General features: G+C 49.9%; 58 protein-coding genes and 1 tRNA gene (1 of these 59 running past the window's edge). 39 read left to right on the top strand and 20 right to left on the bottom strand.

The genetic code is table 11. The features are described 5' to 3' along the window. Window positions 1–402: 402 nt before the first annotated feature. Window positions 403–714 (top strand): ETC complex I subunit, encoded by a 312-nt coding sequence (locus C0081_RS06980; protein ID WP_101533172.1) that lies wholly within the window; start codon window positions 403–405, stop codon window positions 712–714. A 491-nt stretch (window positions 715–1205) separates the two neighbouring features. On the opposite strand, the gene C0081_RS06990 is transcribed toward C0081_RS06980, so the two are convergent. The 6 genes from C0081_RS06990 to C0081_RS07015 form a co-directional block, all read right to left on the bottom strand. Next, window positions 1206–2402 carry a tyrosine-type recombinase/integrase gene (locus C0081_RS06990; protein ID WP_101533107.1) on the bottom strand — a complete coding sequence of 399 codons (1197 nt, stop codon included), beginning with the start codon at window positions 2400–2402 and terminating at the stop codon, window positions 1206–1208. A gap of 193 nt (window positions 2403–2595) precedes the next feature. Then, window positions 2596–2982: a helix-turn-helix domain-containing protein gene (locus tag C0081_RS06995; protein WP_101533173.1), complete on the bottom strand. Its 387-nt coding sequence runs from the start codon at window positions 2980–2982 to the stop codon at window positions 2596–2598. 164 nt (window positions 2983–3146) lie between these two features. Continuing rightward, window positions 3147–3413 (bottom strand): hypothetical protein, encoded by a 267-nt coding sequence (locus C0081_RS07000; RefSeq protein ID WP_101533108.1) that lies wholly within the window; start codon window positions 3411–3413, stop codon window positions 3147–3149. Then, a complete protein-coding gene (locus C0081_RS07005; protein WP_146006419.1) occupies window positions 3410–3715 on the bottom strand; it encodes a hypothetical protein in 306 nt (101 codons plus the stop codon). Before C0081_RS07005 ends, C0081_RS07000 begins: the two co-directional genes overlap by 4 nt. Window positions 3716–3800: 85 nt before the next feature. Then, window positions 3801–4175 (bottom strand): hypothetical protein, encoded by a 375-nt coding sequence (locus tag C0081_RS07010; RefSeq protein WP_101533110.1) that lies wholly within the window; start codon window positions 4173–4175, stop codon window positions 3801–3803. A gap of 29 nt (window positions 4176–4204) precedes the next feature. After that, window positions 4205–4600 carry a helix-turn-helix domain-containing protein gene (locus C0081_RS07015; RefSeq protein WP_101533111.1) on the bottom strand — a complete coding sequence of 132 codons (396 nt, stop codon included), beginning with the start codon at window positions 4598–4600 and terminating at the stop codon, window positions 4205–4207. A 28-nt stretch (window positions 4601–4628) separates the two neighbouring features. Between C0081_RS07015 and C0081_RS07020 the strand changes: the two genes are divergently transcribed. The 4 genes from C0081_RS07020 to C0081_RS07035 all read left to right on the top strand — a co-directional run bounded on the left by C0081_RS07020 (window position 4629) and on the right by C0081_RS07035 (window position 7099). Beyond that, complete coding sequence (locus tag C0081_RS07020; protein ID WP_180966793.1) at window positions 4629–4838, top strand: helix-turn-helix domain-containing protein; 210 nt, start codon at window positions 4629–4631, stop codon at window positions 4836–4838. Further along, entirely contained in the window at window positions 4835–5272 is a 438-nt protein-coding gene (locus C0081_RS07025; RefSeq protein WP_101533113.1) for a helix-turn-helix domain-containing protein, read from the top strand. Before C0081_RS07020 ends, C0081_RS07025 begins: the two co-directional genes overlap by 4 nt. Window positions 5273–5376: 104 nt before the next feature. Continuing rightward, window positions 5377–6009: a hypothetical protein gene (locus C0081_RS07030; RefSeq protein ID WP_180966794.1), complete on the top strand. Its 633-nt coding sequence runs from the start codon at window positions 5377–5379 to the stop codon at window positions 6007–6009. Beyond that, window positions 6002–7099, top strand: coding sequence for a DUF7146 domain-containing protein (locus tag C0081_RS07035; protein ID WP_101533115.1), 1098 nt, complete (start codon window positions 6002–6004; stop codon window positions 7097–7099). The genes C0081_RS07030 and C0081_RS07035 overlap by 8 nt, the downstream gene beginning before the upstream one ends. 5 nt (window positions 7100–7104) lie before the next feature. Here the strand turns inward: C0081_RS07035 and C0081_RS07040 are convergent, their stop codons facing one another. Together C0081_RS07040 and C0081_RS07045 are read right to left on the bottom strand one after the other, a co-directional pair. Further along, complete coding sequence (locus C0081_RS07040; RefSeq protein ID WP_101533116.1) at window positions 7105–7809, bottom strand: hypothetical protein; 705 nt, start codon at window positions 7807–7809, stop codon at window positions 7105–7107. Window positions 7810–7888: 79 nt separating this feature from the next. Further along, window positions 7889–8179 (bottom strand): BrnA antitoxin family protein, encoded by a 291-nt coding sequence (locus tag C0081_RS07045; RefSeq protein ID WP_101533117.1) that lies wholly within the window; start codon window positions 8177–8179, stop codon window positions 7889–7891. A gap of 137 nt (window positions 8180–8316) precedes the next feature. On the opposite strand from C0081_RS07045, the gene C0081_RS07050 reads away from it, so the two are divergent. Genes C0081_RS07050 through C0081_RS07060 form a run of 3 tightly spaced genes read left to right on the top strand, consistent with a single transcriptional unit; the run spans window position 8317 to window position 11182 of the window. Continuing rightward, window positions 8317–8628, top strand: a complete 312-nt coding sequence (locus tag C0081_RS07050; protein ID WP_101533118.1) for a hypothetical protein — start codon at window positions 8317–8319, stop codon at window positions 8626–8628. Window positions 8629–8668: 40 nt separating this feature from the next. Continuing rightward, entirely contained in the window at window positions 8669–9340 is a 672-nt protein-coding gene (locus tag C0081_RS07055; protein WP_101533119.1) for a hypothetical protein, read from the top strand. A gap of 57 nt (window positions 9341–9397) precedes the next feature. Beyond that, on the top strand, window positions 9398–11182 hold the full coding sequence (locus tag C0081_RS07060; protein WP_146006421.1) for a hypothetical protein: 1785 nt from the start codon (window positions 9398–9400) through the stop codon (window positions 11180–11182). Window positions 11183–11184: 2 nt separating this feature from the next. Here the strand turns inward: C0081_RS07060 and C0081_RS07065 are convergent, their stop codons facing one another. Together C0081_RS07065 and C0081_RS07070 are read right to left on the bottom strand one after the other, a co-directional pair. Next, the gene (locus C0081_RS07065) at window positions 11185–11556 is read right to left on the bottom strand and encodes a helix-turn-helix domain-containing protein (RefSeq protein WP_101533121.1); all 372 of its coding nucleotides are present in this window, start codon (window positions 11554–11556) and stop codon (window positions 11185–11187) included. A 9-nt stretch (window positions 11557–11565) separates the two neighbouring features. Continuing rightward, window positions 11566–11826, bottom strand: a complete 261-nt coding sequence (locus C0081_RS07070; protein WP_101533122.1) for a type II toxin-antitoxin system RelE family toxin — start codon at window positions 11824–11826, stop codon at window positions 11566–11568. Window positions 11827–12538: 712 nt separating this feature from the next. On the opposite strand from C0081_RS07070, the gene C0081_RS07075 reads away from it, so the two are divergent. From C0081_RS07075 to C0081_RS07180, 22 genes are all read left to right on the top strand, one after another. After that, a complete protein-coding gene (locus C0081_RS07075) occupies window positions 12539–13168 on the top strand; it encodes a hypothetical protein (protein WP_101533123.1) in 630 nt (209 codons plus the stop codon). A gap of 314 nt (window positions 13169–13482) precedes the next feature. Then, a complete protein-coding gene (locus C0081_RS07085) occupies window positions 13483–15057 on the top strand; it encodes a hypothetical protein (RefSeq protein ID WP_101533125.1) in 1575 nt (524 codons plus the stop codon). Further along, window positions 15054–15467 (top strand): hypothetical protein, encoded by a 414-nt coding sequence (locus C0081_RS07090; protein WP_101533126.1) that lies wholly within the window; start codon window positions 15054–15056, stop codon window positions 15465–15467. The genes C0081_RS07085 and C0081_RS07090 overlap by 4 nt, the downstream gene beginning before the upstream one ends. Beyond that, complete coding sequence (locus tag C0081_RS07095; protein ID WP_101533127.1) at window positions 15427–15642, top strand: hypothetical protein; 216 nt, start codon at window positions 15427–15429, stop codon at window positions 15640–15642. Before C0081_RS07090 ends, C0081_RS07095 begins: the two co-directional genes overlap by 41 nt. Before the next feature lie 3 nt (window positions 15643–15645). Next, entirely contained in the window at window positions 15646–17271 is a 1626-nt protein-coding gene (locus C0081_RS07100; protein WP_101533128.1) for a portal protein, read from the top strand. Next, window positions 17271–17666, top strand: a complete 396-nt coding sequence (locus C0081_RS07105) for a hypothetical protein (protein WP_101533129.1) — start codon at window positions 17271–17273, stop codon at window positions 17664–17666. Before C0081_RS07100 ends, C0081_RS07105 begins: the two co-directional genes overlap by 1 nt. Continuing rightward, complete coding sequence (locus C0081_RS07110; protein WP_101533130.1) at window positions 17663–18466, top strand: hypothetical protein; 804 nt, start codon at window positions 17663–17665, stop codon at window positions 18464–18466. Before C0081_RS07105 ends, C0081_RS07110 begins: the two co-directional genes overlap by 4 nt. 188 nt (window positions 18467–18654) lie before the next feature. After that, complete coding sequence (locus tag C0081_RS07115) at window positions 18655–21006, top strand: P-loop ATPase, Sll1717 family (RefSeq protein WP_101533131.1); 2352 nt, start codon at window positions 18655–18657, stop codon at window positions 21004–21006. A 132-nt stretch (window positions 21007–21138) separates the two neighbouring features. Then, window positions 21139–21732 carry a hypothetical protein gene (locus C0081_RS07120; RefSeq protein WP_101533132.1) on the top strand — a complete coding sequence of 198 codons (594 nt, stop codon included), beginning with the start codon at window positions 21139–21141 and terminating at the stop codon, window positions 21730–21732. Window positions 21733–22005: 273 nt separating this feature from the next. Continuing rightward, complete coding sequence (locus tag C0081_RS07125) at window positions 22006–22911, top strand: phage capsid protein (RefSeq protein ID WP_101533133.1); 906 nt, start codon at window positions 22006–22008, stop codon at window positions 22909–22911. A 45-nt stretch (window positions 22912–22956) separates the two neighbouring features. After that, window positions 22957–23235: a hypothetical protein gene (locus C0081_RS07130; protein ID WP_101533134.1), complete on the top strand. Its 279-nt coding sequence runs from the start codon at window positions 22957–22959 to the stop codon at window positions 23233–23235. A 98-nt stretch (window positions 23236–23333) separates the two neighbouring features. Beyond that, window positions 23334–23951, top strand: a complete 618-nt coding sequence (locus C0081_RS07135) for a hypothetical protein (RefSeq protein WP_101533135.1) — start codon at window positions 23334–23336, stop codon at window positions 23949–23951. Between the two features lie 10 nt (window positions 23952–23961). Then, on the top strand, window positions 23962–25992 hold the full coding sequence (locus C0081_RS07140; protein ID WP_101533136.1) for a phage tail protein: 2031 nt from the start codon (window positions 23962–23964) through the stop codon (window positions 25990–25992). A 9-nt stretch (window positions 25993–26001) separates the two neighbouring features. Continuing rightward, entirely contained in the window at window positions 26002–26595 is a 594-nt protein-coding gene (locus C0081_RS07145; RefSeq protein ID WP_101533137.1) for a hypothetical protein, read from the top strand. A gap of 10 nt (window positions 26596–26605) precedes the next feature. Beyond that, window positions 26606–29119: a hypothetical protein gene (locus tag C0081_RS23195; RefSeq protein ID WP_180966796.1), complete on the top strand. Its 2514-nt coding sequence runs from the start codon at window positions 26606–26608 to the stop codon at window positions 29117–29119. Next, on the top strand, window positions 29119–34443 hold the full coding sequence (locus C0081_RS07155) for an LPD38 domain-containing protein (RefSeq protein ID WP_101533138.1): 5325 nt from the start codon (window positions 29119–29121) through the stop codon (window positions 34441–34443). Before C0081_RS23195 ends, C0081_RS07155 begins: the two co-directional genes overlap by 1 nt. A gap of 64 nt (window positions 34444–34507) precedes the next feature. Continuing rightward, window positions 34508–35767, top strand: a complete 1260-nt coding sequence (locus C0081_RS23080) for a phage tail fiber repeat family protein (protein WP_180966797.1) — start codon at window positions 34508–34510, stop codon at window positions 35765–35767. Then, window positions 35760–36191, top strand: coding sequence for a hypothetical protein (locus tag C0081_RS07160; protein ID WP_101533139.1), 432 nt, complete (start codon window positions 35760–35762; stop codon window positions 36189–36191). Before C0081_RS23080 ends, C0081_RS07160 begins: the two co-directional genes overlap by 8 nt. Before the next feature lie 95 nt (window positions 36192–36286). Next, the gene (locus C0081_RS07165; protein WP_101533140.1) at window positions 36287–36961 is read left to right on the top strand and encodes an N-acetylmuramoyl-L-alanine amidase; all 675 of its coding nucleotides are present in this window, start codon (window positions 36287–36289) and stop codon (window positions 36959–36961) included. Further along, window positions 36958–37206, top strand: coding sequence for a hypothetical protein (locus C0081_RS07170; protein ID WP_101533141.1), 249 nt, complete (start codon window positions 36958–36960; stop codon window positions 37204–37206). Before C0081_RS07165 ends, C0081_RS07170 begins: the two co-directional genes overlap by 4 nt. Window positions 37207–37353: 147 nt before the next feature. Next, window positions 37354–37539 carry a hypothetical protein gene (locus tag C0081_RS07175; protein ID WP_146006423.1) on the top strand — a complete coding sequence of 62 codons (186 nt, stop codon included), beginning with the start codon at window positions 37354–37356 and terminating at the stop codon, window positions 37537–37539. A gap of 133 nt (window positions 37540–37672) precedes the next feature. Further along, window positions 37673–37749: transfer RNA gene (locus C0081_RS07180), tRNA-Arg, on the top strand. Window positions 37750–37767: 18 nt separating this feature from the next. On the opposite strand, the gene C0081_RS07185 is transcribed toward C0081_RS07180, so the two are convergent. Beyond that, the gene (locus C0081_RS07185; RefSeq protein WP_101533143.1) at window positions 37768–38619 is read right to left on the bottom strand and encodes an SDR family oxidoreductase; all 852 of its coding nucleotides are present in this window, start codon (window positions 38617–38619) and stop codon (window positions 37768–37770) included. A 199-nt stretch (window positions 38620–38818) separates the two neighbouring features. On the opposite strand from C0081_RS07185, the gene C0081_RS07190 reads away from it, so the two are divergent. From C0081_RS07190 to C0081_RS07205, 4 genes are all read left to right on the top strand, one after another. Beyond that, window positions 38819–40582, top strand: coding sequence for an ArnT family glycosyltransferase (locus tag C0081_RS07190; RefSeq protein WP_101533144.1), 1764 nt, complete (start codon window positions 38819–38821; stop codon window positions 40580–40582). 33 nt (window positions 40583–40615) lie between these two features. Beyond that, window positions 40616–41464 (top strand): phosphatase PAP2 family protein, encoded by an 849-nt coding sequence (locus C0081_RS07195; RefSeq protein WP_101533145.1) that lies wholly within the window; start codon window positions 40616–40618, stop codon window positions 41462–41464. A gap of 113 nt (window positions 41465–41577) precedes the next feature. Continuing rightward, the gene (locus tag C0081_RS07200) at window positions 41578–42348 is read left to right on the top strand and encodes a glycosyltransferase family 2 protein (protein WP_101533146.1); all 771 of its coding nucleotides are present in this window, start codon (window positions 41578–41580) and stop codon (window positions 42346–42348) included. Window positions 42349–42390: 42 nt separating this feature from the next. Beyond that, a complete protein-coding gene (locus C0081_RS07205) occupies window positions 42391–42738 on the top strand; it encodes a lipid-A-disaccharide synthase N-terminal domain-containing protein (RefSeq protein WP_101533147.1) in 348 nt (115 codons plus the stop codon). 59 nt (window positions 42739–42797) lie between these two features. Here the strand turns inward: C0081_RS07205 and metC are convergent, their stop codons facing one another. Then, window positions 42798–43985, bottom strand: coding sequence for a cystathionine beta-lyase (gene metC, locus C0081_RS07210; protein WP_101533174.1), 1188 nt, complete (start codon window positions 43983–43985; stop codon window positions 42798–42800). Between the two features lie 322 nt (window positions 43986–44307). On the opposite strand from metC, the gene C0081_RS07215 reads away from it, so the two are divergent. The 4 genes from C0081_RS07215 to C0081_RS07230 all read left to right on the top strand — a co-directional run bounded on the left by C0081_RS07215 (window position 44308) and on the right by C0081_RS07230 (window position 48819). Beyond that, window positions 44308–45324 (top strand): amino acid ABC transporter substrate-binding protein, encoded by a 1017-nt coding sequence (locus tag C0081_RS07215; protein WP_101533148.1) that lies wholly within the window; start codon window positions 44308–44310, stop codon window positions 45322–45324. 166 nt (window positions 45325–45490) lie between these two features. Then, window positions 45491–46684, top strand: coding sequence for an amino acid ABC transporter permease (locus C0081_RS07220; protein WP_101533149.1), 1194 nt, complete (start codon window positions 45491–45493; stop codon window positions 46682–46684). Between the two features lie 9 nt (window positions 46685–46693). Continuing rightward, window positions 46694–47989 (top strand): amino acid ABC transporter permease, encoded by a 1296-nt coding sequence (locus tag C0081_RS07225; protein WP_180966798.1) that lies wholly within the window; start codon window positions 46694–46696, stop codon window positions 47987–47989. 29 nt (window positions 47990–48018) lie between these two features. Continuing rightward, window positions 48019–48819 (top strand): amino acid ABC transporter ATP-binding protein, encoded by an 801-nt coding sequence (locus C0081_RS07230; protein WP_101533151.1) that lies wholly within the window; start codon window positions 48019–48021, stop codon window positions 48817–48819. 76 nt (window positions 48820–48895) lie between these two features. On the opposite strand, the gene sseA is transcribed toward C0081_RS07230, so the two are convergent. From sseA to C0081_RS07265, 7 genes are all read right to left on the bottom strand, one after another. After that, window positions 48896–49774, bottom strand: a complete 879-nt coding sequence (gene sseA, locus C0081_RS07235) for a 3-mercaptopyruvate sulfurtransferase (RefSeq protein WP_101533175.1) — start codon at window positions 49772–49774, stop codon at window positions 48896–48898. 231 nt (window positions 49775–50005) lie between these two features. Next, on the bottom strand, window positions 50006–50350 hold the full coding sequence (locus C0081_RS07240) for a carboxymuconolactone decarboxylase family protein (protein WP_101533152.1): 345 nt from the start codon (window positions 50348–50350) through the stop codon (window positions 50006–50008). Window positions 50351–50522: 172 nt separating this feature from the next. Further along, window positions 50523–51239, bottom strand: coding sequence for an alanyl-tRNA editing protein (locus C0081_RS07245; RefSeq protein ID WP_101533153.1), 717 nt, complete (start codon window positions 51237–51239; stop codon window positions 50523–50525). Window positions 51240–51241: 2 nt separating this feature from the next. Beyond that, entirely contained in the window at window positions 51242–52282 is a 1041-nt protein-coding gene (locus C0081_RS07250) for a cysteine synthase A (RefSeq protein WP_101533154.1), read from the bottom strand. Window positions 52283–52648: 366 nt separating this feature from the next. Further along, the gene (locus C0081_RS07255) at window positions 52649–53383 is read right to left on the bottom strand and encodes an amino acid ABC transporter ATP-binding protein (RefSeq protein WP_101533155.1); all 735 of its coding nucleotides are present in this window, start codon (window positions 53381–53383) and stop codon (window positions 52649–52651) included. Beyond that, window positions 53380–54210, bottom strand: a complete 831-nt coding sequence (locus C0081_RS07260) for an amino acid ABC transporter permease (RefSeq protein ID WP_101533156.1) — start codon at window positions 54208–54210, stop codon at window positions 53380–53382. Before C0081_RS07260 ends, C0081_RS07255 begins: the two co-directional genes overlap by 4 nt. After that, the gene (locus C0081_RS07265; RefSeq protein WP_101533176.1) at window positions 54210–55037 is read right to left on the bottom strand and encodes an ABC transporter substrate-binding protein; all 828 of its coding nucleotides are present in this window, start codon (window positions 55035–55037) and stop codon (window positions 54210–54212) included. Before C0081_RS07265 ends, C0081_RS07260 begins: the two co-directional genes overlap by 1 nt. A 520-nt stretch (window positions 55038–55557) precedes the next feature. On the opposite strand from C0081_RS07265, the gene C0081_RS07270 reads away from it, so the two are divergent. Further along, the gene (locus C0081_RS07270; protein WP_101533157.1) at window positions 55558–57228 is read left to right on the top strand and encodes an AMP-binding protein; all 1671 of its coding nucleotides are present in this window, start codon (window positions 55558–55560) and stop codon (window positions 57226–57228) included. Between the two features lie 33 nt (window positions 57229–57261). Here the strand turns inward: C0081_RS07270 and C0081_RS07275 are convergent, their stop codons facing one another. Beyond that, a protein-coding gene (locus tag C0081_RS07275; protein WP_210200426.1) for an EAL domain-containing protein crosses the window boundary here: on the bottom strand, window positions 57262–57671 show its final stretch. Its footprint extends 1861 nt past the window's final position; only the last 410 of its 2271 coding nucleotides appear in the window; the start codon falls outside the window, past its right edge; its stop codon occupies window positions 57262–57264.

Raw genomic sequence — 57671 nt, forward strand, 5'->3', positions numbered from 1 at the left:
CGAAGATGTTGGTCCTCTTTGGTCAGGTTCATGTTTGTCTGACGGCGCCGTTTACCCCATCCACTCCTCCGACCGAAATGGTATCAGTCCCTCTATTCCCAGAAGGTTTCAGATTTTTGACTTGCAATGCGGTCATTGCTTTAACGCGCTTAGGTATCTATTTATCCCTTATATCCTTCGAACCTACCCCCTATAAATATGGGATCTGGTGAGTTTGAGAGCATTGAGGTGAGATGCCTTGATAAGATATAACCAATTGAAATAATTGTCTAAAACATACGTATTGAGTTTGGTTGACAGTGAATGATATTTCGTGTGATAACCGTTTATGGATGGTATAGCTCCGACCATCCATCAGAAAGCGGTTTTGTTTTTTTGCCAAATCGCAAGGGAAAGAAAACCATGCTCAAAGCACGCATTTATCAACCCGCTAGAAATGCAATGCAGTCCGGACTCGCCAAAACCCACCGTTGGCATTTGAAGTTCGAGCCGTCGGCCTCCAGAACCATTGAACCTTTAATGGGGCACACGAGCTCATCCGATACTAGGCAGCAGCTGGATTTGAACTTTGATAGCAAGCAAGATGCTATAGCTTATGCAGAGCGCCATCATATTGACTATCAAGTCATGGAGCCTAAACAAAAGAAACGCAGAATTGTCGCCTATGCGGATAATTTCGCTACTAAACGTGTGGATGGAAACTGGACACACTAGTGCGTTTACCCCAAGACAATGTATACAGCCAGAGCAATTCATAAATCTGGCCCCTTAGCTCAGTTGGATAGAGCAGCTGACTTCTAATGTACATGGATTACTATATATTTCATGGACTTACGGGGATCCCCGTGAGACTTCGAGGCAATTGAAGCTAAAGTCTCATAGTTAGCTGCCTTGCTGAGTCTCGAATTTTTCAATCGACTCGCAAACCATTGAAACCTGCATTTCCAAAGAATTATGCAGAGCGTGAAACGCAGGTGTCAATCTTATGTTTGTTGGATATGTATCCAATAGGGTCAAGGCAAAAACCACGCCTTGGATATTTGCGAGTTGCTCTGCAATTTTGTTGGTCATCATCTATATTTTCCATCCATCCAGTTTATTCGATTGCATAGATAATTTAGACAACTTTGAACAAAATAAAAGTAGAAATCAAAACGCTGGTTTAATATAACTTATTGTATTTATTAAACATTTCTGTACGAACCCTACAATCCACCATTTTTGACCAAATAGCTCGATAGTTTTTTTAGAGCTTGGGACGCCTGTTCCGGTGTTTGGGCCAGATAGTGCTTGAGGATCTTATGAATGTTCTCGACCGAGTGCCCCGTAATGGAAGCAATCTGGGGAAGGGTGCAACCGGCATCTGCCAGCCATGTCACAGCGGTATCACGCAAATCCTGATCCCTGAACCCCTCCAGACTTGGCATCGTCTCCGTAGCCTTGTCACAGACCTTTCTGAATGCCTTGCGATATCGATCCCCATCATCGCCACGTTCCCAACAACACCCGCCTTTTTCGTCGATCAACAGAGTGGAAAGCGTTTGTTGATGTCTGTTGCGTCTGGCCTTTGCGGCCAGCAGCCGATCCGCCAGAGGCTTGATTTCGGGTATCTGGACAATGGCGCCGGTTTTTGACTGTTTGAATATCATCAATCCATCAGCCATTTTTTCGAGTTTGAACAACAAACGATCGTTCTGGCGTTGTCCCGAGCAGATACCAAGCATAATTGCGTCGCCCACATCTGGACGGCCTTCTTTGTCTGCGGTGGCAATGAGGTGCTTCATTTCAGCGATGCTGCCAACGCGTAACCGTGGCAACGGAGTGGTCATGCGCAGAGCAGTCCATGGATTGTTTGAAACCAGTCCCATTTCCCGTTTGGCCCATCCCCAAGCCGGACGAAGGGTGCTGACAATGGCCTTTGACATAGACACACCTTTTTCACTGCGAAGCTTTTTATAGATGCCGTTGGCCATTACATCGGTGATCGAAGCAGCCGGCGCTGTCCAAAGCTCTTCATCGAAGGCCTGAAAAGCGCGCATGTTGTAGTCGTACCCCCTTAAAGTTCTTAATGAAGGTTTTCCGGTCAGCTTGTTCTCGGAGCGTCGTTCCGTGTGCCATTTAACAAGAAGCTCGCCAACACAGATGTAGCCCTTCACCGCATGGTTCTTGGGCTTTTTCTTTGGGCCGGTTTGCTTCAGTGTGATCTGTTGCCGGCGTAAGTTGACCTTCTCGCCAAACTTCTTTGACCAGCTGATGGTTTCATTCAGATCGAGCCAAGTGCCGTCTGGATGCTTGAGATCCTCGCCCTTATAGCCGAGCGCACGCAGCGCCTTGCCAGGAACGAAACGAGGTCGTCCGGAGCGCCAAACGACATATTGAATTTTGATCGATACTTTGGCCATGATTTTACCTATAGGCCGATGGATTGGCATTTCTGCGTGACATCATCCTGTGTCGTGCGGACAGTCAGGGCGTGAGGATAGGCACACCTTGACTGTCGCTTGCCAATGCGTTCTCGGGCAATAATAAAGCTATATCGTGCGTGTGGGGGGGAGCTTGTGCTTGATTGCTGTTGTTGCAGACAGTCCTGTCAGCCTAATCTGCGGCGGCTGAAGTCGATTTGATCACAGTGTCGGCCAATTCGATGATGAGCTTTTGTTGGGAGCTGGTGGCACGAGTGAATATGCGCAAAAGACGAAGACCATCTTTGGATTGAAAGAACTGTTCTGGTTCGATATCGACCCTTTCGCCTTGCTCTATGCCTTTAAAAAACCAAGCAACCGGCACGTTTAAAGTGCGTGATATATCGATCAGCTTGGATGCGCTGATGCGGTTGCTTCCTTTTTCATACTTCTGGATTTGTTGGAAGGAAATGCCAAGCTGATCACCCAGCTTCTCTTGGCTGATGTTGCTCAATTGGCGTGCAATGCGTACGCGTGAACCAACGTAGATGTCATTTTCATTTGAAGATTTGGGTGTCATTGTGATTAATCCTTCTCTGGTTCGGGAGCGCATATTGAATAACTGTTTAGAGTCTATCATTTCAATGCTTTCACTAAAAATCATAATGAGAAGAACTGCAGTCTGTGAACTTGTAAGAAACGAACGCTATGGTTCCATTCATTTTGCAGACTGAGATGTCCTTCCTATTTTGGTTGGTCGGCTGGCGGCTCAATGCGATAGAAGGTCGCCTTGATCACTTCGGCCAGTATGTCGTTGATGGTGATGATGGCTTTGGCTTCACTGGAATGGTGAAACTCAAGGTTTCTGCCATCGCTAAAGACCTTGACCACACCACCAACTTCATCGGTGATGTTTGTCACATGCTCTAGCAGTGAGAAGCGCTTGCGCGTGTCGTCGCCCAATGTTGGATAGAAGGTGACGGGCAGATTGGCGGGAAGGACCATTTTCATGCTTCAATTCCGCCATAACGGGCAGCCAGATCGGCTGCAATATCGGGAATGGGAAGATCTTGGTCTTCCCGCTCTTGCGGATCGCCGATGAGAATACGGTTCATCATGTCGAGATTGCCGCTGGCCTTTATCCAGGCAATAACGGCAGGGCGCGACCAGCGGAGGATGCCCGGAAGCCTTTTGGGGAAGTGGTTGTCTTCAAGCTTTGCCCGAGCGTGGTCAAAAGCGCTTTCTTTCACGTCCAGCAGTGAGACCAGCTGCTGACGGTTTAGTGTCATAGAATGGGTCTGAATGAGGGTCATAATCATCAATCCGTTGGTGAATGATGACTGTTAATATCCAATTTGGAAATGCACTTGTCAAACTAATTGTTTCCAAATTGGAAAATTAATCAAACCAAGATTGTACAATTTTCAGACTGCCACGAAAAAAATCCATAGAAACGCTCGACTCGCCGATTTCGAAGCCTTTAGAATTTCGGCACTTTTCATCTGGAGTATAGTCTTTGGGTACATCGGTTTTTTCGACGACTTCCGCTCCAGGCATAAGCCTTAAATCTTGATCCCTAAGGGGCTTGTTATGGCGGAACTGTAGGTATAACGGTAAAGCATTTCGCTGAAATATGCATTCTGGAGTGGCATAGGTGCCCGTCATATGGGAAACAACAACAGGTCCGTCATACATCTGAATGGTTTTAATACCGAACCCCAAAAACAACATAACTGCTATAATCGAGATTGCCTTAACAATATAGCTTTTCATCGTTTAATTTTCCGATATTGCAAGCAATTTCAGCTATCTAGCACATCAATCAAATTTAAAATCTTCGCTAGTTGTTCTTTGGATTTTCCGGAAAGCTTAGAATGCAATTCGTCAAGCATCCCGTTCTCTTCGGGTGGTCCCGATAAGAGATCGGCTGGACTGCAATTGAGGACTTCCGCGCATGCTTCTAAAAACGGCTGATTGTATGGCCTAGTTCCAAGTTCCATTCGAGAAATAGTACCTTTTGTACTGTCAATAGCATTGGCCAGCTCGTCTTGGTTTAGTCCGCGGTGCTTACGCCACTCGCGGAGATACCAACGACTAAGCTGCCCAGACGTTTTCCCGAATCTTTCTACCATAAGTGTAATAATGATCTTTCTGTAGAATTCAGTCGTCGGCCAATTTGGAAACTTAAGGATTGACATTAAAGTTTCCAAAATGGATATTGTAAATATGGCAAATCACCCACTCAAAGATTGGCGCTTAACGCGCGGTTGGACGCAAACCCAATTGGGCCACCGGATTGGCGTGACCAAAGGAGCGGTTTGCAAATATGAACAGGGTCGCCCACCCGAATGGGGTGTGATGACCAAGCTGGTGGAAGTCACCGCTGGCACAGTAACTCCTAACGACTGGCTGCCTGATCAAGAGGCGGCACAATGAAGTATCCCACCTTCATACGGCGCAGATCTGCGATCAAGGACACGCTGCTTTGTGCCCATGATGCGATCTTGCGGGATCGGCTTGCTGACTTCTTGCGTGACCAACACCCAACCAACACAGCCAAGGAAGTGGCACGGAAAGCTCGGATACCGCACAGGACAGTGGAGAGATGGTTGTCTGGCCTTTCTTCGCCACGGCTGGAGCATTTCATATCCCTTCTGCACGCTTATGGTCCGGCACTTTTGCAAGCTGCCATGGATGACGCCAGCATTCGGGACATGAACCGGATGGGGTTTGACTGGGTGGAGCGCTTACGCACGGCCGAAGACCAAGACGCAGCAAAAGCGGACCTGAAAAGGGTGGCTGATGCCCTGAAGGCGCTGACCAATGCCAGACCCAACAATCGGCCCGTCAGTGAAAATGAGGGACGATAATGCGGTACAGCGAAAAAACACCCTCATTTCGGCGATGCAAAAAGACCGGTCTTTTGTCAACCGCTGGTGCACATAGTGCGTCAAACGACCCGCTTGTCCACAAAATGCAGAAAATAATTAGCGATTGTGCAAAAGGGGGCTTTTCGTTGGCCGAGGTGAGCCGCCTGTCCGGTGTTCGTGATCGGCAATGGCGGCGATGGCAATCCGGCCAAGCCATACCGCGCCCTTCCAACCTGCGGCGCATGGAAAAGGCAATTGTGCGCCTATGTCATGAGCGCGACCGGACCATAAAAGGGGAAGCGGTTTTGTCTCCCGTTGCCTATCGCATGGTTTTGATCACTTTGGCCGACAAGGCGGGGGTGAATGTGGCTGCGGTTTTGGCCGACGATCCGCAAAGCCAAGACAAACAAAGCCCGATAAAAGCCGCTGCCAGCCTGTGCCGACAACGGGCGCTGTATTTAATCGTGACCGAATTAAATGTGCCTTTGGTGATTGCGGCTGGATTTGCCGGCATCACCAAACAGGCAGTTTCCAAATCCCTGCGCCAAATCGAAGAAAGCAGAGATGACCCGCACATCAATGCTCTGCTGGACAGCATGGCGGATCTTATTCACGGCACTTCGCGAAGCGTAGGCCTGACCATCCTCGAACCCATACAAAGCCATCAGCGGCAGGAGGCTTCTGTCAAGAAGCTCCGAGAGCCTGACCAATTCAAAAGGAATAACTCTCATGGGTAGTCGTCTCAAAGAGGTGAAAGTTGCGCTGCAAGATGATGTCTTGCGGCTGGTCAAAGAGCTGGTCCCGAACGGGAAAATCAACGGCAACAATTATGCCGCCAAAAGTCCTGTGCGCCATGATCGCAAGGCAGGCAGCTTTGTGGTGTGGATCGGCGGCAACGCAAAAGGGGCCTTCAAGGACTATGCCTCGGAAGAAGACAAGGGCGATGTTCTGGGTCTGATCTGTCTTTGCAAAGGCCTAGATCGAAAGGAGGCTTTGGATTGGGCAGAAGATTGGTTAGGCTGGAGAAATATGAGCAAAGCTGAAAAAGCCAAGCTCATGCGTGATGTGAAAAAGCGGGAGGCCAGCCAGAAAGAAGAAGATCTGGCGAACTACCGGCGGATGGTGGACAGGGCGCGGCGGTCCTGGTCCACCACTTTGCCAATCAGTGGTACCGTGGGAGAGGCCTATTTTGCGTTTCGCGGGTTGCCACTGGACACCATCAAAAATCGAGCGCCCTTTTGCCGGTTTCTGCCTGATGTCGAATATTGGTATGAGGCCGACTATTCCTATGAAAATGGCAAGAAAACAAAGCTGAAGGCGGGGCCGAAGTTCCCCGCCATTGTGTCGGCTATGCGCGACATCGAGGGCGGTTTGCAGGCTTTGCATTACACCTTCATTGCACCGGACGGGCAGGGCAAAGCGCCGGTCAAAGACCCCAGTAAAGCCAAGCTGATGTTTCCGCGCACGCAAGGGGCTGCGATCTGGCTGACGCGTGGGGAGGGGAATATGGACCCGATCACCATGGCCAAGGCGGGCAAATTTGCGCCTGTGATCATTGGTGAGGGCATCGAGGACGGATTGTCGGCTGCACTGGCTGTGCCTGAGGCGCGGGTGCTGGCGGCGGGATCCTTGCCCAACATGCTGCATATCCCGATGCATAAGGCCTTTGGTTCATTTGTTCTGCTGAAAGACAACGACTGGGGCAAGCCACAAGCGCAAGCACTGTTTGACAAATGCGTCCAGCGGCTGAAACGTGCCGGCTACCCGGTGAGCGTGGTCAGCTCGTCTTCGGGCAAGGATTTCAATGATTTGTTGAGGGGGGCGTGATGGGGTTAGTCAATATAGAGTCTAGCTCGGGTTTTCACTGCGAGCTTTTCAAGTTTGGATATACGCGCATAAGATCTAGCTGCAGTAGTATATGCAAACCGAATTGTTTTGGAAATTTTCCTAAAGTCGTCATTTCTTTCATTGAAGCATTGACTAAATTTACCAGTGTCATGTTTGTAAGTGTTGTTGAAAACGGTAATCCATGGATACATTTCATCGGTGGAAACGTCTATATCCTCGACTTCGGAAAATTTGTAATAATTTTTTTTGTATTCATCAATGGCGCAATAGAATCGGCCAATAACACTAATGACATTGTCAGATCTGCTAATTTTCTCAGGCGTATTGAAGAAGTCATTCACATTTATAGTTGGAACGCGATAGGTCTCAAAGTCATCTTTGCCAGTTCTAAGGTTTGGAATAACATCGCATTCAAAAATTGCTTGTTCAATTTTGCCGGACAATTCTGTGAGATTTCTGACTTCTTTTTCAATCGCATCAACTTTTGCATGAATTCTAGGGGTTTGGGCTTGCTGAATGAGTGGCCTGAGGGTTGTCAGCCCAACAAACACGCCGACAATTGCAGCGGCCCAACCACTGTTGGCATCCCAAACCTCGAGAAAACGATGGGCACCAAACCACGAATAGGCGAACGTCGCGCACAAAACCACAATCAACCCGCCAAGCATTCCGACAAAAAACGACTTCATAAAGTTGCTCCAATACACACGATATCAATCATTACGCGAGTCGACCGACCCTGCCAATTAGGGAGGGCGTTGTAATGGATCAGCTTGCCTTTTTGTCTTCCTCAACGATTTTTGCCAGTGCGTCATTGATGCGGGTTTGCCAGCCTTTGCCGCCTTCACGGAAATACTCGACGATATCGGCATCCAGCCGCAGAGTAACGGGCTTTTTGGGTGTGTCAGACACCGGACGGCCGCGCTTGATCGGACGTGTTGGTGTGATGCCCAATTCTGCAAAGAGTTCCTTGCCGGTGCGGAGGTTTTGGATTTCTGGATCGGTCAATGGTGCAACATCTTCATCGATCATGAAGGGATCGGGTTTCTTAGATGCCATAATTTCTAGCCTCCTTATCGTGAATACACTTTTGTCGGTTCTTTTTCGACTTGGCGCCACCTTATTTAATCATACAACACTCACAAAATCACTATTTATTGTACCTACAATAAATGAGGGTTCTTCGGGAGAAAACCATGCCTGATAATGCAAAAAATTTCTTTCAAGAAGCCCTGACCCGCGCTCGTGACAATGGCCAAGCGCCGGACAAATGGGTGGTGAATGGTCATGTGGCGACTGCGTTGATGCTGACCAAACAAAACCATGACACCAACTTTATCGACATGGTCGACATGAAGAACAAGCCCTTGGTCGTGCTCGGGTTACCCGTTGTAAAAAGCTGGAAGATAGACCCGATGATTGTGATGTTGGCCGAAGGCAAGAAAGGCTTGTCTTGTTTTGCCATTCCTCTGGTTCTGGACCTCACCGAACTGGAGCCAAATTCATGATTTCGCAGCACAAAGGCCCGTCCCAACCAAGGGAAATATCATGACAAATGAAATGAATGACGTAACTCGATCCATTGTTGGCGTAAACGCGATGAATGTGGCGATGGCCGTGGGCCATGTGGCAGCCTTAGCGCTGGTAACGCAAATGCGGGACGGCGGACGAGAGGAAAACGAGCTGTATTATCGCCTGTTTAAGCCATTGGAAGAGGAGCGAGAGACAGAGCAGGATATTGAATTGATGGCGCAATATGTGGCCGATCGGCCAGAGAATGTGTCGGGCGAACAATTGTTTCGCAAATGCGCTGAGTTGGCCATTCACGATGCACCTGCTGGCAGCTTTTTTGACCAGTCTATTGAAGTGCAGATCGGCTATCGCTTGTTCGCCAAATCTTGTCGGTTGGTGGCTGTCGATCTGCAAATCGAACAGCGGGAAGAGCAATCCAGACTTGAGCGGGCCAAGCAGGAACGCAGACCCATACCATTTGAAGATCAGACTTACGCGGCCGATGAAGGGCCATTGGTCAAGGATCCTGTGCATGAGGCCGCACAGAAGGCCATTGCAGAAATGCCAATCACCAAGGCGGCAATCAAAGAGCCCGTCCAGCAGGATGATGCGCCCGAACAGCCGATGTCTATCGGTGAACGGCCGGTGGCCCATCAAGGCAAAGCCAAACGTGGTGGCGCTCGTGTGCCCAAAACCGCACCAAAATAAGAAGAAAGCAGGTTTGCTGTGACGGCATCAGGCGTACAAAAAATTCGGGATGCGGTAATGCCCGCTCTGCGAGAAGTGACTAGGGAACAGGGGCGGCGGAAAGAGGCCACCCCTGTTCCCATTGCGCCGGATTACAGACGAGGGGATGCATATGCCGGTGAATGGATGCCCAATGACATCGGCTTGCCGCCTGATTGTCCGGTCCAACCTCTGGGTATGGATGGTGACACAATATATCTGGTGGATGCTATGGGACAATTGGCAGCAGTTGGTCCGTCCAGCTTTGGCCAAGCCTTCATTCAACGTCTGTTTGGCCGCCATATTGGCTATGCTTATTGGGCGTGGCCAGCGCATAGCAAAGAGAACGGGATTTCTGGATTTAAGGCCGAAAAGGTGCGCGAAACCTTCTATACGGCCGCTGATAACAAGGGCCTTTGGAACGCTGTCGAGAAGGTGCGCGGACTTGGTGCCTGGCGTGGCGACGATGGCGAGCTGATCCTGCATTGTGGCGATTGTCTCTGGATCGATGGCCAGCGCGTCGAGACCGGAGAAAACGGCCAATATTTCTATCCAAGGCGGCCGCATATTCATGGGCCGTGGGAAGAGACGGTGACGCATGATGACAATCCTGCGCGGAACCTGTTCCGGATCCTCAAGACATGGAACTGGAAGCGGCCAGAGGTGGATCCGCTGTTGTTTATGGGGTGGCTCGGGGTTGGCATATTGGGCGGTGCCTTGGAATGGCGTCCATCGATGTTTCTGATCGGGGACAAGGCCGTGGGCAAATCGACCTTGCAGGCCATTGTTAGCCAAGTGTTGGGCGACGGGCTTGTGTCTTCAACCGACACCACACCGGCAGGGATTTATCAGCGCGTGGGCAATGGCTCTTTGCCCGTCGCCATCGACGAGCTCGAGGCGGAAGCGGACAACCGGCGTGTGACCGGTGTTGTCAAACTTGCGCGTCTTGCAGCCAGTGGGGGCCTTATGTTGCGCGGTGGGCAGGATCATAACGGAGTCGAATTTCAGGCGCGATCCACATTCCTGTTCTCTGCCATCAATCCGCCTCCACTGGCACCGCAAGATCTCTCTCGCATGGCCATCCTGTCCATCGATAAGCTGGATATGGACGGGGCAAGCGAACCGCCAAAGCTGGATCCGAACACTGGCCCAAAGCTCATGCGGCGCATGGTGGATCAATGGGGTCTGTATGATGGCACATGGCAGGCCTATCGCGAGGCTCTGCGCGATGGTGGCCATGATAGCCGAGGGCAGGACACTTACGGCACGTTCCTTGCCTGCGCTCACCTCATGTTGGGCGATGAAGGCGTCGAGGAGGCCGGCTATCGGGCCGATGACCTGTCCGGTTGGGCCGACGTGTTGGCCGCGCAAAGCCTATCGGAAAAAGAAACTGCCGAGGAAAACTGGAAGGCTTGTCTCGAGCATCTTCTGACCAGTCGCGTCGATGCCTGGCGCAATGGGTCACAGCATACGATCGGGGCGCTCCTAGAAGGATATAGGGACAGTGGCAACAGCTATGTTGATGTGGCCAAGGCTCGAGAGCTGTTGGCTCAGGTGGATCTTGGTTTGCTGCCTAGAGGCGCGAACAAGATCGACAAGAGCAGTGACTATCTGGCGGTCCCGAACAAGGGGCCGAACCTGACCAGCCTGTTTGACGGGATGCCTTGGGGCAACAGTGTATGGACCTATGCACTGCGACAAGGGCCGTCAGACATCATCGAATACCGCAAGGAATACAACAAGGTAAAGATTGGCGGTGTGTCGCGGCGCGTGACGCTGGTCAACCTGACAGCATTTGAAATCTATGCGGAGGAAGTGGGGTGATGCTAAACCAAATCGCCGACATCGACACTCAAGGCTTCTGCAATGGCTTTGATCGTATCGATGGAGCCGCTTCTGCGGCCGTTTTCAATCTGGGAGATCAGTTCCTGTTTATGCCCGATCGTTGCAGCCAGTTGTTTCTGAGTGAAGCCACGATATTTGCGATAGACTTTGACAGGGTTGGTTCCATCAAGCAGCGCGTCAACGACCTCTTCAGGGAAATATTCTCCCTCTTCAGCTTTGGCTTTGTCATACAGTTGTTCGTCAGACAGATGCATATCAGCCGCATCTGGCTCGAGGGCGATATAGTCAGCCCAACTCATAACCACCTTGTCTGGGAGCCCGTTTTCATCCAGGAGGATTTCAGGAACAGCCATGTCATTCTCCTATCTGTTGTAAACATCGCCACGAGGGCCGATCTTTTCAATGGAAATGATTTTAATCTCATCATCCCGATCGAACAAAACACGGTAGTCGCCAACTCTCAGACGATACCCGCCTCTACCCTCAAGCGGTCGCACATTCATGTCTTTGCGGTCTGGATCTTCTGCAAGCTTCTTAATCGCGGTTCTGATGCTATTTGCTCTTTTGGGCTGTACGCGCCTCAACGATTTCATTGCCTGCGACTTGTATTGGACCTTGTACATGCGTGCTTAGTGCCTTTGATATGCTACGAATATAACTATGAGTTATGTTTATGTCAATGCATTGGTGCATGCGAAGGGCATCGTGTTAAACGCTATGTTCGCGTCTACGTAACAGCCTACGCTTCAATTTATCACTCAAAGATCATCAACGACAAGCACATTAAGCGCCGGTCGGTTCCCCGACCCAAATGCCAACGGGATAAGCCACGATGTTCCCAACTGATATTTTTTTGTCTCAATACCCTGACCCTTCCTCTTAAGAACAGACCGCGCCTCGTCATGCCTTTTGCAAAGAAGCAAAAGCCCTGCCGGGCTAGCGGACAGTTGACCAGGGGTGGATAGCGCTATGGTCGAATGGCTGCGGAAGGTTCTCCCGTTCAGACGGGTCCGGGGGCACCAAAGGGACACCAAAAGTTCCACTGGGGACACCTAGGGGACACTTGGTGTCCCCGAACTATCTACATGAAATCAAGGGGTTAATGCTGTGGTTCCACTGGGGACACCTAATAAGCTTCACGCATACGCGCGCGCACGTATAGAGATATTGGTGTCCCTAGTGTCCCTAGTGGAACTATAGAGTTAAGTATCTGAATTAAATAAGAAATTCTGGGGACACTTGCGGGGACACCAAAATCTCAGGTGTCCCCAGACAATCACAAGATCCGCTCTGCGATCTGCTCGTTTGAATAAAATATAGAGTTATATCAGATAGATGGCTGACGAAATCGAACAAATGGATCTATTGCAGACCGGTGAAAATGACGGGTGTGAGAGCACGCCGACGGCGGTTTTCCCTAGCGCTCGGGTGGAAAAGCGTGGGGTGGGCAGGCCAAAAGGGGCGGTTAACAAGAAAACCGAGGCCATCGGCAAGCTATACCAGACCAAAGGCTTTCGAGATCCGCTGTTGTTCCAGGGCGAGATCCTGTCTAGCCATCCGCTGGATCTGCATCATTGGTTCGTGGTGATGCAGGCAAAGGCGCAAGGGATAGCTGCCGACAAAGCCGAAGCCTCTTACAAAGCAGGAACTCTGATCGGTGTGCCATCAATTGCCGAGATCGTAGCGATGCAGACCAAGGTGGCGGATCAAGTGACGCCCTACATGTATGGCAAGAAACCACTTCAGACCGAGAATAACGATGAACGGCTGCCAATGCTGTTCATTGACCTGGGGGATGGCAGCCAATCCGATGCTGATCAACTGGATGATGACAGTCTCTCGATTGGTCTGGCGCTCGAAGACCAAAGTCAACAAAATCAATCACTTAGTACGAATGGCAATCAAGCGTCTCATGAGAGTACGTCTCATGAAACCGCCAAGCCATTGAAAGGCATGGGAGAATAGCAAATGTTCCCACTGATAGATTATCAGCAGGAAACCCCTGTCATCGTGAGGGGACCGGCATGTTTTGAGCGACCCTTGTCTGAAAATTTTTGCTTCCCCTTGGTTCTGCCTGCTTCATCCGGCCAGCGACAAAAAGACCAAGCCGAGCGAGAGCCTTCCCCGAAAGCACCCCCCACCCCCCCATATAGGGGTATGGCGAGCCACACCGATCACGATTTTGATCTGGATGAATTTGAAAATGTCGCGTTTTCTGGGGCCATAGGTCGGGGGTCGGGGGAAAGCGATAAATTGAAAACCGGAAAAGGGGTGAGGGGATGAGCTATCAATTCCCGGGTCAGAGCGAAGCCAACCTCATTGCGCCGGACAATGTCGATATTCGCAAGCTCGTGCAGCTGTATGAGCAAGACGAGGATTTTGATCCCTATCACTTCAAGCCTGCTGGCCCTGTGTCTAGCGCCTTCATTCGTGATGACATCATGTCGAAGTTCATCATGGGTCCCGTTGGTGGTGGTAAAACTGTCTCCTGTGTTTTTGCTCGGGTGTTGGCTGCAGCTCGGATGCCGCCATGCAAGGATGGCTGGATCCGCGATCGGTTTGTTGTGGTGCGGACCAGCTTTCGCGATGCGGAGCGCACCGTTCTGAACAGTTGGAAACAATGGTTCTCCAAAGACTATCCCGGCTCAAGCTGGACTGGTGGTAACGATAGGCCGGCAACACACACACTGCGCTGGCGTCTGCCCAACGGGCTCAAAGTTGAAGCTGAAACGTTGTTCCTCGGCATCGGCGATGCCTCGATCGAAGATATCCTTCGTGGCCTTGAAATCTCGGGAGGCTGGATGAATGAAGCCGACACGCTGGCCAGCAATGTGTTGCGCTATATGGAGCAAAGGACTGGGCGCTATCCCAAAAAGGAAGATCTAGCCGATCCTACAGCAAAACGCGTCCGGACAATCCTCGGGGACTATAACGCTCCGGATATGGACAACTGGACCTATGAGGATTTGGTTGAAAATGTCGCGCCACACCGGCGACTATTCCGCCAGCCATCGGGCCTTTCTCCCAAGGCTGAAAATCTAAGCCGGCTAGAGGCAGACTATTATCAGAAAATTGCAGTCGCTGAACCGGATTGGTATGTGCGCCGGATGGTGCATAACGAATATGGATATAGCCGTGAAGGCCTGCCGGTCTATCGCAGCTTTGATCAAAAGCGTCATGTGGCTGCCAAAAAACTGGATCCAATCGAAGGCCTACCATTGTTGATCGGCATGGATGCGGCGCTCAATCCGGCTGCTATCCTCGGGCAGCCGATGCCAAACGGTCAAATCCGGATCCTTGATGAAGTTGTACCAGGGCAGGGTTATGGCGCTACGCGCTTCTCTGAGATGCTTGTCGATCTTCTGGACCGTCGATACCCCATGTGCAGCGATATCCGCCCATGGGCCGATCCTGCAAGCCAGTACGGCGCTGATAGAGAAGGAGGCGAGCTGTCTTGGCTGGAAACCATGCAGGTGGCTTTGGGGATGCCAATCCTCATTCCGGCTAACGGTTCAAACGAATTGGGCTTGCGTCTGGGATCCGTCGAAGGCGAACTGACCAAGTTCATCGATGGGCAAACACCGCGGTTGCTGGTCTCACCTCATTGCAAAATCCTTATCCGCGGTTTCATGTCAGGCTATCGCTTTAAAAAGCTATCGACCGGTGGCGATAAATTTGCGCTGCAGCCTGACAAAAACGAATATTCCCACCCTCATGACGGTTTGCAATATCTGGTTTTGGGATATCGCGGCCGGCAGGCTGTTACTGGTACCGGAAGGCAATCAAGCAAACAGGGCGGGTGGGCATCGCAGGCGAACAAAGGGCGGCAAATAGATCCGCACAAATTCGCATGAAGATCGTTAGTCCTGCCAGCAATTACGACATTGCCTGCTGCATCGGTCGTTGCCAGTCAATCGTTTGGCTGTGCCTCAAAGCGCAACGGGATGTCTCGGAAACCTGGGCATTGCGCGATGAAAACGGGGAAGCTGTGATCATGGCAGGGTTATGGCCAAGGCAGGACGGTGTTGTTGAAGCATGGTTTTTGGCCAGACCGGAAGCACAGCGACACCTCAAGCGGATCGTTCGGGCCATTCGGTTGACCTTGAAACGCAAGGCCTATGCTGAAATCGAAGTCAGAATAGTCACCAAGGCAGGCGCTCGCATTGCGCGGCTTTGTGGCTTTTCACTGCATGACACCTTCGACGGCGCGGAGATTTGGCGACATGGGCGGACTATTCGGAAAAAGCGACAACGGCGCGGTTGAGCTGCAAAAGAAAATCGCGCAGGAAAATCAAAACAAACAAATTGCCGCTTTGGCTAAGGCGTCGTCAGAGGTGGATCAGGCAAAAGCTCAGGCCAAAGGTGGTGGACGTAAAGCACTCGGCAATCGCTTGCTGACATTCATCGGCACGTCTGGCGGTCAGGATACATTGGGATAATCCATGGCCAAGCAAGCAAACAAGGCAACGGCGCAGCCTGAAAAACCACAAATGCCATCAGGTGATGGCCCAATCATCAAAAAGATGAAACGGCTCTATGATCAGGCAAACACCGAATATCAAACCTTCCAGCCGCTGCTTGATGAGGCTTTTGACTATGCCATCCCTTTTCGAAAAGGATCATCTGATGGTAAGGGACAAAAACGCGTCAATAAAGCGTTTGACCAGACAGCTATCGTTGGAGCATTCCGGTTTGCCGGTCGCTTGTGGCAAGATTTCGTTTCAGAAGAAATGTTTCGCCTTGCCCCCGGCGATATCCTGGAAAAGAAAGTCAAAGATGAGCTGCGGCCGCATTTGGAAAGAACCACAGCCGTCATAACCGGAATGGCCAGCAATGGCGAGTTTGACCTTGCGTTTCATGAGATGGCGTTGGATTTGGCAGCCGGTACCGGCGCGATGTATATCCCGCAAGGTGACAGCCCCGATCGTGCAGCTCGTTTTGTCTCGGTACCCATCGATGAGTTGCGTTTGCTTGGCGGTCCTTATGGCGATGTCGTTGCTATTTTCTGGGACCGAAAATGGAAACCATGGCAGGTTGAAGAAGAGTTTGACCTCGATGGTGACAGACTAGGTCCTGAATTAAAGAAACTCATCAAGGACAAACCGGATGATGATCTAACGCTGCATGTCGCAACTGTTTTTGACAAAAAATCCAGCCGTTGGATCACCAGAAGCTGGACCGACAAAGACGAAGTGATCATTCGGCAAGAGAAATCTTTTACCAATCCTTGGCTGACACCTCGATATTTCCGCGTGCCCGGAGAAACCATGGGACGTGGGCCCATTATGTTGGCCATGCCATCCATCAAAACACTGAACACAGCACAAAGCCTGACATTGCAGGCGGCCGCCATCGCCTTGATGGGCATATGGACCGCAGTTGATGACGGGGTATTCAACCCTGATCACAGCGCCATCGAACCAGGGGCAATTTGGAAGGTGGCACGAAACGGCGGCGTGTTGGGGCCGACAATTTCACGGATGCAGGATCCCAATCTGGACACCAATAACATCATTCTCAATGATTTGCGGATGGCGGTTCAAGCTACCTTGATGGACCAAAGCCTGCCGCCCGATGGGGCATCGGTTCGATCGGCAACCGAAATCCTTGAGCGTGTGAAACGGTTGGCCTCTGACCATACCGGCGCGTTTGGGCGTTTGGTCTATGAAATCATCGTTCCATTGGCGCGTCGTCTCATTGAAGTCGCCTCTAATGTCGGTTTGATCGAAAACCAAATCCCGATCGATCAGGTGCTTATCCAAGTCAAGATCTCGTCACCCTTGGCAACTGCTCGCGCTGCAGAGCGCCTTGAGAAAATCGTGCAATGGATCGAAATGGTCCTTGCCATTTTGCAAGAGGGTGCTCCTACCGTCGCCAAGTTGGAAGAGGCGCTTGAGCATGTTGGCCGAGAGCTTGGAGTTCCATCGGACTATATCGTGACCGGAGAGGAGCGGGCCGAAATGAAAAAGCAGGCCGCTGAAGCGCAAGCCATTGCGATGGCTGCGCAAGCTGGTTTGGGGGCTGAAGCGCCAACAGATCAGGCTGCTGAACAACTAGGAGCGGTGTAATGGCCGATGCAGGATTACAAATTCAGGACATGATCAGCAATTTGAGTGGCGACAATAGCTGGGAAGCCTTGGAAGGCCTCATGGGGACATTCGGCCACCCTGAACGCAAGAAACTGGCACAAGAAGATCAGGCACAGCGTGATGCTTCTATCGCCAGCTATCGGCGGGATCTTTTGATCATCTTCTCGACAACTGAAGGCCGGAGTGTCTTGGCCCAACTGGTTGCCGGTACCCTCGGGCGTCCGCCGGTGAACTTTGGAGCCCTTGGCCTGTCTGCTGATCAGGTGGGCGTTCTGGCCGCCTATCGCGACGGTCAAAACACTGTCATTCACGCCCTTATAACAGATCTGTCAAAAGCCGGATTTAACCCGTCCGAAAAAGGAGACGCAGCATGAAATACGCAATGAATAAATATTGGCCTTTGATCCTGTTTGCCGCCGAAGACGGCAACGGTACTGGTGGAGAAGAGGACAATGCCGGTGAGGGTGGTGAAGGCGCGGACGATGAAGGTGGTGGTGAGCTATACCGCCCTGATGGACTTGATCAAAATTTCCATGGTGAAAATGATCGTGAAACCATCGATAAGCTTATGGCCGGCATCAATGACGCCAAAACGGTTCTGCCCGAAGACATCACAGGATATGAGTTTAAGCCAACTGATGAACTGAAGGGATATTTTGGTGAAAAGGACGATCCTGTTTTGACCGCAGCCAAATCGGCGGCACTCAAGCATGGCATTGCCCCGGATGTGTTCCAGAATTTCATCAACGACACCTTTGGCGATCCGGTAGCGCAAGGCCTATTGGCTCCTCCCTATGATCCAAAACACGAAATGGATAGTCTGGCCACCATGTTGGGAGGTGATGCCAAAGTGGCGGAAAAAGCCATCAACGATGCGGAAGCCGTGGCTGCCAATATCGCGCAAAGCCTGAAGCTTCCTGAAGGGGCAGGCAAGTTCTTTGAAGGCATGGCCGAAACTGCATCGGGTGTCATGATCATTCGTGCTGTGCAAGGGATGGCGGCTGAAAAAGGCATTCCATTGGGTGGCAAGGATGCAGCGACTGCAGCGCATTTCTCAAAAGAACAGCTGGAAAATCTGGGTGCAGATCCGCGAATTAACCCGAGTTCAGGCAAATATGATGCGGAACTGCGCAAGAAATATGACGCGAGCTTTCAGGCGCTGTATCCGGGGTAACCTGTAAAAATTCATGAGGAACCACTTCAGCGGGGAAAGATCTCCACTCTCACAAAAACGATGCCATTCGAATAGTGGAGACAACAGCGCAATGCACCAAATAATACTATTATTCTCTTAACCTTGCCGACAATTAGAAGTAGAGTTGAGTCGACTCATAATGGTTCGGTAGTGCTCGGAGAATTAAATTGAGCAATCAGAGATCTGCATTCGTAGCTTACTCCACTAGAGATGAAACTGTAGGCGATAAAATTCTTAGCGGTGTACGGAAGGCAAATGCCGTCGGTGCTAACTCAGTTAGATTTGAGCCTTGGGAGTTTAACGATATTCCCGGTGAAACTGTGATCTCACCGATCTTAAGTAAAATCGACGACTCGCCATTTGTTGTCGCAGATGTAACTTACCTTAACCTAAACGTCGTTTACGAAATTGGTTTCGCAATTGGTCGAAATAAAAAAGTTTTCTTACTTAAAGATACGTCAGTTGCTGGGGACAGTAAATTAGCGAAGCGTACGGGTATTTTTGACACCTTGGGCTACTTTAGCTATTCCACTGATGATGACATTCGAAACAGGCTAACTGGCTATATTGATGAAACAGCACTTCCATTCACGAAAGAGTTGGATCGGCAAGCCCCAGTTTACCTGATGGAACCTCCAGAACGGTCAGATGCCGCAACGAAGATGGTATCACGAATTAAAAAGGCCCGATTCAGATATAGATCTTTCATTTCTTCAGAAGACATTCGGCTCTCTGCAACCGACGCCATTCGACAGGTCGGAAGGTCTAGCGGTGTTTGTTTGATGATAGAATCAGCAGGCGATAGCAAAGAAGAACACAATGTTAGAACGCTGTTTGTTGCTGGTCTCGCTCACGGAATGCTCAAACCTACACTGATATTCTCTCCAAGCGGTTTCGATGCACCTTTGGACATCAGAGACGAAATAACAGTCTACAATAGCCCCCAAGATATTTCCGAACATGTAGCTATATTCTGCCCGCAAATAAATGATGTACTACAAGGTGAAGCAGGAACAAATGAAACTGCAAAAGGTTTTCTAGACAGCATATGGGTTGGAGATCCCACTGCTGAAAATGAAATGACTACGTTGGCTGACTATTATCTTCAAACAGATCAGTTTCTGCGCGCGTCTAGTGGTGATGTCAATTTAGTAGTCGGCCGAAAGGGCTCGGGAAAAACCGCACTTTTTATTAGTTTGAGAGACATAACAAGGGCTGACAAACGAAACATTGTGGTGGATTTGAAGCCAGAAAGCTACCAGCTTGCAAAATTGAAGGATGAGATTTTATCTCTCCTTGCTGCGGGATCACGCCAGCATTTACTCACGGCATTTTGGGAGTACTTGATACTACTGGAAGTTGCGTACAAGCTTCTCGAAAAAGACAAAAAAACTCACCGTTTTAACCACGACTTATACGATATCTATCAGGAACTTGAACGTACTTACCGTGGCGATGACTCTTTGTCTGAAGGAGATTTCTCAGAGCGCCTATTGGCCCTTTCCCGACGGTTAAGTGATCAGTTCAAAATTAAGTTTGGCAATACGGACAACCATGGAATTACAATCCAGCAAATCACAGAAATCTTATACAGTCATGATCTAAAGAATCTAAAAACCCAACTTTCTAAATATCTAGAGCACAAGGGTCGCGTACTCGTTCTATTCGATAATCTCGACAAAAGTTGGTCAACAGACGGCGTCGATACTATAGATTCTATCACCCTCCGCTGCCTTATTGATGCAGGCCGAAAAATCGAACGTGATATGCAAAAAGCTGGGCACGAGTTTCGTTGTATCTTGTTTTTGAGGAACGATGTTTACAGATTTTTGATGGAAAATTCATCCGACTATGGGAAAGAAATGCGCGCGACACTTGATTGGAGCGATCCGGACTTGCTTCGCGAGATGCTTAGACTGCGACTATCTTCAAGTTTGCCCGTAGAATATGCAAAATTGCCATTCGATGAGCTTTGGAAAATGATTAGCGTATCGCATGTTTTTGGCGAAGAGAGTTCAGATTTCATCATTTCAAGATCCTTAATGAGACCAAGAAACGTACTCAAGCTGTTCAATCACATTCGTGGATTTGCTGTTAATTTTCGACGAGAGAAAATTATAATCGATGACTATCACAAAGGGTTAGTTTCTTACTCGCAAGATTTAATTGTCGAACTTGATAGAGAAATTAGCGATGTATACCCCGCTGCCAAGGACCTTCTCTATTATTTCATTGATACACCACCAGAGCTAAGTAGAGACGATTTGTTAAAGATTTTCAATGAGGCCGGCATTGAACCTGCTGAACATGAAAAAATTAGAAATTTTTTGATTTACCACGGTGTTCTTGGCCTGCAAAATGGCGTCGATGAGCAGTATATTTTTGATGTTGGTTACGATCCAAAACCACTGCAAATACGCGCTCAGAGGGCTGGAGAGGCAGCGCGCTTCACAATTAACCCAGCATTTGCGCCCGCGCTCGAGATTAGAGGTTCGGTTATGGACATCCATAAAATTTAACAATTTTGCTCTAACTATTCTTCAATTATGCCCAACTAGTTTCTAGTGGGCGATCAGACACAGCTCCAAAACCACAAAAAGCCAAATTCAAATCGTGTATTTCGTGTTGAATTCTGATTTGAAAGTCAACAAATGAAAACCGCAGAATTAAACAGCTCAATAATCAACCGGAAAAAATTGCCACCAAAATTCCCTACTCATATGCACGCACCAAAATTCTGGGAACAACTTGGCCGAACGATCGCTACCTATGGATTTCTTGAGGAAGTATTGGGCAAGGCAATCTTCGCTTTCTCTGCAACAACGAATTACCGCTCAATTGAGATCGATGCGGTCTATCAAGCTTGGCTACCACAGCTTGAGCGGGCTTTAACAGACCCACTGTCGAACTTGGCTGAAGCCTACGGTAAGGCCGCACGCCAGAATCCAGAAACAACGACAAAAAACGTGGATGAATTGGTTGCACATATCAAGAAAGCGGCCGTAATCCGCAATGTTCTTTGCCACGGCTCGTGGCGGATGCCCGACGCCGACGGTGCATCTGTGCCACTATACGTCAATCGGCACAAACAAGTATTTGATGATGCAATAGACTTAGCATATTTAGAGAAAGTTCAAACACATGTCGCCGAGCTGGCTTGTAACGTCAGAGATACAGTAACCCACATGGGATGGCAGTTTCCCGGTGGTGGAGGACCGGGAAAACCAATCATCGAGTGGAGGTAGGTATTTGCTCAGCCCTATGTCAGGGCTGTCTTTAAATCTTGTAAACTGAGTATGGGGCGGCTTTGGAGAAATTGCAGCGCTATATCGGAATTGCTTTGAGTGGAAGAAATAGACCGAAGTTCGAGTCTAAACTCTAGGAGCCATAAAAACCACGGTTGACCGCCCGCCCAGACGGTTAGCGTTGAGTTCAAGCCAGAGCTCAATGCGCCGCCCTTATTCGCAGCCGGTCTTCGAGCCTCTGGCGTGACACTCACGCTATAGAAGGCTGAAGACATGAGTAATGATGCACCGACCTGGTTTGTTGAGCAATATAACAACGGGGTGATCCAGAAATTCCAGTCTGGCGGCTTCCTGATGCAGAGCACTGTTTCTGCTGCTGCCAGCATTGTTGGCACAAAAGCCCATTTCAATATTATGGGCAAAGGCAAGGCGCATAAGAAAAAACGGGGTCAGGCTGCGATTCCGATGAATGCGAAAAAGGGCCGCGAAGAAGCCAACCTCGAAACTTGGGAAGCCTTTGATGAGGTTTACACCTTTGACCTTTCCCGTATGACTGCCAACGAGAAAGAAGCAATCTCGGGAGCAGGGGCCAAGGCCCTTGGCCGCGCGGTCGATGAAGAGCTGTTCGGCTTGTTTAATAGCAAAATGAGCTCCAGTGCTCCAACCGGAGCAGGCGCTGCACCCAATCTGGATGCTAATGGATTGCCCGGAATGGTCGGCGGCTCGGCCGTTGACTTTGACCTCAAGCATTTGCTTTTGATGAGCAACGCGCTTCAGGCGGCTGATGTGCCATGGGATGGCAATATCTTCTGTCCATTGCCTTCCGGCATCTGGAACCAAGCCATGGCCTACAAGCAGTTCAACTCCGCCGACTGGACCGGAGATGATCTGTCTTTCCGCAAAACCACCGTCTCTAAATTCTGGAATGGGGTGCATTTCTTCCTCGCGCCCAATGAGTATTTCATTCAGAACGAGGCGGGTCATTATGACCTGCAGATGTATCACAACTCATCTGCTGGTTGGGCCAACAACACCAAACTCAAATCCATTTGGGATTGGGACAACCGCCTTGGCTGCTGGACCGTGCGCATGGAAACCGAAGGAGCGGCTGCCGGTCTATTGGCCGAAGGCATGGTGCGTGGTCGCTTCAAGATCCCGACAGACATCACCCTGAACTGATCTCCACCTTCACCCAATAATTCTTAGGATTGAGAAAGGGAAAATATGTCTTTCAATCTTGATGGCTTTAAGCGTCTTGCCTCTGTTGGTGCAATCGGCACCGGATCGGGCTCTGTGAAAGCGCTATGCACCTACCACACCAATGACGATGCAGCCGCAGTGGAGACTGCTGGCTATTTCGACAGTCTCGCTCCGGATGATGTGCGTGCTGGCGACTTCATCATGGCGGGTTTGGATATTGATGGTGCTCCGGCGCTCAAAAACTACATCGTCACGGCTGTGACTGCCAGCGTGGTTACGATCGCGGCGCAAACTACCGCATAACCCAAATAGGTGATGCGGGGCTTCAAAACCTCACTTGGTTGCAGGCGGTCCGGTGTCAGATACGCCGGGCCGCCTTTCGTTTGATAGATAGGTGGCGCATGATTGATGAACTAGAAATTGTTCGGGCAGCTTGTAACCGCATTGGTGCGGATGCGCCTGAAGATCTGACCTCGGAACTGTATAGCGGTGTAACGGCACTTCGGGCCTATACCTTGGAAGCCCGCGCTGCTTTGGCTTTGCATCCTTGGTCTTTTGCGCAAGAACTGCATCAACTTTCCCGACTAACCGAGCACCCCATTGCCGGCTATCAATGCATTCATCAATTGCCAGTGAAAGACGTCATCATCGGGGCTGATCGGGTGATCAATGATCCGTCGATCGAAGATGATCATTTCACCGCTTATAAGAAATTCGGCACAAAGATCTATTCAAATGTTGAAGAGCTTTTTGCGGTGATGCGTGTGCAGGTGGGGCCCCATTTGTGGAACCCGCTTTTTGCCAAAGCCGTTTCGACTGGGTTGGCTGGATTTTTGGCCGAAGCACTGGCCAGTGATAGCAAAACCGCAGACCGCTTGATCCATGAAGCTTATGGGGATGCACGCGAAGAGCGCCGGGGTGGCCTAATGCGGGCAGCTATCAATGCGGATGGCTACACAACGCCAAACCGGAAAATGCGCATGGGTGAAAATCTGCTGACAGCAGCGTATTTGAGCTAAGGGGGCGGCAATGGTAGCGAGACCAGGTCGGATCCAAACCACCTATACGGCGGGCGAGCTGGATCCACTCACGTTCGATCGAACCGAACTCAAATATTTTCATTCCGGTGCAAAGCATGTTGAAAATGTCCAGATCCACCCTCAAGGGGGCTTTAGCCTGTGTGATGGACTGCGCCATGTTGATGATTTGTCCGCGACATCGGATCGCTTAATTCCTTTTAAAACCAGTCAGGGGACTGTTTACGACATCGCCTTGCGCGATGGTCATGCGGATGTGCTCGAACATAATGGCATCACAGATGATTTTGCGCTGCCCTTCACCTATGAGCAATTGCCAGAACTGACTTGGGCTCACCGTCAAGATACGATGTTTTTGTTTCACGAAGATGTTGAGACATCCCGCGTCATTGCGACAGATGCCGGTTGGCAGGTGGACGATCTGCCTTATGAGGACATCCCGAACTATGATTATGGCGCCGTCTATGCCAATGGCGAACCCGCAGAATGGGAAATCAACTTTGTAGGATTTGACGACGGCAAGCGTTTTCGGCTGATGGTTTCGGGGCAAGAAACCGTATCGATTTATTATAGCGCAACCGGAGAAACGGTTCGAGCGGCGATAGAGGCCGCTATTCTGGATTTACCGAATGTCGGGGCTGGTATTGTTGTTTCCGTGATTTCTGGCACCAATATCAAAATCACTTTTGCCGGTACTGATAACCAGGGCGATGGCTGGGCAGTATCCGGTACACCAATTGATGATGCCGATGGCGCGATCCCTGCTTTTAAACTCAAAGTTGGCGTTCCTCCTGGCGAACCAATTATTTCCAATCTTCGGGGTTGGCCTCGATGCGGCATGTTTTTCCAGCAAAGATTGATCGCCGGTGGTTTTAGGTCTCGCGCCAACAACTGGATGACCTCTATCACAGGCCGGTATTTTTCGTTCAACACCAAACTGGATGAAGCCAATGGGGCTTTTGTTGTGCCTCTGGACAGTGAAGGCGGGGAGACAATCAATCATGTGATTGCCGGCCGGAATATGCTGGTCTTTACATCAGAGCGGGAATACTGGATTTCCGAACGGGAAATAGACAAAACACAACCAACCGTTCACGTCGAAGCCTCAACGCACGGCACAAAAGCCGGTGTCCCGATCATCAAGAATGAAGGGGCTGCAATATTCTGCCACAAGACTGGATCCGTTCTCTCTGAGTTTCGCTATACCGATGTTGACGGCAATTTTGTCTCTCAACCCATATCGGTGTTGTCTCCTCATCTGTTTGAAGATGTAAAAGACATGGCTTTGCGGAAGGCTTCACTGTCAACCGACGCCAACCTGTTGGGCGTTGTCGATGAGCATGGCCGAATGCGTGCAGGCTTTTTGTTGCGGGAACAAGATGTGACCAGCTTTGGCCGCTTCTCGTCCGGAGTTGGATTGTTCAAGGCTGTCTCGGTCAACAAACGCAATGAAATGTCCGTCATCATAGAGCGCAATGGCACAAGGCGCTTTGAACGTTTTGAGCGCGGACTGTTGTTGGATGCAGCAAAAGCCTTTTCATTTGCATCGCCAGAATTGGAAATCACCGGCCTTGAGCATCTGGAAGGGTTGGATGTTTGGGTGCTTGGTGATGGCGATGTGTATGGGCCGTTCACTGTTTCTGCTGCCAGCATTAATTTGGATGTGGCCGTTCAGTCTGGTGAAGTCGGGCTGTTTGCGCCACCCGTAGTCGAAACGTTGCCGCCTCCTAGAGATATCGGCCCTCACACCGTATTGCGCCGCAAAGCCCGCATTCATTCTGTTTGGATCTCGGTTGTCGACACAACATCATTGGCTGTCTCGGTCAATGGCAAGCCGGCGGTTGATGTCGCGCTTCGTGACTATGACCCTGATTTAGAAAATCCGGAACTGGACGATGGGTTTACAGGTCTTGTGGAATTGAGAGGTCTGACGGGGTTTTGCGACGAACCAACAGTCACCATCACGCAATTGCGCCCAGGGCGCTTGTCTGTTCGTTCGATCACGGCCGAGGCCAAATTATAGGAGAGACCTATGGCGATGCTTGTTAGTGGAATTGGTGCGTTACTTGGTGGTGGCGGAGCAGCTGCTGCAGGAACTGCGGCTGCTGGTGCAGCTACCGCTGGCGCGGCTGCAGCAACAACGGCGGCGGCCACAACCGCGACGGCTGCAACGGCCACAGCCGGTCTGGGTACTGGCCTTTCCGCAGGAACAATCCTGAAAGGTGTGGCAGGTTTTGCCAGTGCCGTCGCGGGCCTGATGGGGGCTGACGCACAGGCCGAGCAATTCGAAATGAAGGCTGAAGAGTCTGAAATGCAGGCGCACGATGAACAGGCCAAGGGATTGCAGCGCACCACGGGTATTAAACGCCAGCTCATGAAAGCCTTGGGCGAGAACGCTGTGAAGTTTGCGGCGTCAGGTCAATTGGTTGGTGAAGGTGTTTCTGAAGACAACGCTTTGACGCTCGAAGAAAGATCGGTTCAGGACATAACGGTCGATCGCGCTGATACGGACGCACGCATGGCAATGCACCGTGCGCGGGCTGCTGGTTGGCGTCGTGTTGCCGGCCGCACCCGTTCCGCTGGCAGCATGGGAGCGTTGGCTGGTTTTGTTGGATCGTTTGGTTAAGGAGTGAACTATGCCTAATCGTCAAGCTAGAAGTCCTGGCAAATTAGCTCGTTTGGAAACCCAAGGCCAAGTGAGCACCAAGCCTGGCTTTGCCGTTGATGCCAATGCGGGGGTGTTTCGTGCATTGCAAGTGGATCTGCGCCGAATGGGAAACGCCCTTGGCAGTATGGCCGATCGGGCTATGAAACACCGAGAACAGGCTAGCATTGAGGCGGGTAAAACCCAAGGCCAGTTTGATGGCTATAACGTTGATCTGGGGACCGGTGCTAAATCAACCAAATTTGATGGTGATCTTAAATCTGGAATTGCTTCGTCAGCACAAGCTCTCGGGATCAATCCGATTGATCTAGCAACGGCTATTTCCTATGAGACGGCCGGGACATTCGATCCGACAAAAAAAGGGCCAACCACCCAATGGGGGCAGCATCGCGGGCTTATCCAGTTTGGTGAACCGCAGGCCAAGAAGTTTGGTGTCGATTGGAATGATCCGATTGGTTCCCAGTTGGGGCCTGAAGGTGCAGTGGTCAAATATCTCAAAAACGCCGGTGTTAAACCAGGCATGGGCTTGTTGGATATCTATTCGGCAATCAATGCTGGTGGTGTTGGCAAATATACCGCTTCTGATGCGAACAACGGCGGCGCGCCCGGTACAGTGCGTGACAAAGTCCAGAACCAAATGGCCGGACATAAAGCCAAGGCTGAAAAGTTGTTTGCCAATCAGCAACTAGCTGGATCCGGCAGACCTGGGCCGTCTGGTCCGGCACTGGCGTTGCGACAAAATCAGTCCGTTATGGGCAAGGCCTACCAAGGTGCGCAAGATCGTGCCATTAGCCGTCGTCTTCCGCTTGAAGTCACCCAACAACTCGATGGCATTTATGAAGAATATAAAGATGATCCCAACGCTTTGATTGCTGCATTTGATCAAGCCGAAGGCAATGTTCTGGATCGGTTGCAGAAATTGTCATCTGACCCCGAACTGTTGCAGCTTGGCCGTGAAACCTTTGCCCGCAAAAGACGTGTTTATGAAAAATCTGCGATGGCAGAGGAAGACAAGCGCGTGCGTGATGGTGAACGGGCTGATTTTGACGAAGTGAACAAATCATCCCGAACCAGCCTTCAAAGGCAAGCATATTTGGTGGGAGACGATGCAGAATCCGGTGCTGACCTCGATGTCGCCATGAATGACAATTTGTCCAATATCGAAGATGCACTTGAGGCCGGTTTGATTTCCCCGCAATTTGCGGCAAAAGAGAGCAAAGCCATTTTCGATACTGTGACCATGGCACGGTTGGAAGGGGTTTTTGATAGTCTGCCTGGGCCTGACGAAAAAGAAGCCTTCGTCGCGGACTTGAAGGAAAACTGGACCAAGGGTGAAGAGCTCCTGAAAGATCTTTCCCTCGAGCAAGTGCAAAAGCTCGAGCGGACTTTTGCCGGTGTTATTTCAAGCGAGCGCCGTCAGGCGACTGCAGATGTCAAACTTCAGACCAAAAAAATGCAACGCTTGATCGGCGATGATTTGACGTCGATCGGGCAAACAGGTGTTGGTCTTGCCATAGATGGCGATGAGTTGAGTTTTGATGAGGTTAAATCGGTTCTGGGGATCGATGCGGCAAATGAATGGCAGCGGAAAAGACAGATCCAGACAGCATCCTTTAATGCAGTGACTGGCCTCGATCTGTTGCCGGTCAACGAAATGATGACGCGGTTGGAAGGCTTGGAGCCAAAGCCCGGAAGCGCTGGTTATGTGGACCAAATGGCTATCGTAAAAGCAGCCACAACAGAAGCCAAACGCATTGCAACATTGCGCAAGGAGGATCCAGCAGAAGCGGTTGATCAAGCCTTTGATGAGTTGCAGCCTTTGAAAGAACAGGCCTATGGCGGTGATCTTGCTGCGATGGAACAGCTGATTAATGGCCGGATGGATGCACAGGAAACGCTGGGCATTTCTGATTATTCCAAGGCCCCTCTAACCAATGTAGAGCTGGAAGCGATTGCGCGACCGTTGGCTGGTGAAGTGGACAAACAGGCTTGGTTGGAAATGGCCTTCAAGCTTGATCAAACCTACGGCCCCAATGCTGATGAAGTCATGGCACAGATCATGCGCTGGAAAGGCATGCATAAAGATGTGGCGGCCGCAGCTACAGGATATCTAAGAAAGCTTTCACTGGGTGAACAGCCAAGCCGCCTTGAAGCAAAAAGCCAAGGTGAGAAGCTTGGGGCTTTGACTTCAGAGCAAGCAATGGACGGTCAATTCGAGACGGTGAAGTGGAAGCTCAAGCCCGACGATGGCGTGATAAATGCCTTGATTGCAAATCCGGATAGGGCGGACCAGTTTGATGAGGCTTTTGGTGAGGGTGCCGCAGCGTTTTATTTTCGCGCACAAGAACGAAGCAGACTGCAAACAAATCACTATGTGAGAACACTTTCACGCAAGGGCATTAGCATCCAGCCTGATGGATCAGAAAACTACGACCCAGAGTTACAAAGAAGGTCGCGCGAGAAATCTCCGAAGGGTGCAAATTAATGGAAAATCAACAAACGGAAAAACCAGCAATTCCTGAAACGAATTTTTTCGCACAATACTATAAGGGTGAGCCTGCCGGTCTTTCTCAAGCGCCGCGACCTGGTCTTGCCGAGCGCTTTTACATCAATATGGAAGCGGCCACGCGTCAGGGCACGGTTGTGGGTGCGCTGCGCGATGTGTCTCGCCCTGAAAATCGCCATCGCTTTGATAGTCGGCTGGAAAGTTTTCCTGAATGGGAAGGTGCCACAGAAGGATTGGCTGCCCTTTCCGGGCAGTTGGCGGGTACCTTCGTTGACGCTGAACGCAGTGTTCCACATTTGGAGAATTTTCTGCCGATCGGGCTTGGTGAAAAAGCAGTTGCTTTGACCGGCCATGGCTTGGCGTCCCTGCGTGCCAGACTGTTTGCTGGTGCGCTCGATGCTGCGGCGGTCAATGCCGTGACTGATGGCAGCATTCAAGGGATAGAGATGGGAGCCGGATTTCGCGACGAGCTCGATCCTGTTCAGTTTTTTAGCTCTGTTGGTTTGGGTGCGGTGATTGGTGGTGCTATGGGCCCCATCACACACCGCGCCAATCCTGACGCAAAAGCAGCCCATGACATTTCTGAATGGTCAAAGGATCAGGCGTTTGCAGATCCAGCCCGTCAATCTGATCTGCTAGACAATGCGGTGCGTTCCGAACCTATGGACGCACCCAGAATGAATCTGGATACGCCAGAGGGCGCAAATCTCGATATGGGCGACATTTCTCCGCTCACAGACGCAAAACGCGCTCTAAAGGTCTCTGGTGCCGATTTGGAACCCGTCGCCTTGGGTGATCGGTTGCAGCCAAGGCCAGACATCCCCCAATCACGTCCGGACGTGCAACAGATGGCCATTGATGACGGCAAGCTGGCAAACAATGGCAAATGGTCGATGGATGAACCTGATATTGTCGGGGAAGGGCGCTTTGGTCCGGTGCTAGACATCGAGGCCCACGGCAAACACTGGAACAAGGTTGCGGCGCGTCTGAAAGAAATGGATACAGGGGAAGCGCCCAAAGCACTGGATCATCCTGAATTTGGCGACATCGATGTGGTTTGGGGCGAGTATGACCCAACAACCCAAAAGGGATATGGGCTCAAAAAAATAGCAGAAAAGCACCCTGAAGTGCTCGACAGTTTGCCCGATATAATTCGCAACAGTAAGGTCTTTAGTCTAAATGAAAACCGAGTGCGACTGCTACATGGTGAGAACCATGTCAGTGTCGTAGGCTTAAACTGGATGGGGGAGGAAAAAGTTTGGCTTCTTACTTCGTTCGAAGACATTAAAGGCAGATCCTTAAGAGACCAGCGCTCTAGCGGTACTATGGGGCGCGGTAGAGGTCACCAAGGGGACACGTCCTCCTCTTCGCTGGCTGATACAAATATAGACCCCAAAGGTGGTAAAATCAAGGAAAGCCGGCGTGTCGAAAGTGGTACGGAGCGCTCCGAAAGTCACCAGACTGATACACACAGCTCGTCTGCCGCGCCGACAGATCAAGATATGCGCTTTCCTGCAGTCGATGGCAAAGCCGATCCGGATCTGGATGCCGTTATTGCCCAAATGGATGCTGAAGTAGAGCCAATGTTGCAAGCCCGTCTTGGGCAGATGACAGGGGAAGTCAAACGATCATCTTATGGTGTAGCGCGGGGCACGGTTATTGAACAGCATAAGGCGACCGGCCTGCGGCTCTTGGACATCACAAACCGGTTGATTGATTTGACCGGTGTTGCTGCCGTACGCCAGGGCGTAAAGAAACCACTGGGGCAAAGCAAAAAAGGTGTAATGGGTACGCACAATAGAAAAACCGGAGTGATCCGGTTGAAGGATCCCAACGACTTTGAAGTTTCTGCCCATGAGGTTGGTCACCATATTGATCAACGTCTTGGTGATAAATTCGCAGATTTGATGGTACTCTATCGCAGTGAGCTGGAACCGATGGCTCCGAGTGGATACGAACCTGAACTTTGGTTATCTGAAGGGTTTGCGGAGTTTTTCAGATCATTCCTGACCAATCCCAATTATGCATCCAAACAGGCCCCGCGGTTCAATAGAGCCTTTGCTGATTTTCTCGCAGAGACCAAACCGGAATGGTTGAAGGGGTTTGTTGATATTCAGGACACCTATCATGCTTGGCGCACGATGCCGTCCGGCGAAGCGGTTTCCAATTCAATCGTCACCACCAAACGCAAAGGACTGGTAGGGCAGGCGCTTGATGAGGCCAAAAGAACCGGCATTGGCCAATCAATCGGAGATCGCTTTCACAATGCCTATACCGATTTCATCGATGCAAAACACCCGATCCAACAGGCTGTGACCGAGCTTTCCAAGGTGTTCTCTGAAAATACCGGCAAGAAAATGGATCTCAAGGTCAAAGATGATCCTTACAAATTGGCCCGCATGATGGAAGGTGCACAAAGCGCCGGGCATATGGATCTAATGCATGGCGTCCATGGCTACCAAAGCTTGAACCCTGAAGGCCCTGCATTGCGCGATGCGATCATTTTTTCTCAAGGTGGCGGCAATGTGCTGTCAAAATGGGATGAAGCGATTAATCAGGACTTTGGCTCCTATCTCTGGTCTCGCCGAGCTCTTGGAGAGTATGATCGGTTAGAAGTTGGCGACATTCCCAATGCTCCGGACAAGTTCACCAAAGGTGATCACGTATTGAACGTCCAAGAGTTGGAAGCCGCCCATCCTCATTTTCGCCAGGCTGCACAAATGGTGCATGAATGGAACCGCAATCTTTGGAAGAAAAAATATGATGCCGGTTTGATCAGCCAAGATCAATTTTTGGATGGTTTGGCCATCAAAGACTATGTGCCAGGTCTTCGCAAACAGGATTATCCGGGCAATACGAAGGTCGAAGGCAAGGGCGCTCGATCTGGCAAACAGGCGCAAGTGAACCGGTTTAGAGGCTCCAATCTGGATGTGATCAATCCGCTTGAAAGCCTGATGATGGATGCCTATGAAACCTCGATCGCGATCGCCCATAATGACATGATCAAGAGCCTGAAGCGTTTGGGTGACATGGCTGGTCATGGATCTGGCCGGATTGTCGAAGAGATACCCGCTCGTGAAATGCGGGCCAGTATCATCGATCCAATTGAAGCGGTGGAAGCGGCGGCCAAACAAAAAGGTTATTCAAAAGCTGACTTCTCGGTGGTCCGCGATGCATTGGAAGCTTCCTTGGGTGACGAGAAAGCACGGCTTTTCCGGCCTGAAGTTATCTCAGAAAATGGGCAACCGATTGTGTTCTACCGCGATGGCGGGCAATTGCGGGCTTTGCGCTTGGCAGATGGCGAGCTTGGACAGCTGCTGTTTCAGACATTTTCGCTGATGAACAAATCAGAACAAAACATGCTAACAGACATGCTTGCGGCATCTGCCAGTATGTTGCGGACTGGTGTAACGGCGGCGCCCGAATTTATTGCCGCGAACATCATCCGGGATCAGGTCATGGCGGCGATTTTCTATGGCAAACCGTTCAAGCGCCTGAAAGCCACCATTCAAGGTGCGAGAGACGAACTGTTCAGTCGGGATGCCTCACGGCACTATAACGCTATGGGCGGCATCATGGGTGGTGAGAATGTTGCTTCACTACGCAATGGTGCGCTCAATCGAGATCTGAAGGCTCTCGAGAAAAAGGGCTTTGTCACCTCAAAACTGGCCAATCCTCTGACCAGCCCCTATCAGTTTGCCAAGGGATTGGCATCTATCACCGAGATCTCGGAAACCGCCACGCGTCTTGGTCTGTTTAAAAGCTTTTTTGACGAAGCAAAATTGAGGGGACTTGATGACTTTGAAGCAGCAACCGAGGCGGCTTGGTTGGCTCGGGATCATATCGACTTTGACCGGCGCGGCCTGCAAATGGTGGCGCTTTCGCGTATTGTTCCGTTCCTCAATGCCAGTCTGCAAGGCATCGACAAAACCACGCGTTTGATGATCACACCTTTGGCCAAGAAGGCAATGGGCAAAGTTTTGACGATCGAGGATCAAAGGGCCTTGCCGCAAGCCGTTAAAGCCTGGGCGCGATTGTCAGGTCTCACCGTGATGGGAATGAGCCTTCATGCCTTGATGAGCCAACATGATGAGTATCATGAGATCTCGGAAACCACACGCGCCACGCATTGGATGGTAAAGACCGGAAACAAATGGACGGCAATCCCCAAACCTTTCGAATTGGCCATGATCCTGAATATCGGAGAAGCCGTTTACGACGGAGTGATCAATGAAGATCCAACTGCTCGTGAGCGCTATATGGATGGATTGTTCCAGGTCTTGTTGCCACCCAATATTATGGAGAGCAACCCGATTGTGAAAAGCTATTTCGAGGCAAAGAGCAACAAGGATTTCTTCACCGGTGCCGAGATCATTCCGGATCAATTGAAGGGCCTTGAGCCTCAATTGCAATATACTGCCCGTACCTCGGAGCTTACCAAACAGATTGGTGACCTTATGGGCTGGTCGCCTGCGCTTACCGAAAAGATGATAACCAATTTTACCGGCGGATTGGGCCGCTCTGCTTTGTCTCTCTATGATGCTTTTGGTAGCGACAAGCCGGGACAGTCTCTTGACGATATGGCCATATTGCGACGTTTCATCAAGTCAGCATCAAAGGGCTCGCGCTCGGTTCGAAAGTTTTGGGAATTGGTTGCTCCTAGTACAGGGGAATTTGAAGGTGCGGTTAAGAGCTACGCGGCCATGCTTGAAGCTGGTGACAGCGCCGGAGCTGCTGACTATCTGGGCAGCCTTGGCGAAGAACAACGGGTTTATCTTGTTTCGCGCAATCTGGAAGGAAAACCAGCCAAAACCAAAAAACTGCATCCGCTTGATCGTGCGCGGCGTGCTGTGCGGGCAATCACCCAGTTGCGCAAGGATCTGGCAGATAGTGATGCACAGACTGCCGATGACACGATTACCAATATTCCACGAAATGATCGTGGTGCCATCGTTGATATCTTGGAAAATATCGCAGTCAAAGAAGCGCGTAATGCTCTTGTGATGCTCAATCAACCGGGATGGAAACATCGCGGATTGATGGATATTGATGGCCATTATCGTGAATTGGAAGTGGTAAATCCTGCGATCTTGGAGGCATTGGCCGATCGTTATGCGACCGGCGGTGTCGTTTCGTTTGAAACGATAAAAGAGATCTGGCCGGACTATCGCAAGCGACTTTTGGAAGATGGAACAGAAGCACCCTTGGGAGATTTGGCGGTTTTGGCCGGACGCGAAACAGAGCTGCAGGGCAGCAAAATCAAACGGACTGCAAAGCCAGAGATACCAGGGGAGGCCAACTGATCGGCGGTTGACCGAACGAGCCAACTGGCATGATGGGATACGCCAATTTTGCGGGGAACCCATCATGCCTGAAAATGCAATCACCCAAGACGATCGGGAAATCTTTTATACGGCGGTGGCCGATCAGACTGAATTTCCTGTCACATTCAAATTTCAGCAAAATCAGGATCTGGAAGTTGGTACCGTCGCTGAAGATGGCGCCTTCACCGAGCTTTCACTGGGTGCTGACTATCAGGTGAGTGGTGCTGAAGGCGACAATGGCGGCAATGTCTCGTTGGTGGTGCCGGCCACAGATGACACACTCTACCGCATACGCGGCAAAGCCACTCTCGAACTCAATAAAAAACTGACTGGCGCGCGCTATAGTCCAGCAACGACCAACAGTCTATTCGAACGCTGTCTTATCTGGATCGTAGAAAATACGCGTGACGTTGGAGCGGTTAATGCCATCATTGATACTCTCTCGAATATCACACTTCCTGCACTGAATGCACTTGGCGTCACCATGGGTGAACAGGTCACGGCAGCAACTCAGGCAAAGACTGACACTCAAGATATTCGGGATGAAGTCATTGATCTAAAAAAAGCAGCAGAGGACGCCGCTGAAGCTGCAGAAGAGGCAACCCCGCCTTTCCCGATTTCGCAAGTTATAGATCTGCAAGATGGGTTAGATGGCAAAGCTGAAGCAACCCATAATCACGCGATTTCCGATATTACAAACGTTCATTCAAATTTTAATCTGGAAGCTGGCACGTTTGTTACAAGCGTTCCAGTGCTTCGTGTGCTGACATCCAGCACCACTTGGGCTAAGCCGGCAAAACTAGCCTATCTCGTCATTGAAGTTTGGGGTGGCGGCGCTGCCGGCGGAGCAAGTGGCACAGGTGGAGGCACCACATCTTTTGGCGCTCATGCCATAGCAACTGGTGGTGCGACAGTGGGGTCAAATGCAAATAACACCTACCCGTCACGGGGTGGAGTTGGTACGTCGGGCGATGTTCTTCTGCGAGGCCAATCGGGTGGTAGCATGGGCGCATCTGGATATGGTGGCATGGCAGGGTCAGCACCCAGAGGCGGCGGCGGTGGCGGTTACCAATATCCCGTAGGGACTGCAATCCATGACGGTGGTGAATTTGGTGGAGGTGGTGCATCCAGTACCACCGGCAAGGGACATGGCGGTGGCGGCGGTTACGCCATGGCTATTGTAGATGCAGATAATTTGAGCGCGACAGAGTTAGTAACTGTAGGCGCAGGGGGCACTCCAGATGGCACAAACGGTGCCGGTGGTGCCGGTGGCGTGATTGTTACGGAGTATTACAATGGTTAAGTCTGCAAAAATTGAAGATGGTGTTGTGACTAATGTTATCGTCGGACTATTGCTTGACCACATTAAAATTCCAGAAGAGCAGCAAGTTGGCATTGGATGGTCTTGGAATGATGTAGAAGGTTTTTCAGCACCCGCCGAGCCTGCCTTAGACCCATTAACTGTCGCTGATTTTGAAGCCGCCATCCAATCTCTTATTGATGAAACAGCGGTAGCCAAGCTTTATGCCAGCGGGGTTGCTCTGGCCTCTTACGCAAATTCTACTAACCCGCAATGGGCCGCTGAAGCGGCAATCTTCATCGCTTGGCGTGACGCTGTTTGGCTGCACTCGTATTCTGAAATGGCTAAGGTGCAGGCGGGTACAAGAGCTATGCCTACAATTGACGAAATCCTAGCAGAGCTGCCAGCCATCAATTGGCCTGATTAATCCCAGTAGGAAGTTCAATAGCAATCGGGGGAAGTTGACGAGCCAAAAGACCAGATATTCTAAACGCATGACAGTGACAATCTTGGAGAAGCGTCATGCGCAAAATTTATGAACTCATTTGGCATTGCACAGCGACACCCGAAGGGCGTGAAGTTTCGGTAGCAGAAATTGATAGTTGGCACAAACAGCGCGGCTGGAACGGCATTGGCTATCACAAGGTTATCCATCTTGACGGCAGCGTTTCGTCGGGCCGCCCACTTTGGAAAATGGGTGCTCATGTGCGGGGGCATAACCGTGGAACCATCGGCTATGTTTATGTTGGTGGGTTGGACAGTCACAAACGGCCAAAGGATACGCGGACTGAGGCACAGAAACGAACCATGATCCGGTTAAGCCAGGAAGCTGTTCGTGATCATGGCGTCAGAAAAATCTCTGGTCATCGCGATTATGCCGCCAAGGCTTGTCCGTGTTTTGATGCATCGGGTGAATATCGCTGGATTACAAATGGCTTCCCAAAAAACGATCCGGTAAAATTGACCAGCTCACGCACGATGAAAGGCAGCACAACGGCCTTGGTCGGCGGGGCAGGGCTGTCTCTCAATGATGGCATCGATCTGTTTTATGAGATCCAGAATGGGTTTGATCAAATTCAAATTGGTTCAATCATTGGTACTGCCGTTGGTTTGGCGATCATATGCGGGGCTGCCTATGCGCTCTATGCACGGTGGGACGATGCCGGACGGCCAACACCGACGGAAATTTTCACATGATGAATATGCTCGCCTGGTTGGTCGGATCCAGATTAGGTCGTTGGGTTGCATCAGCTCTCGTTGTCATTGCTCTAGTCGGGTATGTCGCCCTTTCGTTCTATCGCCGTGGCCTAAACGCAGAACAAACCAAACGAACAGCCAAAGCCCTTAAGCGACTTAAAGAAAGGATCGGGACAGATGAGACTATTCGTCGTATGCCTGTTGATGAGCGTCGCAAGCGCCTGTCAGACGACTGGGGATCCTGATTGTGGCGGACTGTCGCCTATTATCCCCAAAAAAGAAGATGTCTCAAAACTGCCCGATCACCTGGTCGATCAGATCCTGATCAATAATGAAACGGGGCGTAAAAATTGTGGCTGGAAGCGGAATGGTGAACGATAGATATGTTGGAGATGACAACCAAAGATTTCGCCTATTTCATAGGATTAGCGATAGCCGTTGCGGGTTCTCATTTTATGTTACGGGCAAAAGTCATGGTGCTGGAAGAACGGCTAAAAGGCTATTCAAAGGCAATGCAGCGCATATTTGACACGCTTGAGCGTATAGAAACAAAGCTTGATGATAAGGCTGACAAATAGATTGAAATCCCTAATTGTTACCCTTAAAAGAGGCCTTCAAAGATGCAAAGTCTCATATGAGACATGAGACGGCCTTTTTAGCGTCTCACAGTACCAATTAAGAAGCTAAATAAATATTTAGTTTCAAATAGTTGGCCCCTTAGCTCAGTTGGATAGAGCAGCTGACTTCTAATCAGCAGGTCGCACGTTCGAATCGTGCAGGGGTCACCACTTCCTTCAATATATGTGTCATGCATTCCGCTGTTGCTTGAAATGATCCAGCAGGCTTTTGCAACCATGTTGCTCGCCAACCATATGCATTCCCATCGCACACAAGAAGAACTGAATTGGTCCATGGAACGACAAAGGTGTAATTTTGGGTAAAACCCAAAGCGCGCAACGACGGATAGCATCAGGCAGATAGCTGATTTTTGCAGGTTTACCCAATGCATCAAAGGCCAACGATGCAAGCTCTGTATGGGTAAAGATATCAGGTCCCCCGACATCTAACCAATCTTTCTCAGAAGCAATTGTTTGTGCTGTGGCCGCCGCCAGATCCTCTCCATCAATAGGATTGATTTGATGTGATCCCTTACCAAACAGCCACACCCGACCCGCGCGGGCCATCGTCAAAAAATCGGACATATCAGAGAAATAGCCGCTGGGTGCAATCACTGTACTTTCGATGGGGGACGAAACCAAACAATCGACAAACGCCTGTTTAGCAGAGACCAACGCGACATTTGTCATTTTATCACCATTCAGAACGTGAATATAACCAAATCTTTTGACACCTGAAGCTATGGCTTCTTGCAGAAGGTTTATGTTTGCCTGAAAATCGACGTCTTGATAACGAAGACCGTCCCGCTGTCGGGTTATACCTAACGATGAAATGACCAAATCGCATCCGCTCATGATGCCAGTGAGTGTTTCCGGGCAGGTGGCTTCCGCTTCAACGAACGCGTCAGCAACAAGTCCCGTGTGTCGGGCACGCGCACTATCTCTTACTAACGCTCGTACCGACCATCCCCTCTTTTGATACTCACGGCACAAATGACGGCCAAGATAGCCTGTAGAACCAGCAATAAATACAGTTGGCATATCACTCTCACGATAAAGCAAAAAAACATGGATAGATCAGAGACAGCAGGTATCAAGATAAAATTCAATCTTTAGACTGCGCGCTGTTCACATTAGAATTTGCATCAACACTGTGCAATGGCGATCAAATCCGCTATGACGAACGAAGATCGTACTTAAGCTCAATCGAGCCCACAGCCAGAGACCCAAAGAGACAACTATGTCAGACCTCGGCCCTTTTCCGCATGATCCAAATTACGCCAACGAGCAACCCCATTGGCATGAGCAAAGGCCGCGTTCGCAGGAAGAACCAGATTGGATCACCTCCCTCAGTGATGCTATTGAAAGCGGATTGAAATCCCTTTGTTCTTCACGCCTGAAGGCGTTTTTCGCGTTAATGCTATTTGCTTTGGTCTGCTTTCTACCCGGGTTCAATTCGATTCCTCCGGTGGATCGTGATGAACCCCGCTTTGCACAAGCGTCAAAACAAATGATGGAATCCGGCGACTATATCGACATTCGCTATCAAGACGGCACACGATATAAAAAACCGGTTGGCATTTACTGGCTTCAAGTCCTCAGTGCCACGGCGACAGGCATGAAAGAAGAGGCCCCTATTTGGGCTTTTCGCATTCCGTCACTGGTCGGTGCACTCTTAAGCGTCGGCTTTACATTTCTTATCGGCATGCGCATGGCCTCGGTACGCGTTGGTTTTTTGGCGGGGCTCGGCATGGCTGCAGCGATTCTACTCGGTGTAGAAGCAAGACTAGCCAAAACGGATGCGATGCTGTTGGCGACGATTATGGCTGTGCAATGGGTGCTATGGGAACTGTATGAAAATCGCACAGGACTAACCAAAGGGCAGGGCGTTCTATTCTGGTTTGCGCTTGGTGCCGGAGTTCTGATCAAAGGTCCAATCATTCTGATGGTAAGCGGTTTGACAATTGCCCTGCTGGCAATTCAAGAGCGCTCCATTGCCTGGCTCAAAGGCAGCCGTTGGAAAATCGGTTTTCCTTTATTCCTCCTCATCACACTTCCATGGTTCATCGCCATCGGCATTCATACCGATTGGGGCTTCTATCTGGAATCCATTGGCAAAGATATGATTGGTAAAGTAGCCTCTGGCAAGGAATCCCACGGAGCCCCTCCGGGCACTTATCTGGCGGCAACCATAGGGACATTCTGGCCCGTATCCGTATTTGTTATTTTGTCAGCGGTCTGGATTTGGAAGGAGCGAAAACAAAAAGCCGTGCGCTTTGCTCTTTCCTGGATTGTGCCTATCTGGATAATCTTTGAATTCGTCCCCACCAAATTACCGCACTATATTCTGCCCGTTTTGCCTGCACTCGCAATTTTGACTATGCTGGCTTTGGAGGCCCGCTCAACCAGCTGGACAAGGCTTTGGGGCAAAATCGTCGCGCTGCTTATTCCGATCGTGGCCATCATTCTTGGGCTGGGCGCTCCGATCGCATTGATCGTATTGGAAGGCTCCATAAACCCTGCGGCATTCGGTCTGGGCCTGGTCGCGGCCGGATTGGCCATGCTGAGCTACGCCATTTTGACGCGCGGTCGTGTAATGGCCGCTTTTGTCTTGGCCGCCATGACTGGTCCAATTCTTTATCTCTCAATCCACGGAACAATTTTCCCCGCCTTTCATTCAGTTTGGCTATCGAACCAAATGGTTGAGGCTGCTGAAATCGTCAAGCCATGCGAAAGCACAGAGGTGGCTAGCGCAGGTTATGCCGAACCAAGTTTGGTCTTCTTGATGGGAACCGATACGGTGCTCACCGACGGTAAAAATGCGGGCCAGTTTCTGCTTGAAGCAGGATGCCGATTAGCCATTGTTGAGCGCGGTCAGGAAAAGGCGTTCTTCGATATTTTGGCTGAGAAACAGGCCAAGATCGAAGAAGTGACCCGTGTGGAAGGGTATAAATTGAATGGCGGGAAATGGCAGTCCTTCGGCCTGTATCGGCTCAAAATGTAGCCCCAATCGGATTCAACTGGATCAAAACAGAGCATGATAGCAATTTCGACCATCACTGATGCGTACCGGCGGCTTCGGCAGCAAATAAGTAGCTTTCGACGACTACTCTCCGTCCGTGGATTTCGCGTAAGGTCAGGTTACAACAATCCAGAAATAACCCACCCCAACTGGCAACTTATTATCGTTGTTGCTATCAGTCTGATCGGCCTAGGTTTCCTGTTTGCTGATGACGCGGCGGGGCATTGGAAATCAACCGTTTCACCGGAAATCTACCATTTTTTCCGGGCGCTCACCAGTCTTGGAAAATCGGAGATTTTGCTAATCCCCGCAGCATTGGCCATTTTGTGTCTGGGGCTGTTCCCGTGGCAATCTCTTCCCAAAGGGGCACAGGCTATTTTATGCCAATTCCAGATGCTCGGTCTTTATGTCGTTTTAGCAATTGCAGGGTCAGGTCTTACAAACAACCTGATTAAAATGACAATCGGCCGCGCTAGACCACGCCATTTTGAACAACTCGGTGCCTTTCATTTTGAGCCACCGGGCTTTTCATCAGGATTTCAAAGCTTTCCTTCCGGTCATTCAACAACAGCTGGCGCGATGGCAATCGTATTTATATTGCTCTTTCCCAAATTCAAATGGACTTGGCTCGCAATAGCCGCATGGATCGCTGGTTCAAGGGTAATTGTTGGTGCGCATTATCCTTCCGATTCTGTGGCTGGTTTTGTTTATGGCGCTTCATTTGCTTGGCTTCTGGCAGTTTGGTTTGCCAATCGCCGCCTTCTGTTTCGTGCGCAAGGCGGGTTAATCAGAATACCAAAAAATGGCGGACTTTCACTAACAGGGCTTTACAAAGCGCTTCACATGTTGCGACAAAAAGCCTAAGAGAAGGGCAACTTTGACGCATTTCCTATTCCGGTGGCACTGTCTGCAATTTGCATTGTTGATCATACCGAGACACGGAAGTATTTCGAAACAATCGAGTCAGGAACATATCTATGTTAGCCAGCTTGCCACCTCTCGCCCATGCGCTAGAAGCGAGCGTCATCATTCCGTGTAAGAATGAAAGGGATAATCTCGCTTTTCTTATCGATGAGGTAGGAACCGCGCTAGAGGGGCGTTCGTTTGAGCTAATCATTGTCGATGATGGCTCTGATGATGACACAGATGTGCTCTTGAAAGACTACGCCAAGACACGTCCTTGGTTGCGCCACCTGCGGCATGAAAAATCATGTGGCCAGTCCAATGCTGTTCGTACCGGTTTGCTCCATGCGCAAGGGGAGTTCATTGCCACGTTGGATGGTGATGGCCAGAATGATCCGTCATTTTTCCCCCAGATGATTGATGCCTTGAAAGCCGGTGGCCCAGACCATGCTCTTGCAGCAGGGCAGCGCATGAAGCGCACTGATGGTGCCATCAAGATGGCATCGTCCCGTCTTGCAAACACGGTCCGTCAGGCAATGTTGAAAGACAACACTCGCGACTCCGGTTGCGGCCTCAAGGTTGTCCGTCGACAAGTCTTTCTCAACTTGCCTTTCTTTGAATCATGGCACCGTTTTTTGCCTGCACTTGTTGTACGGGAAGGGCTTAAAGTGGTTCATATCGATGTGATAGATCGCGGACGCAGCCACGGCACATCGAAATACGGTATTTTTGATCGACTTTGGGTGGGAATAGTCGATTTGTTCGGCGTTCTCTGGTTGCGCAAACGCCGCAAAAAAATTCCGACCATTTCAGAAATCAACCTGACAGCTGATAATAACAACTAGACGAGTCAACCGTCAGCGCGCAGATATTGGAAAGTCCCTTCTATGCTTGCCACTCTATGGACCGATTTTAGCTCTTGGCTCGGCACTGTATTTTTAGATCAGTGGGATATGTGGTTGATTTTGGGTTTTGTTGCCCAAGCAATGTTTACCATGCGCTTTGTGGTTCAGTGGATCGCAAGTGAGCGCGTTGGCAAATCCATCGTTCCGGTTGCCTTCTGGTTCTTCTCTGTAGGTGGCGGCGGCTTGTTGTTCATTTATGCACTAAAGCGCGGTGATCCTGTTTTTATCGTCGGGCAGGGTGCGGGTCTGTTTATTTATTTGCGCAATCTTCGCCTTATCTACAAAGAACACAAATCAAACAAAATGATGGAAAATTCCCCTGTGGAATAGGCCGGTATGATTAAGACAAAAAAGGCAGCCTCTGGCTGCCTTTTTTGTTCGTTTCTAAATCATCCCTCTGTAGAGGACAGTGCAGCAAAGCCTTTTTCGAGATCCGCTTTGAGATCGGCTACGTCTTCCAAACCAATGTGCAGACGAATCAATTGACCGGGCTCATCCCAAACCGTCGCGGTGCGGTAGTTGCGAGGATCTGCATAAATCACCAAGCTTTCAAATCCACCCCAACTATATCCCAACCCAAACAACTCAAAAGCGTCAATCAAAGCAAGTGTTTGCTTCTTCGTGCAGTTTTTAAGAACGACGCCCATCAGACCACAGGCTCCGGTGAAATCCCGTTTCCAAATTTCATGTCCTGGATCGCTTTCCAAAGGCGGATAAAGCACTCTGTCCACTTCAGGCCGTGCTTCCAGCCACAGTGCCATATCCAATGCGCTCTTCTGGTGTTGTCGCAAACGCACACCCATCGTCCGCAAGCCACGCAGGGCGAGGTAAACATCATCTGGAGCCACATGATACCCCATCGCGCCATGAACCAGCTCAAGACGTGTCCAGGCTTTTTCATTGGCCGAGACAACTCCCAACATGACATCTGAGTGACCAACAATATATTTGGTGCCTGCCTGAATGGTCATATCAACACCATGGGCCATCGCATCAAAATACAAAGGTGTGCCCCACGTATTGTCCAGCACGACCAAGATATCGTGCGCATGAGCAGCAGCAACAATGGCAGGGATATCTTGCATTTCGAATGTTTGCGATCCCGGAACTTCGGTGAAAACCGCAGTCGTATTGGATTTGAACAACTTAGAAATATCAGACCCAACCAAAGGATCGTAATAGTCGACTTCAACACCCATTGGCTCCAGAACAACAGAAGCAAAATTGCGTGTCGGTTCGTAGACACTGTCCGTGATTAGGATGTGGTCACCCGCTTTTGCCGCAGACAAAAGAGCAAGAGAACAAGCTGCCAGCCCAGAAGGGGTCAATACCGTTCCATGGGCTCCTTCCAGATCAGTCAAGGCATCTGTCAACGCTTCTGTTGTGGGGGTGCCACGGCGACCATAATGATATTTTGCCCTACCCGAAAAAAGCTCTTCTGTTGATTCGAAAAGGACGGTAGACGCATGCACTACTGGCGGGTTTACAAAACACTCAAGGTCAGAAGAGGAGCGCCCTGTATTGACGAGGCGCGTATCTGTTTGATAATTTTTTGTGCTTTTATCACTTTTTCGCATGAGTTCAATTGCCTTTGACAAAGAATGAAGAGAGTCGTTACCGAAATTTTCGACCGAAAACTTAGCACAAAAGAACAAAATGTTTCCAAATTTGGTGTCTTGCGCACATTTTTAGTGCGAATAGTCCATATTGCTGGTTAGAATTGCATTTTGCCCCTTGACCAATGTCGAATAATTTTCTTCGATGGGAATGTCAAATGTAAAACTTATGACATTGACCAAACATAAAAGCGTAGGGGACGGATGAGCCAATTTTAAATCACCGTATTCACTCGCTGAAAAGCAATCAGATTATCTTGGGCAACAAACAATAGGCTGCATAATGAAAAAAGCTCTTCTTTCCGTACTCATGGGTTCCGCAATGGCTGTCGGCGCAACGGCTGCAAGTGCCGCGACCCTCGATGATGTCAAATCCAAAGGGGCCGTACAGTGTGGTGTGAGCCAAGGCCTGCCTGGTTTCTCCAACCCTGACTCTGCAGGCGCATGGACTGGTCTGGATGTAGATTTCTGCTATGCCGTATCCGCCGCAATTTTCGGTGATGCGAGCAAAGCCAAATTCTCTCCACTTTCTGCCAAAGAGCGTTTCACTGCTCTGCAGTCCGGAGAAATTGACATTCTGCCACGCAACACCACTTGGACCATGACACGCGATACGGCGCTTGGCCTCAACTTCGCTGGCGTTAACTATTATGACGGTCAGGGCTTCATGGTTCGTAAGGCTATGGGCATCACATCCGCTCTGGAATTGGACGGCGCTTCTGTATGTACCAACACAGGTACAACAACAGAATTGAACGTGACCGACTATTTCCGTTCAAACAACATGACACTGGAACTTGTTCAGTTCGAAAAAGCTGACGAAGTTGTTCAGGCATACGATTCTTCTCGTTGTGACGTATACACCACCGATGCTTCCGGTCTGTATGCACAGCGTCTAAAACTCACCAACGCCGCAGACCATGTTGTTCTGCCAGAAATCATTTCCAAAGAACCTTTGGGCCCAGTGGTTCGCCAAGGCGATGACCAGTGGTTCAACATCAACAAGTGGGTTCTTTTTGCAATGGTCAACGCTGAAGAACTGGGTGTAACTCAGGCAAACGTTGATGAAATGAAAGAAAGCAAAAACCCATCCATTCGTCGTCTACTCGGCACAGAAGGTTCATTTGGTGAAAACCTAGGTCTCACCAACGACTGGGCTTACAACGTCATTAAAGCAGTCGGCAACTATGGCGAAAGCTTCGACAAAAACGTCGGTCCAGACACACCACTCGGCATCGCACGTGGCGTGAATGCGCTGTGGTCCGATGGTGGCCTGATGTATGCTCCACCAATCCGCTAATTGCGTGGATTGCGCCCCGGCAGGACAAATGTGTCTGCCGGGGCATTTTTATTTTTGCGACGTCAATATATTAATAATAAGTTCCTAAAGGAACAAGGAGACGTCGTAGTCTCGATCGCCTGATCAAAGTCAAAAAACAATATGATCAGTCACCCACGAGGACATCATGGCTGCTAACGCACAAAAGGCCGGGGATAATTCCTCCGCGAAAGGGTCTATTTTTAACGACCCCAAGGTGAGGGGGCTTGTTTATCAGGTTCTACTCATTGGCGGATTGGCCTACCTAATTTGGAGCATCATCCAAAACGCTTCATACAACCTTGAAAAGCAAAATATTGCTTCCGGTTTTGGTTTTATGGACGGCACAGCTGGTTTCCTTCCAAACCAAGCTTTGATTGAATTAAGCGCAGTATCGTCCTACGGCAGGATGCTTGTTGCAGGACTATTAAATACGCTATTGATAGCGGTCATCGGGATATTCTTTGCAACGATTGTTGGGTTTATTGTCGGGATTGCCCGCTTGTCCAATAACTGGGTCATCGCCAAGATGGCTACCGTCTATATCGAAATTGTCCGCAACATCCCATTGTTGTTGCAGATGTTCTTTTGGTATTTCGCAGTGTTGCGAGCGCTTCCCCATCCAAAACAATCTTATGATTTTGGCGCCGGATTTTTTCTCAACAACCGCGGCTTTTTTATGCCCAAGCCCATTTTTGAGGATGGCTCATCTTTCATAGGCTACGCATTGATTGCTGCAGTTATTGGCATTTTCCTTTTGTCCAAGTGGGCGAAAAAGCGTCAAATAGCAACGGGCCAGCGTTTTCCGGTTTTTATGACCAGCCTGGGTCTGTTAATCGGCTTGCCATTGGTTGCCTATTTTATCGCCGGGATGCCGATTTCTGCGGACCTTTCTGCTCTCAAAGGCTTTAACTTCAAAGGTGGTATGAAAGTCATTCCAGAATTTGTGGCGCTATTGTTGGCGTTGACAATTTATACAGGAGCTTTTATTGCCGAAATTGTACGAGCAGGAATTCTAGCCGTCAGTCACGGACAAACCGAAGCCGCGAGTGCTCTTGGACTACGCAAAGGCCCTACGCTACGGCTGATTGTTGTTCCTCAGGCCATGCGCGTTATTATCCCGCCTTTGACGTCACAATTTCTTAACTTGACCAAAAACTCGTCACTGGCAGTGGCCATCGCTTATCCGGATGTTGTCTCTATCGGCGGGACCGTCCTCAATCAGACCGGTCAGGCAATTGAAATCATTGGCATATGGATGATTATCTATCTGTCCCTTTCCCTCATCACCTCAATGCTCATGAACTGGTACAACCGGTCCTTGGCATTGGTTGAACGATAGGAGATACCCATGTCTGAAAACCCAGTCTCCTATGTTCGCAAAGAGTTGGTGCCAGAGAAACCAGCGCCAGTCGATATACATGGTCCGGTTCATTGGATGAAGGAAAACCTCTTTTCCTCCATTCCAAACACAATCCTGACCTTGATAGGCATATATCTGATTTATCTGTTATTCCCGCCTCTGATCAAATTCAGTTTGATCGATGCGGTTTGGCATGGACAAGACAGAACGGCTTGCATCGATAATGATGGAGCTTGTTGGGCTTATGTCAGGGCATATTTTAGCCAGTTCGTCTACGGCCGGTATCCGGTTGAGGAGATCTGGCGTGTCAACATCGTGTTTGTCGTTGGTATCATTGGTCTCGTGCCTGCTCTTATGCCGACGCTCCCTTTCAAGCGTGAAAATGTTCTCTTCATGCTCATTGTTTTTCCTGTTATGACATTCATTCTGTTAACGGGGGGCAATCTGTCTTTTGAGAATTATTTGGTTGAATATACCATTTTGTTCGCGATCGTCCTTGGGCTTGCAGCTTTGGTATCCAAAGCGACACACAGCCCGATGAAAGCAATCCTTTTGGTGCTGGGTGGCATTGGAATAGCCGCAGCCGTCATCTTCGGTATTATGTCCATTGACTTTGGCCTTGTACCGGTTGAAACGGCCCAATGGGGTGGTTTCCTTGTTACCTTGGTTATCGCGATCACAGGCATTGTGGCATCGTTGCCGCTGGGAATTGCACTGGCGCTTGGCCGTCGGTCCAAAATGCCAGTTGTGCGTCTCGTATCTATCATCTTCATCGAATTTTGGCGTGGCGTACCGCTAATCACGGTTCTCTTCATGTCTTCTGTGGTGTTGCCGTTGTTCCTGCCGGAAGGTGTGAATTTCGACAAATTGTTACGGGCACTGATTGGTGTGGCTCTCTTCTCCGCCGCTTATATGGCAGAAGTCGTGCGGGGTGGCTTGCAGGCTATACCTAAGGGACAATATGAAGGTGCTGATGCGCTAGGACTTACATTCTGGCAATCCACCGGCTTGATTATTATGCCTCAGGCGTTGAAACTCGTGATCCCAGGGATCGTGAATACCTTCATTGGACTGTTTAAAGATACCACTCTGGTGCTTATCATTGGCTTGTTTGATCTTTTAGGGCAGGTGCAGACTTCCTTCACCGATCCGACATGGTCGACACCAACCACATCGCATACGGGATATTTATTCGCAGCAATCGTCTTCTGGGTGTTCTGCTTCAGCATGTCCCGCTATTCAATCTTCATGGAAAACCGGCTGCACACCGGTCATAAGCGATAAGCCGTCCAGAAAATTCAAGGAATACTCCTATGACTGAAAATGCAGTTGACCCAAAAGACATACATGTAGATCGCGCCAAAATGCACATCTCGGATACAGATGTTGCGATCGAAATCACCGACATGAACAAATGGTTTGGCGACTTCCACGTGCTACGTGACATCAACCTCAAGGTTATGCAGGGCGAACGCATCGTAATCGCCGGCCCATCCGGTTCTGGCAAATCTACCATGATCCGCTGTATCAACCGTCTTGAAGAACATCAAGAAGGCAAGATCATCGTCGACGGTATCGAATTGTCCAACGATTTGAAAAAGATTGACGAGATCCGCCGTGAAGTTGGTATGGTGTTCCAGCACTTCAATCTGTTCCCGCATTTGAGCATTTTGGAAAATCTCACACTGGCGCCGATTTGGGTACGCAATATGCCCAAAAAGGAAGCTGAAGAGATTGCGATGCACTATTTGGAACGGGTCAAAATCCCAGAGCAGGCTTTGAAGTTCCCAGGTCAGCTCTCGGGTGGCCAGCAGCAGCGTGTAGCAATTGCTCGATCGCTCTGCATGAACCCACGCATCATGCTGTTTGATGAGCCCACGTCGGCCCTCGATCCAGAAATGATCAAGGAAGTGTTGGACGTGATGGTCGGTCTTGCGGAAGAAGGCATGACCATGATCTGCGTTACCCACGAGATGGGCTTTGCCCGTCAGGTCGCCAACCGGGTCATCTTCATGGATGCAGGTCAGATCGTGGAACAAAATGAACCTGAGGAGTTTTTCACCAATCCTCAGCACGAAAGAACCAAATTGTTCCTAAGCCAGATCTTGCACTAGATTGATCTCGGCATCGTCGACACAACAAAAGCCCGGACAGTGTCCGGGCTTTTTTGTTCATAGCTGTTGTATATATTCAACCACCGTTTGGGCCAAAGGGTGCGCCGGGTTCACAATCAATTGGGCTACCTTCTCGTGAGGCCCATTCTGCCCAAGATCCGTCATAAAGCCCGAGCTGCCCGTGCCCGATGGTATCCAGAGCCAATGTCAATATAGCCGCTGTCGCTCCCGAGCCACAGCTTGTGATAACGGGTTTATCCAGATCGACACCTGCATCAATAAAACGCTGGCGCAAAGCGGCGATATCTCTCAAACAACCATTCTCGTCTACCAAGTCGGGGAATGGAACATTCTTGGAACCCGGAAAGCGTCCTGATGGAATATTAGGGCGTGGTTCAGGCGCTTGGCCAAGCCACCGCTCCTCCGACCGCGCATCTACAATTTGTATTGCTTGAGTGTTTACCGCTTTTAAAACATCATCATAACTGCGCACAGAGCCATGATCGAGCCGAGCCGAGAACCGGCCAACATGCGGCGTCGGAACCAAATCACTAAGCGGGCGGCCCTCTGCTTTCCATTTTGGCAACCCGCCATCAAGAATGCAGACATCTTGAACGCCCATTGTGCGGAACGTCCACCAAATCCGGGGCGAAGAGCGCAGCCCAACACCATCATAAATGACAATTTTTTGCCCGTCGCTTATGCCGAGCGTTTGAACAGCAGCAGAAAAATCTGAAGCCGTAGGCAACATATGCGGTAAATCTGTCGATAAATCTGCGATTGCATCCATGTCGAAATAGAACGAACCAGGAATATGTTCTGCACGATATTCGGCTTCGGGATCGCGTTGCTCATGGGGCAAATACCAAGAGCCATCCAGCACAACCACATCAGGGCTATCCAAATGTGTTTCAAGCCACTGCGTGCTTACTAGCCATTTTGTTCGCTCACCCATGCCACCGCTCTCCATCCAAATTGCCAATGCCCGCCAGATTTTTGGCGTATAATCTAATTCCTGCGCAGCAAGATGGAGCATCCTTGCCAAGTACGCCATATGCCCAAATGAGATTTGTAAGAAATCCCCTACAAATTCAAATTTCGCAATTGAACAAACAAAAAGGTCGACAATTGCCGACCTTTTTAACCGTATAGACGTCGAAACACTGTCAGGGACAAGTTCCCAAACTCATCCTTCAATCAGTTGATCCCAACAATCCATAGCCTTGGCTGCATACATGAGAGAAGGCCCGCCGCCCATATAAATTGCGGTCCCCAAACATTCTTCGAATTCAGCTCTGGTGCAGTCCAATTTAATCAATGTCCGCGTGTGAAACGCGATGCATGGTTCACAGCGCATAGCCAGAGCAATACCAAGCGCCACCAGTTCTTTTGTTTTGGTATCAAGCGCTCCGGGCTTGTCTGCACCAGCCGACAAAGCAGAAAATCCGGCCATCGTTTCCGGAATATCTTTGCGCAATGTGCCAACTTGTTTGCCAACGTCAGCCATGAGCTGTTTGTAATCAGTAGCCATGAAAAAACCTCTCCATTTTCCGTAACATCGGAAATTGGTTTCCCGATAGTCACATTACCATAAAGTTCTATGTATCACTATATTCTAATATTGCAAATAAAGAAAAATGCATACTGGCTGTACTGTAATGGCAACGCACCCTTCGATCAGATTTGATGGTCACAATGAAGTGCTAGTCAACAAACCGGATGCGAATGCGTCGATTTTGTTTCCCTTTATTTTCAATCTTGGTCACAGCGACGGACCCTATCTCGCTGGTCTGCTTGACATGGGTGCCACCACAAGGCTGCAAATCAACATCACCGATAGCGACCAAACGCACTTTGCCTGACCCTCTTGGCGGCTGAACCGCCATAGTCTTGACCAATTCAGGCTGTGCATCCATCTCTTCATCCGTAATCCATCGCATCGTGACTGCATGATCCTGATTGATCAGAGCCATCAATTTTTCAGTCAAACCCTCTTTATCAAAGTCCGGATCCGGAATGTTGAAATCAAGCCGAGACTCAACAGCACCAATCTGTCCACCGGTCACCGCGAAAGGTACGACCACAGACAGCAAATGCAACGCTGTGTGATGACGCATATACTTATAACGGGTTTCCCAATTGATATGGCAAGTGACTTTGTCGCCTGCATTCACCTTGCCATCTTGCCCGTCTTGCGCAAGGTGCAACAACGCCCCGGTTTTACGATCTTTGCGCGTGGTGACAATATCTATGTGGCTGCCGTCTTGCTTTTCCAGATACCCCGAGTCACCCGGCTGTCCACCGCCCGTGATATAAAAAATGGTCCGATCAAGTATGATCGAACCATCATCATTCACGGCCAAAACAGTTGCATCACAGGTGGTCAAGTAAGCATCCTGACGAAACAATTCTTCGGTCATCTCTAATCCTCGGTAAGGAATGGAGCCTTTATATTAGACTCGCGTTGCATCCAATCTGGCACAGGCAAACCCTTGGAGGCAAGAAAGGAGGGGTTATAAAGCTTGGATTGATACCGCGTTCCATAGTCGCACAGGATGGTCACAATCACATGGCCGGGTCCAAGAGTTTTGGCCAGCTCAACAGCACCTGCGATATTAATCGCAGATGAGCCACCAAGGCAGAGGCCTTCATTCTCCAGTAAATCAAAAACATAGGGCAGGGCGGTCTTATCAGAGATGCAATAGGGGTGATCAACGATTAACCCCTCTAGATTCGCCGTAATGCGCCCTTGCCCTATCCCTTCCGAGATAGAAGACCCTTCCGACTTCAATTCACCATCTTTGTAATAGTGATACAGCGCGGCGCCCTCAGGGTCAGCAAGACCGATTTTGATATTCGGGTTATGTGCACGCAACCCTTTAGCCGTACCAGCCAATGTACCACCGGTGCCCACGGCACAAATAAAGCCATCCACTTTGCCGTCAGTCTGTGCCCAGATTTCCTCAGCTGTCGTTTCAACATGCGCTTGGCGATTGGCGACATTGTCAAATTGGTTGGCCCATATTGCGCCATTGGCTTCAGTCTTTGCCAATTGCTCTGCTAGACGCTGTGACACTTTGACATAGTTATTCGGATTACGATAGGGCACAGCAGGCACTTCAACCAGCGTGGCACCAGCCAAACGCAACATGTCTTTTTTCTCTTGCGATTGGGTTTCAGGGATCACAATCACAGTCTTGAAACCCATGGCGTTCGCCAGCAGTGCCAACCCGATACCCGTGTTACCTGCGGTGCCCTCAACAATAGTCCCGCCAGGGCGAAGGGCACCAGACTCAATCGCATCACGGATAATATACAGCGCGGCCCGATCTTTGACCGACTGGCCCGGATTGAGAAATTCGGCCTTGCCAAGAATTTCGCACCCCGTCAGGTTGCTCGCACCATTGAGGCGGATAAGGGGCGTGTTGCCAATCGCAGCCATCACATCTGATCGAATATCCATGAAACGTTTTTCCTTCTCGAGCCAAAAGGCCTTTTACATCCCCAATATTTATGAAAGCAAAGCCGTTTCTTCAAGCTCTACACACCCAACGCAGGCCGTGAAAAATCGTAATTTTGCGTAGGCAATCCGGCTTCAGCCAATCTCTTCTGGTTTCAGCTGTTTGTCGGGTAAAATTTGTTACATCCTCAAACGCCGACAAAAAGACATTTCCAAGCAATGCAGCGCAATAAACAATGGCAAAGGGTAAGCACCGAAGTGACAGCGTTTAATGCACTGAAAATGAGGCACGTCCGGCAACGACAGACCCTTGTTTCAACAACTAGACCACCAACTTGTTGAAACAATCCAGTGAACAAAAATCGCCTTTCAGTATGACCTTAACACCCGTGCCAAAAAGTCACGGGTACGGGCTTCTTTAGGGTGCGAAAAAATCTGTGCCGGAGCTCCTTGCTCCAGAATTTGACCCTTGTCTAGAAAGCAAACCCTGTCGGCAACATCGCGCGCAAATGCCATTTCATGCGTTGCTAAGATCATGGTCATGCCGTCCTGCTTAAGAGAACTCAACACCTGTAGAACTTCGCCGACCAGTTCAGGATCCAGTGCCGACGTTATTTCATCAAACAACATGATTTCCGGATTCATAGCCAGTGCGCGCGCGATAGCGACACGCTGCTGTTGACCACCGGAAAGCTGATCTGGATAATGATGCATTCGCTCTTTCAGACCGAATTTTTCGAACAAAGCTTCGACTTGTGGCATCAACGCGTCGCGGGATTTGTTAAAAATCCTTCGAGGGGCAAGCATCACATTTTCTTCAGCGGTCATGTGAGGGAAAAGATTGAATGATTGAAACACAATCCCGATGCGTTGGCGGATTGGCTGGGGGTCAAGCGAAGGATCTGCGATTTCTTCACCGTCCAACCAGATGTTGCCATCATCAACCGGATCCAGCAAGTTCAAGCATCGCAAGAGCGTAGATTTACCCGAACCCGAAGGACCAATCAAACAAACCATTTCCCCTTGCGCGACATCAAGAGATATCCCATTCAACACCTTGGTCGCTCCGAAGGACTTGTGAATATTTTCTAGTTTGAGTTTCATGAGCGCGCTCGGTTCTGCTTGGCAATCAGGTGATCAGCCAGTCGTGTGGCCGGAATGGTAACAACCAGAAAAATAACTGCAGCTACAACATACGGTGTAAAATTGGCCAAAAGCGACTTGAATACACCCGCTTGACGAAAAATCTCGACAGGTCCGATAAATGACAAAAGGGCGACGTCCTTTTGCAGCGCAATCAGTATATTCATTTGCGCCGGTATTACGCGCCGTATGGCCTGCGGTAATACGACAAAGCGCATAGAATCCGAGGATGACAACCCCAGAGACAATGCTGCATTCCGTTGAGATTTGTGAATGCTCTCGATTCCTGAGCGAAAAATCTCTGCCACATAGGCAGCATAAGTCAGCACAAGTGCAACTGTGCCCCATATGTAGGGAGAATTGAACGGCCGAGGAAGACCAAGCCCCGGTATGCCAAAGCCGATAAGATAGACGACCAAAACCACTGGCACACCGCGAAATACGTCCGTATACAAAGCTCCAAAAAGCCGAAGCGGGTATAACACAGGGTCACGAACATCGCGCGCCAAGGCGATTGCGAGACCGAGCACTGCAATTAACGGCACAGACCATGCAAATATCGCAATATCTAATAGGAAGGCATTCAAAAGTTTGGGAAGCGTTTTGACAACCACTTCCCAGTTAAAAAAGCTGAGTTTGACCTTTTCCCACCCCGGAGCCATCGGGATAAAGATCATAAGCACAGCAATCACAGATGCAGTTGATGCACCAGCGAGAAACAACGAACGACGTTTGAGCTTTCGTTCAAACGCCTGCCTACGGGTAAGCCCAACAGAAGAATTCGACATTATTCAATGACCGGAACGCCTGTCGTTTCTGAAAGCCAAGTGGCTTCCAAATCAGCCAGTGTGCCGTCTGCAGTCAGCGCAGCAATTGCGTCATTGACGCAAGCTTTTAAAGGGCTGCCTTCTTCCATCAACATGCCGAACTGATCCGGATTTTTTGTGCGATCCGCAGGGAACTGTCCCAAAAGCACACCATTTTCAACAACGACCGCCGACAGATAAAGCGCTGTTGGCAAATCGAACAATGCAGCGTCGATCTGACCGGCTTGAATGGCTGCGGTAACGTCGGTCTGGTCATTATAAAGTAGCGGATCACTGTCGGGCTCGACCAATTCAGTAAGCATCGGCACTGCTGTCGTATTGGCGTCAGCCCCCCATTTCAGCGATTTCAGCGAAGCCAAAGTCGGAACAGCCCCTCCATCCACGACAGCCTGAGTTGTCAGAACAGCCATTGCAGAAGAATAGTAAGAGGTAGAGAAATCTACAATTTTATCTCGATCATCGGATATGGAAAATTGTTGAACATTGAGGTCAAAGTTTTTGGCTCCGGGCTGAATCGACTCGTCAAATCCAGAACGAACCCAAACAACATCATCGGAACCAAATCCCATCTTAGCAGCCACGGCATAGGCTACGGCAGGTTCAAAACCCTTGCCTGTTTCCGGAGCGTCATCAATGACCCATGGGAAATATGCAGGGTTTCCCGTTGCGATGGTCAATTTACCATCCACCAGCGTCTTACCGGTGGCACATTGCTCAGCGGCAAAAACAGGGCTCGCGCAAGTCGCAAAAGTGAGTGCTAGAGCAATGACTTTCAACGGCGATTTCATGACAGCTTCCTTCATTCGTTGTTTTGTAAATAAAAGATACAATTTGATGCCCCATGTCCAGTGCTGAAATGAATCTTTCAATGTTGCATTGGGCACACCAAATCTCCATTTGACCATATGAAATGAAGCGTCCAAGGGACCAAGCTACTCGGTTGGAAGAGCTTAGCTCAGGCGAGGCGGGGTCAATGTGGAAATTGCGCACTATGGCGCCACCATTTCTTTTGTAGACATTCACCCAAGATTGACGTTGCGCAAGGATTAAGCGCGGACATTAGATCAGGTTACATCGCGCGCTGCGGCGAAGAGAGTTGATAAACATGCAGAACGCATAGAACAGTGCAGCGATCGTAATCCGCCATTAGTTTTCAACGTCAAAATACCAGTGATACGGCGGAACCAGACGGAGCCAAATTCCGGAGTTACGGGCGCACTTTTCAAAAGGACAAAAGGATAGTGTGAGTAATTTATTCGAACACTGAACCAAAAGATCTGTTAGATAAATCGTCCGACAGGAGAGACCATGACGGCGATACTACCCGAACTGAATCCGCAAGGATTTAGAACCATACCGGAAATCTTGGACTATGCTACGGCAACCTATGGTCCTCATACAGCATTTTCTGCTCTAGGGGCAAAATTGTCCTTTCAGGATTTGGACCGCAAAACCGCAGCATTTGCTGCTTATTTGCAGCAGGCTGGATTGATGGCGGGGGATCGTATCGCAATCCAACTTCCCAATCTTCTTCAAAGTCCAATTGCTGTTCTGGGAGCCATTCGTGCCGGCCTTGTCGTGGTCAACACAAACCCGCTCTATACCGCGACCGAGTTAAGGCACCAGCTCATAGATAGCGGTGCCAAGGCGATGGTTGTCATATCCAATGTCGCCCACACGGCAAGCAAAGTTGTGCCGCACACAGATGTTGGACTGGTCATCGTCACCGAAGTGGGCGACATGCATTCCCTGCTTAAGCGCAAACTAATCAATTTCGTATCGAAACGAGTAAAAAAACTTGTTCCGAAATTTCGATTTGCCAATCAGGTAACATTCCGCACCGCGTTGCGCGTAGGCGCTCGAGCACGAGCGGTAAAACACTCTGCCCAAAGTAGCGATACCGCCGTGCTACAATATACAGGCGGCACCACAGGACCAGCCAGAGCTGCAATCCTCAGCCATAGCAATCTTGTGGCTAATATGGCGCAGGTTCGATACCACCTCGCTGAAGCAACGGGCCAACCAGGTGATATCTGGGTGGCGCCTCTACCGCTCTATCATATTTTCGCCTTCACAGCGCATAACCTGGTGTTTCTCAGCCGTGGCTGTCATTCCCTACTTATCCCGAACCCTCGTGACATGAACAGCTTTGCCAAAGCACTCAAAGGCAAGAAGTTCCATGGATTCCTGCAGATAAACACTTTGATGGTTGCTCTGGTGCAAAACAAAGCGTTTAGAAAGCTTGATTTTTCATCTCTTAAGATCACGGTATCAGGAGGCGCTGCCCTGACAATGGATGCAGCCGCCAAATGGCAAGCCTTGACCGGAGGCGTTGTATCTGAGTCTTACGGTATGTCTGAGACCTCTCCTGGAATTACCGGTAATATCATCGGAAAAGAGCAGCTCGGTTCAATTGGAGTTGCATTCCATTCGACCAATATCCGTGTCGTTGATGAACACGGCCATGATGTGCCAGATGGCGAACCTGGCGAATTGTGGGTGCAAGGCCCTCAGGTAATGCAGGGATATTGGAACGCACCTGAGGAAACCCAGAATGTTCTCACCAAAGATGGCTGGCTTAAATCTGGGGACATTGTTGTGCGGGGCAATGACGCGGCCTATCGCATCGTCGACCGCAAAAAAGACATCGTGAATGTCTCAGGGTTCAATGTTGCCCCAAATGAAGTGGAAAATGTCGTCAGCCAAATGTCCGAAATTGCTGAATGTGCGGTAATCGGTATACCCGATGACAAAACGGGAGAAGCCTTATGTCTGTATGTTGTTGGCAAGAATGAAAATGAGGCACCGACAAAAATGGAAATCATCAAGCATTGCCAGCAGCACCTAACCAGCTACAAGCTTCCCAAACAGATACATTACGTTGAGACTTTACCCAAAAATGCCATCGGAAAAGTTTTACGTAGGGAATTGCGGTCAAAGCACAAGTCAGAATGCGACCAAACCCCTCGGCAATCATGAACAAATAGCAGATCGGCTCTCTTTGATATGCTCTTAAACCGCGACTTTGGTGATATCTTGAACTGATCGCGCGTCATGATACTGTGTTTCAAGTGCAGAAATACCGTTTCTCAGCTCAGGAACAGCCCTGTCACCAACCGAGAATGCTTGTGACAAAGTTGGCATCATTTTACTGAGAAACGGGACGAACTGTGCAACGGACAAAGGCTTGCTGAATAAGTAACCCTGATATTGGTCACAACCAATGGAACAAAAGCGATCAAGTTGTTCTTCTGTTTCTATGCCTTCAATAATCAGCTTGAAGTTTAAAGTCTGCCCCAGATCAACGATGCTTTTCACAATATGGTCGTTAATATTATCCTGAGAATAATGGGTGAGAGATTTGTCTATTTTAACGGTATCGAACGGCAATACACGCAGATAGTGCAGGGATGTATGGCCCA

Source organism: Cohaesibacter celericrescens, assembly GCF_002866925.1.
GTDB lineage: Bacteria > Pseudomonadota > Alphaproteobacteria > Rhizobiales > Cohaesibacteraceae > Cohaesibacter > Cohaesibacter celericrescens.

Coding starts and splice junctions, on each gene's coding strand:
- C0081_RS07020 (WP_180966793.1), top strand. CDS start 4,629: ATGGCAAATCACCCACTCAAAGATTGGCGCTTAACGCGCGGTTGGACG.
- metC (WP_101533174.1), bottom strand. CDS start 43,985: ATGCGAAAAAGTGATAAAAGCACAAAAAATTATCAAACAGATACGCGC.
- C0081_RS07090 (WP_101533126.1), top strand. CDS start 15,054: ATGAAGATCGTTAGTCCTGCCAGCAATTACGACATTGCCTGCTGCATC.
- C0081_RS07160 (WP_101533139.1), top strand. CDS start 35,760: ATGGTTAAGTCTGCAAAAATTGAAGATGGTGTTGTGACTAATGTTATC.
- C0081_RS07075 (WP_101533123.1), top strand. CDS start 12,539: ATGGCTGACGAAATCGAACAAATGGATCTATTGCAGACCGGTGAAAAT.
- C0081_RS07250 (WP_101533154.1), bottom strand. CDS start 52,282: ATGGATATTCGATCAGATGTGATGGCTGCGATTGGCAACACGCCCCTT.
- C0081_RS23195 (WP_180966796.1), top strand. CDS start 26,606: ATGCCTAATCGTCAAGCTAGAAGTCCTGGCAAATTAGCTCGTTTGGAA.
- C0081_RS07000 (WP_101533108.1), bottom strand. CDS start 3,413: ATGAAAATGGTCCTTCCCGCCAATCTGCCCGTCACCTTCTATCCAACA.
- C0081_RS07100 (WP_101533128.1), top strand. CDS start 15,646: ATGGCCAAGCAAGCAAACAAGGCAACGGCGCAGCCTGAAAAACCACAA.
- C0081_RS07010 (WP_101533110.1), bottom strand. CDS start 4,175: ATGAAAAGCTATATTGTTAAGGCAATCTCGATTATAGCAGTTATGTTG.
- C0081_RS07045 (WP_101533117.1), bottom strand. CDS start 8,179: ATGGCATCTAAGAAACCCGATCCCTTCATGATCGATGAAGATGTTGCA.
- C0081_RS07025 (WP_101533113.1), top strand. CDS start 4,835: ATGAAGTATCCCACCTTCATACGGCGCAGATCTGCGATCAAGGACACG.
- C0081_RS07055 (WP_101533119.1), top strand. CDS start 8,669: ATGACAAATGAAATGAATGACGTAACTCGATCCATTGTTGGCGTAAAC.
- C0081_RS07260 (WP_101533156.1), bottom strand. CDS start 54,210: ATGTCGAATTCTTCTGTTGGGCTTACCCGTAGGCAGGCGTTTGAACGA.
- C0081_RS07120 (WP_101533132.1), top strand. CDS start 21,139: ATGAAAACCGCAGAATTAAACAGCTCAATAATCAACCGGAAAAAATTG.
- sseA (WP_101533175.1), bottom strand. CDS start 49,774: ATGGGTGAGCGAACAAAATGGCTAGTAAGCACGCAGTGGCTTGAAACA.
- C0081_RS07030 (WP_180966794.1), top strand. CDS start 5,377: ATGCAGAAAATAATTAGCGATTGTGCAAAAGGGGGCTTTTCGTTGGCC.
- C0081_RS07265 (WP_101533176.1), bottom strand. CDS start 55,037: ATGAAATCGCCGTTGAAAGTCATTGCTCTAGCACTCACTTTTGCGACT.
- C0081_RS07240 (WP_101533152.1), bottom strand. CDS start 50,350: ATGGCTACTGATTACAAACAGCTCATGGCTGACGTTGGCAAACAAGTT.
- C0081_RS07040 (WP_101533116.1), bottom strand. CDS start 7,809: ATGAAGTCGTTTTTTGTCGGAATGCTTGGCGGGTTGATTGTGGTTTTG.
- C0081_RS07060 (WP_146006421.1), top strand. CDS start 9,398: ATGCCCGCTCTGCGAGAAGTGACTAGGGAACAGGGGCGGCGGAAAGAG.
- C0081_RS07205 (WP_101533147.1), top strand. CDS start 42,391: ATGCTTGCCACTCTATGGACCGATTTTAGCTCTTGGCTCGGCACTGTA.
- C0081_RS07085 (WP_101533125.1), top strand. CDS start 13,483: ATGAGCTATCAATTCCCGGGTCAGAGCGAAGCCAACCTCATTGCGCCG.
- C0081_RS07225 (WP_180966798.1), top strand. CDS start 46,694: ATGTCTGAAAACCCAGTCTCCTATGTTCGCAAAGAGTTGGTGCCAGAG.
- C0081_RS07050 (WP_101533118.1), top strand. CDS start 8,317: ATGCCTGATAATGCAAAAAATTTCTTTCAAGAAGCCCTGACCCGCGCT.
- C0081_RS07245 (WP_101533153.1), bottom strand. CDS start 51,239: ATGACCGAAGAATTGTTTCGTCAGGATGCTTACTTGACCACCTGTGAT.
- C0081_RS07095 (WP_101533127.1), top strand. CDS start 15,427: ATGGGCGGACTATTCGGAAAAAGCGACAACGGCGCGGTTGAGCTGCAA.
- C0081_RS07135 (WP_101533135.1), top strand. CDS start 23,334: ATGATTGATGAACTAGAAATTGTTCGGGCAGCTTGTAACCGCATTGGT.
- C0081_RS07035 (WP_101533115.1), top strand. CDS start 6,002: ATGGGTAGTCGTCTCAAAGAGGTGAAAGTTGCGCTGCAAGATGATGTC.
- C0081_RS07105 (WP_101533129.1), top strand. CDS start 17,271: ATGGCCGATGCAGGATTACAAATTCAGGACATGATCAGCAATTTGAGT.
- C0081_RS07175 (WP_146006423.1), top strand. CDS start 37,354: ATGACAACCAAAGATTTCGCCTATTTCATAGGATTAGCGATAGCCGTT.
- C0081_RS06980 (WP_101533172.1), top strand. CDS start 403: ATGCTCAAAGCACGCATTTATCAACCCGCTAGAAATGCAATGCAGTCC.
- C0081_RS07155 (WP_101533138.1), top strand. CDS start 29,119: ATGGAAAATCAACAAACGGAAAAACCAGCAATTCCTGAAACGAATTTT.
- C0081_RS07110 (WP_101533130.1), top strand. CDS start 17,663: ATGAAATACGCAATGAATAAATATTGGCCTTTGATCCTGTTTGCCGCC.
- C0081_RS07070 (WP_101533122.1), bottom strand. CDS start 11,826: ATGTACAAGGTCCAATACAAGTCGCAGGCAATGAAATCGTTGAGGCGC.
- C0081_RS07220 (WP_101533149.1), top strand. CDS start 45,491: ATGGCTGCTAACGCACAAAAGGCCGGGGATAATTCCTCCGCGAAAGGG.
- C0081_RS07015 (WP_101533111.1), bottom strand. CDS start 4,600: ATGTCAATCCTTAAGTTTCCAAATTGGCCGACGACTGAATTCTACAGA.
- C0081_RS07125 (WP_101533133.1), top strand. CDS start 22,006: ATGAGTAATGATGCACCGACCTGGTTTGTTGAGCAATATAACAACGGG.
- C0081_RS07190 (WP_101533144.1), top strand. CDS start 38,819: ATGTCAGACCTCGGCCCTTTTCCGCATGATCCAAATTACGCCAACGAG.
- C0081_RS07255 (WP_101533155.1), bottom strand. CDS start 53,383: ATGAAACTCAAACTAGAAAATATTCACAAGTCCTTCGGAGCGACCAAG.
- C0081_RS06995 (WP_101533173.1), bottom strand. CDS start 2,982: ATGACACCCAAATCTTCAAATGAAAATGACATCTACGTTGGTTCACGC.
- C0081_RS07005 (WP_146006419.1), bottom strand. CDS start 3,715: ATGACCCTCATTCAGACCCATTCTATGACACTAAACCGTCAGCAGCTG.
- C0081_RS07230 (WP_101533151.1), top strand. CDS start 48,019: ATGACTGAAAATGCAGTTGACCCAAAAGACATACATGTAGATCGCGCC.
- C0081_RS07145 (WP_101533137.1), top strand. CDS start 26,002: ATGGCGATGCTTGTTAGTGGAATTGGTGCGTTACTTGGTGGTGGCGGA.
- C0081_RS07215 (WP_101533148.1), top strand. CDS start 44,308: ATGAAAAAAGCTCTTCTTTCCGTACTCATGGGTTCCGCAATGGCTGTC.
- C0081_RS07185 (WP_101533143.1), bottom strand. CDS start 38,619: ATGCCAACTGTATTTATTGCTGGTTCTACAGGCTATCTTGGCCGTCAT.
- C0081_RS07200 (WP_101533146.1), top strand. CDS start 41,578: ATGTTAGCCAGCTTGCCACCTCTCGCCCATGCGCTAGAAGCGAGCGTC.
- C0081_RS07065 (WP_101533121.1), bottom strand. CDS start 11,556: ATGGCTGTTCCTGAAATCCTCCTGGATGAAAACGGGCTCCCAGACAAG.
- C0081_RS07140 (WP_101533136.1), top strand. CDS start 23,962: ATGGTAGCGAGACCAGGTCGGATCCAAACCACCTATACGGCGGGCGAG.
- C0081_RS07270 (WP_101533157.1), top strand. CDS start 55,558: ATGACGGCGATACTACCCGAACTGAATCCGCAAGGATTTAGAACCATA.
- C0081_RS07130 (WP_101533134.1), top strand. CDS start 22,957: ATGTCTTTCAATCTTGATGGCTTTAAGCGTCTTGCCTCTGTTGGTGCA.
- C0081_RS07195 (WP_101533145.1), top strand. CDS start 40,616: ATGATAGCAATTTCGACCATCACTGATGCGTACCGGCGGCTTCGGCAG.
- C0081_RS23080 (WP_180966797.1), top strand. CDS start 34,508: ATGCCTGAAAATGCAATCACCCAAGACGATCGGGAAATCTTTTATACG.
- C0081_RS07170 (WP_101533141.1), top strand. CDS start 36,958: ATGATGAATATGCTCGCCTGGTTGGTCGGATCCAGATTAGGTCGTTGG.
- C0081_RS07165 (WP_101533140.1), top strand. CDS start 36,287: ATGCGCAAAATTTATGAACTCATTTGGCATTGCACAGCGACACCCGAA.
- C0081_RS06990 (WP_101533107.1), bottom strand. CDS start 2,402: ATGGCCAAAGTATCGATCAAAATTCAATATGTCGTTTGGCGCTCCGGA.